Origin of the sequence: Dactylosporangium sp. CS-047395 (genome assembly GCF_050942185.1) — a bacterium.
GTDB lineage: Bacteria > Actinomycetota > Actinomycetes > Mycobacteriales > Micromonosporaceae > Dactylosporangium.
Genome location: NZ_CP192015.1, coordinates 7,003,728 through 7,057,454, shown reverse-complemented (window position 1 = coordinate 7,057,454; position 53,727 = coordinate 7,003,728). Strand labels below are relative to the sequence as shown.

At 72.2% G+C, this 53,727-nt stretch carries 58 protein-coding genes and 1 riboswitch (2 of these 59 running past the window's edge); of the genes, 31 read left to right on the top strand and 27 right to left on the bottom strand.

Going from position 1 to position 53,727, the window contains the following annotated elements:
- The 5 genes in view from ACQP00_RS33270 to ACQP00_RS33250 are tightly spaced (at most 14 nt apart) and all read right to left on the bottom strand, a layout consistent with a single transcriptional unit that may run on beyond the window.
- Nucleotides 1–687 carry the 5' portion of a VWA domain-containing protein gene (locus tag ACQP00_RS33270; protein WP_433202949.1) on the bottom strand. Its footprint begins 435 nt before the window's first position, so 687 of the gene's 1,122 nt are visible here — the first part of the coding sequence; its start codon is at nt 685–687; the stop codon falls past the left edge of the window.
- Entirely contained in the window at nt 687–1,628 is a 942-nt protein-coding gene (locus tag ACQP00_RS33265) for a VWA domain-containing protein (protein ID WP_433202946.1), read from the bottom strand. The genes ACQP00_RS33270 and ACQP00_RS33265 overlap by 1 nt, the downstream gene beginning before the upstream one ends.
- A complete protein-coding gene (locus ACQP00_RS33260) occupies nt 1,625–2,506 on the bottom strand; it encodes a DUF58 domain-containing protein (RefSeq protein WP_433202943.1) in 882 nt (293 codons plus the stop codon). Before ACQP00_RS33260 ends, ACQP00_RS33265 begins: the two co-directional genes overlap by 4 nt.
- A gap of 3 nt (nt 2,507–2,509) precedes the next feature.
- Complete coding sequence (locus ACQP00_RS33255; protein WP_433202940.1) at nt 2,510–3,496, bottom strand: AAA family ATPase; 987 nt, start codon at nt 3,494–3,496, stop codon at nt 2,510–2,512.
- Between the two features lie 14 nt (nt 3,497–3,510).
- Entirely contained in the window at nt 3,511–4,539 is a 1,029-nt protein-coding gene (locus ACQP00_RS33250) for a S1C family serine protease (RefSeq protein WP_433202937.1), read from the bottom strand.
- A 61-nt stretch (nt 4,540–4,600) separates the two neighbouring features.
- Here ACQP00_RS33250 and ACQP00_RS33245 point away from each other — a divergent pair, with 61 nt between their 5' ends.
- A complete protein-coding gene (locus tag ACQP00_RS33245; protein WP_433202934.1) occupies nt 4,601–5,449 on the top strand; it encodes a hypothetical protein in 849 nt (282 codons plus the stop codon).
- Between the two features lie 4 nt (nt 5,450–5,453).
- Here the strand turns inward: ACQP00_RS33245 and ACQP00_RS33240 are convergent, their stop codons facing one another.
- Nucleotides 5,454–8,333, bottom strand: a complete 2,880-nt coding sequence (locus tag ACQP00_RS33240) for a PAS domain S-box protein (RefSeq protein WP_433202931.1) — start codon at nt 8,331–8,333, stop codon at nt 5,454–5,456.
- Nucleotides 8,334–8,415: 82 nt separating this feature from the next.
- On the opposite strand from ACQP00_RS33240, the gene lipB reads away from it, so the two are divergent.
- The 5 genes from lipB (at nt 8,416) to yicI (ending at nt 14,555) form a co-directional block, all read left to right on the top strand.
- Complete coding sequence (gene lipB, locus ACQP00_RS33235) at nt 8,416–9,051, top strand: lipoyl(octanoyl) transferase LipB (RefSeq protein WP_433224081.1); 636 nt, start codon at nt 8,416–8,418, stop codon at nt 9,049–9,051.
- Nucleotides 9,052–9,237: 186 nt separating this feature from the next.
- The gene (locus ACQP00_RS33230) at nt 9,238–10,539 is read left to right on the top strand and encodes an ABC transporter substrate-binding protein (protein ID WP_433202928.1); all 1,302 of its coding nucleotides are present in this window, start codon (nt 9,238–9,240) and stop codon (nt 10,537–10,539) included.
- On the top strand, nt 10,539–11,411 hold the full coding sequence (locus ACQP00_RS33225) for a carbohydrate ABC transporter permease (protein ID WP_433202925.1): 873 nt from the start codon (nt 10,539–10,541) through the stop codon (nt 11,409–11,411). The genes ACQP00_RS33230 and ACQP00_RS33225 overlap by 1 nt, the downstream gene beginning before the upstream one ends.
- Nucleotides 11,408–12,220, top strand: a complete 813-nt coding sequence (locus ACQP00_RS33220) for a carbohydrate ABC transporter permease (RefSeq protein ID WP_433202922.1) — start codon at nt 11,408–11,410, stop codon at nt 12,218–12,220. The genes ACQP00_RS33225 and ACQP00_RS33220 overlap by 4 nt, the downstream gene beginning before the upstream one ends.
- Nucleotides 12,221–12,230: 10 nt before the next feature.
- Nucleotides 12,231–14,555 carry an alpha-xylosidase gene (yicI, locus tag ACQP00_RS33215; RefSeq protein WP_433202919.1) on the top strand — a complete coding sequence of 775 codons (2,325 nt, stop codon included), beginning with the start codon at nt 12,231–12,233 and terminating at the stop codon, nt 14,553–14,555.
- 88 nt (nt 14,556–14,643) lie between these two features.
- Here the strand turns inward: yicI and ACQP00_RS33210 are convergent, their stop codons facing one another.
- Entirely contained in the window at nt 14,644–15,111 is a 468-nt protein-coding gene (locus ACQP00_RS33210; RefSeq protein WP_433224079.1) for an RrF2 family transcriptional regulator, read from the bottom strand.
- 89 nt (nt 15,112–15,200) lie between these two features.
- Here ACQP00_RS33210 and ACQP00_RS33205 point away from each other — a divergent pair, with 89 nt between their 5' ends.
- Nucleotides 15,201–15,938 carry an SDR family oxidoreductase gene (locus ACQP00_RS33205; protein ID WP_433202916.1) on the top strand — a complete coding sequence of 246 codons (738 nt, stop codon included), beginning with the start codon at nt 15,201–15,203 and terminating at the stop codon, nt 15,936–15,938.
- A 70-nt stretch (nt 15,939–16,008) separates the two neighbouring features.
- Here the strand turns inward: ACQP00_RS33205 and ACQP00_RS33200 are convergent, their stop codons facing one another.
- Nucleotides 16,009–17,118 carry a glycosyltransferase gene (locus ACQP00_RS33200; RefSeq protein ID WP_433202913.1) on the bottom strand — a complete coding sequence of 370 codons (1,110 nt, stop codon included), beginning with the start codon at nt 17,116–17,118 and terminating at the stop codon, nt 16,009–16,011.
- A 54-nt stretch (nt 17,119–17,172) separates the two neighbouring features.
- On the opposite strand from ACQP00_RS33200, the gene ACQP00_RS33195 reads away from it, so the two are divergent.
- The gene (locus tag ACQP00_RS33195) at nt 17,173–18,069 is read left to right on the top strand and encodes a bifunctional helix-turn-helix transcriptional regulator/GNAT family N-acetyltransferase (protein WP_433202910.1); all 897 of its coding nucleotides are present in this window, start codon (nt 17,173–17,175) and stop codon (nt 18,067–18,069) included.
- Complete coding sequence (locus tag ACQP00_RS33190) at nt 18,066–18,416, top strand: endonuclease/exonuclease/phosphatase family protein (RefSeq protein WP_433202907.1); 351 nt, start codon at nt 18,066–18,068, stop codon at nt 18,414–18,416. The genes ACQP00_RS33195 and ACQP00_RS33190 overlap by 4 nt, the downstream gene beginning before the upstream one ends.
- Here ACQP00_RS33190 and ACQP00_RS33185 read toward each other — a convergent pair.
- Nucleotides 18,383–19,276 carry a GNAT family N-acetyltransferase gene (locus ACQP00_RS33185; protein WP_433202904.1) on the bottom strand — a complete coding sequence of 298 codons (894 nt, stop codon included), beginning with the start codon at nt 19,274–19,276 and terminating at the stop codon, nt 18,383–18,385. The genes ACQP00_RS33190 and ACQP00_RS33185 overlap by 34 nt on opposite strands.
- Nucleotides 19,277–19,485: 209 nt before the next feature.
- Between ACQP00_RS33185 and ACQP00_RS33180 the strand changes: the two genes are divergently transcribed.
- Nucleotides 19,486–20,724: a hypothetical protein gene (locus tag ACQP00_RS33180; protein WP_433202901.1), complete on the top strand. Its 1,239-nt coding sequence runs from the start codon at nt 19,486–19,488 to the stop codon at nt 20,722–20,724.
- Between the two features lie 90 nt (nt 20,725–20,814).
- Entirely contained in the window at nt 20,815–21,375 is a 561-nt protein-coding gene (locus ACQP00_RS33175) for a hypothetical protein (protein WP_433202898.1), read from the top strand.
- Nucleotides 21,376–21,414: 39 nt separating this feature from the next.
- Here the strand turns inward: ACQP00_RS33175 and ACQP00_RS33170 are convergent, their stop codons facing one another.
- Genes ACQP00_RS33170 through ACQP00_RS33160 form a run of 3 tightly spaced genes read right to left on the bottom strand, consistent with a single transcriptional unit; the run spans nt 21,415 to nt 22,396 of the window.
- Complete coding sequence (locus ACQP00_RS33170; RefSeq protein WP_433202895.1) at nt 21,415–21,594, bottom strand: hypothetical protein; 180 nt, start codon at nt 21,592–21,594, stop codon at nt 21,415–21,417.
- Between the two features lie 26 nt (nt 21,595–21,620).
- Complete coding sequence (locus ACQP00_RS33165) at nt 21,621–21,884, bottom strand: DUF3618 domain-containing protein (RefSeq protein WP_433202892.1); 264 nt, start codon at nt 21,882–21,884, stop codon at nt 21,621–21,623.
- 59 nt (nt 21,885–21,943) lie between these two features.
- Nucleotides 21,944–22,396 carry an anthrone oxygenase family protein gene (locus tag ACQP00_RS33160; protein ID WP_433202889.1) on the bottom strand — a complete coding sequence of 151 codons (453 nt, stop codon included), beginning with the start codon at nt 22,394–22,396 and terminating at the stop codon, nt 21,944–21,946.
- An 80-nt stretch (nt 22,397–22,476) separates the two neighbouring features.
- Here ACQP00_RS33160 and ACQP00_RS33155 point away from each other — a divergent pair, with 80 nt between their 5' ends.
- Together ACQP00_RS33155 and ACQP00_RS33150 are read left to right on the top strand one after the other, a co-directional pair.
- The gene (locus ACQP00_RS33155) at nt 22,477–23,142 is read left to right on the top strand and encodes a TetR/AcrR family transcriptional regulator (RefSeq protein ID WP_433202886.1); all 666 of its coding nucleotides are present in this window, start codon (nt 22,477–22,479) and stop codon (nt 23,140–23,142) included.
- Between the two features lie 31 nt (nt 23,143–23,173).
- Complete coding sequence (locus ACQP00_RS33150; protein ID WP_433224077.1) at nt 23,174–24,067, top strand: DUF3500 domain-containing protein; 894 nt, start codon at nt 23,174–23,176, stop codon at nt 24,065–24,067.
- Between the two features lie 13 nt (nt 24,068–24,080).
- Here ACQP00_RS33150 and ACQP00_RS33145 read toward each other — a convergent pair whose 3' ends face one another.
- Nucleotides 24,081–24,902 (bottom strand): transglutaminase-like domain-containing protein, encoded by an 822-nt coding sequence (locus tag ACQP00_RS33145; protein WP_433202883.1) that lies wholly within the window; start codon nt 24,900–24,902, stop codon nt 24,081–24,083.
- Nucleotides 24,903–24,957: 55 nt separating this feature from the next.
- Between ACQP00_RS33145 and ACQP00_RS33140 the strand changes: the two genes are divergently transcribed.
- The 4 genes from ACQP00_RS33140 to ACQP00_RS33125 all read left to right on the top strand — a co-directional run bounded on the left by ACQP00_RS33140 (nt 24,958) and on the right by ACQP00_RS33125 (nt 27,228).
- Entirely contained in the window at nt 24,958–25,392 is a 435-nt protein-coding gene (locus tag ACQP00_RS33140; RefSeq protein WP_433202880.1) for a DUF6158 family protein, read from the top strand.
- 93 nt (nt 25,393–25,485) lie between these two features.
- Nucleotides 25,486–25,749, top strand: coding sequence for a hypothetical protein (locus ACQP00_RS33135; RefSeq protein ID WP_433202877.1), 264 nt, complete (start codon nt 25,486–25,488; stop codon nt 25,747–25,749).
- Nucleotides 25,750–25,762: 13 nt separating this feature from the next.
- Nucleotides 25,763–26,803 carry an NAD-dependent epimerase/dehydratase family protein gene (locus ACQP00_RS33130; RefSeq protein WP_433224075.1) on the top strand — a complete coding sequence of 347 codons (1,041 nt, stop codon included), beginning with the start codon at nt 25,763–25,765 and terminating at the stop codon, nt 26,801–26,803.
- Between the two features lie 104 nt (nt 26,804–26,907).
- On the top strand, nt 26,908–27,228 hold the full coding sequence (locus tag ACQP00_RS33125) for an STAS domain-containing protein (RefSeq protein WP_433202874.1): 321 nt from the start codon (nt 26,908–26,910) through the stop codon (nt 27,226–27,228).
- Here ACQP00_RS33125 and ACQP00_RS33120 read toward each other — a convergent pair.
- The 4 genes from ACQP00_RS33120 to ACQP00_RS33105 all read right to left on the bottom strand — a co-directional run bounded on the left by ACQP00_RS33120 (nt 27,212) and on the right by ACQP00_RS33105 (nt 31,547).
- Nucleotides 27,212–28,264, bottom strand: coding sequence for a glucose 1-dehydrogenase (locus ACQP00_RS33120; protein ID WP_433202871.1), 1,053 nt, complete (start codon nt 28,262–28,264; stop codon nt 27,212–27,214). The genes ACQP00_RS33125 and ACQP00_RS33120 overlap by 17 nt on opposite strands.
- A 216-nt stretch (nt 28,265–28,480) precedes the next feature.
- Nucleotides 28,481–29,923, bottom strand: a complete 1,443-nt coding sequence (locus tag ACQP00_RS33115; RefSeq protein WP_433202868.1) for a hypothetical protein — start codon at nt 29,921–29,923, stop codon at nt 28,481–28,483.
- Nucleotides 29,924–29,941: 18 nt separating this feature from the next.
- On the bottom strand, nt 29,942–30,148 hold the full coding sequence (locus tag ACQP00_RS33110) for a hypothetical protein (protein ID WP_433202865.1): 207 nt from the start codon (nt 30,146–30,148) through the stop codon (nt 29,942–29,944).
- A 79-nt stretch (nt 30,149–30,227) separates the two neighbouring features.
- Complete coding sequence (locus tag ACQP00_RS33105; protein ID WP_433202862.1) at nt 30,228–31,547, bottom strand: extracellular solute-binding protein; 1,320 nt, start codon at nt 31,545–31,547, stop codon at nt 30,228–30,230.
- A gap of 126 nt (nt 31,548–31,673) precedes the next feature.
- On the opposite strand from ACQP00_RS33105, the gene ACQP00_RS33100 reads away from it, so the two are divergent.
- The 3 genes from ACQP00_RS33100 to ACQP00_RS33090 are packed head-to-tail and all read left to right on the top strand — an operon-like array spanning nt 31,674 to nt 34,720.
- On the top strand, nt 31,674–32,759 hold the full coding sequence (locus ACQP00_RS33100) for a diguanylate cyclase domain-containing protein (protein ID WP_433202859.1): 1,086 nt from the start codon (nt 31,674–31,676) through the stop codon (nt 32,757–32,759).
- A gap of 39 nt (nt 32,760–32,798) precedes the next feature.
- Nucleotides 32,799–34,406, top strand: coding sequence for a methyl-accepting chemotaxis protein (locus ACQP00_RS33095; RefSeq protein WP_433202856.1), 1,608 nt, complete (start codon nt 32,799–32,801; stop codon nt 34,404–34,406).
- A 26-nt stretch (nt 34,407–34,432) separates the two neighbouring features.
- A complete protein-coding gene (locus ACQP00_RS33090; protein ID WP_433202853.1) occupies nt 34,433–34,720 on the top strand; it encodes a YggT family protein in 288 nt (95 codons plus the stop codon).
- 3 nt (nt 34,721–34,723) lie between these two features.
- Here the strand turns inward: ACQP00_RS33090 and ACQP00_RS33085 are convergent, their stop codons facing one another.
- From ACQP00_RS33085 to ACQP00_RS33075, 3 genes are all read right to left on the bottom strand, one after another.
- Nucleotides 34,724–34,903 carry a hypothetical protein gene (locus ACQP00_RS33085; protein ID WP_433087995.1) on the bottom strand — a complete coding sequence of 60 codons (180 nt, stop codon included), beginning with the start codon at nt 34,901–34,903 and terminating at the stop codon, nt 34,724–34,726.
- Nucleotides 34,904–34,972: 69 nt separating this feature from the next.
- On the bottom strand, nt 34,973–36,859 hold the full coding sequence (locus ACQP00_RS33080; protein WP_433202850.1) for a glycosyl hydrolase family 18 protein: 1,887 nt from the start codon (nt 36,857–36,859) through the stop codon (nt 34,973–34,975).
- An 85-nt stretch (nt 36,860–36,944) separates the two neighbouring features.
- Nucleotides 36,945–37,331, bottom strand: coding sequence for a VOC family protein (locus ACQP00_RS33075; RefSeq protein ID WP_433202847.1), 387 nt, complete (start codon nt 37,329–37,331; stop codon nt 36,945–36,947).
- 77 nt (nt 37,332–37,408) lie between these two features.
- On the opposite strand from ACQP00_RS33075, the gene ACQP00_RS33070 reads away from it, so the two are divergent.
- Nucleotides 37,409–37,819 carry a DUF6924 domain-containing protein gene (locus ACQP00_RS33070; RefSeq protein WP_433202844.1) on the top strand — a complete coding sequence of 137 codons (411 nt, stop codon included), beginning with the start codon at nt 37,409–37,411 and terminating at the stop codon, nt 37,817–37,819.
- A gap of 2 nt (nt 37,820–37,821) precedes the next feature.
- The gene (locus ACQP00_RS33065; RefSeq protein WP_433202841.1) at nt 37,822–38,400 is read left to right on the top strand and encodes a GNAT family N-acetyltransferase; all 579 of its coding nucleotides are present in this window, start codon (nt 37,822–37,824) and stop codon (nt 38,398–38,400) included.
- 21 nt (nt 38,401–38,421) lie between these two features.
- Here the strand turns inward: ACQP00_RS33065 and ACQP00_RS33060 are convergent, their stop codons facing one another.
- The 3 genes from ACQP00_RS33060 to ACQP00_RS33050 all read right to left on the bottom strand — a co-directional run bounded on the left by ACQP00_RS33060 (nt 38,422) and on the right by ACQP00_RS33050 (nt 41,351).
- On the bottom strand, nt 38,422–39,420 hold the full coding sequence (locus tag ACQP00_RS33060) for an NlpC/P60 family protein (RefSeq protein ID WP_433202838.1): 999 nt from the start codon (nt 39,418–39,420) through the stop codon (nt 38,422–38,424).
- A 7-nt stretch (nt 39,421–39,427) separates the two neighbouring features.
- A riboswitch (cyclic di-AMP (ydaO/yuaA leader) is annotated at nt 39,428–39,591 on the bottom strand.
- Between the two features lie 120 nt (nt 39,592–39,711).
- Nucleotides 39,712–40,764 carry a glycoside hydrolase family 18 protein gene (locus tag ACQP00_RS33055; RefSeq protein WP_433202835.1) on the bottom strand — a complete coding sequence of 351 codons (1,053 nt, stop codon included), beginning with the start codon at nt 40,762–40,764 and terminating at the stop codon, nt 39,712–39,714.
- 224 nt (nt 40,765–40,988) lie between these two features.
- Nucleotides 40,989–41,351, bottom strand: a complete 363-nt coding sequence (locus tag ACQP00_RS33050) for a hypothetical protein (RefSeq protein WP_433202832.1) — start codon at nt 41,349–41,351, stop codon at nt 40,989–40,991.
- A gap of 303 nt (nt 41,352–41,654) precedes the next feature.
- On the opposite strand from ACQP00_RS33050, the gene ACQP00_RS33045 reads away from it, so the two are divergent.
- On the top strand, nt 41,655–42,662 hold the full coding sequence (locus ACQP00_RS33045; RefSeq protein WP_433202829.1) for a hypothetical protein: 1,008 nt from the start codon (nt 41,655–41,657) through the stop codon (nt 42,660–42,662).
- A gap of 172 nt (nt 42,663–42,834) precedes the next feature.
- On the opposite strand, the gene ACQP00_RS33040 is transcribed toward ACQP00_RS33045, so the two are convergent.
- The gene (locus tag ACQP00_RS33040) at nt 42,835–44,055 is read right to left on the bottom strand and encodes an MFS transporter (RefSeq protein WP_433202826.1); all 1,221 of its coding nucleotides are present in this window, start codon (nt 44,053–44,055) and stop codon (nt 42,835–42,837) included.
- A gap of 139 nt (nt 44,056–44,194) precedes the next feature.
- Here ACQP00_RS33040 and ACQP00_RS33035 point away from each other — a divergent pair, with 139 nt between their 5' ends.
- From ACQP00_RS33035 to ACQP00_RS33025, 3 genes are all read left to right on the top strand, one after another.
- Nucleotides 44,195–45,142 (top strand): STAS domain-containing protein, encoded by a 948-nt coding sequence (locus ACQP00_RS33035; protein WP_433202823.1) that lies wholly within the window; start codon nt 44,195–44,197, stop codon nt 45,140–45,142.
- Nucleotides 45,143–45,459: 317 nt separating this feature from the next.
- Entirely contained in the window at nt 45,460–45,786 is a 327-nt protein-coding gene (locus ACQP00_RS33030; RefSeq protein WP_433202820.1) for a DUF4190 domain-containing protein, read from the top strand.
- Nucleotides 45,787–46,191: 405 nt separating this feature from the next.
- Nucleotides 46,192–46,836 carry a class I SAM-dependent methyltransferase gene (locus ACQP00_RS33025; RefSeq protein ID WP_433202817.1) on the top strand — a complete coding sequence of 215 codons (645 nt, stop codon included), beginning with the start codon at nt 46,192–46,194 and terminating at the stop codon, nt 46,834–46,836.
- Nucleotides 46,837–47,018: 182 nt separating this feature from the next.
- Here ACQP00_RS33025 and ACQP00_RS33020 read toward each other — a convergent pair whose 3' ends face one another.
- Nucleotides 47,019–47,195, bottom strand: a complete 177-nt coding sequence (locus ACQP00_RS33020) for a hypothetical protein (RefSeq protein WP_433202814.1) — start codon at nt 47,193–47,195, stop codon at nt 47,019–47,021.
- A gap of 335 nt (nt 47,196–47,530) precedes the next feature.
- Here ACQP00_RS33020 and ACQP00_RS33015 point away from each other — a divergent pair, with 335 nt between their 5' ends.
- From ACQP00_RS33015 to ACQP00_RS33005, 3 genes are read left to right on the top strand one after another with little or no spacing between them, the layout of a single operon-like run.
- On the top strand, nt 47,531–48,703 hold the full coding sequence (locus ACQP00_RS33015) for a sensor histidine kinase (RefSeq protein ID WP_433202811.1): 1,173 nt from the start codon (nt 47,531–47,533) through the stop codon (nt 48,701–48,703).
- Nucleotides 48,700–49,155, top strand: a complete 456-nt coding sequence (locus ACQP00_RS33010) for a hypothetical protein (RefSeq protein ID WP_433202808.1) — start codon at nt 48,700–48,702, stop codon at nt 49,153–49,155. Before ACQP00_RS33015 ends, ACQP00_RS33010 begins: the two co-directional genes overlap by 4 nt.
- On the top strand, nt 49,152–49,775 hold the full coding sequence (locus ACQP00_RS33005; protein ID WP_433202806.1) for a response regulator transcription factor: 624 nt from the start codon (nt 49,152–49,154) through the stop codon (nt 49,773–49,775). The genes ACQP00_RS33010 and ACQP00_RS33005 overlap by 4 nt, the downstream gene beginning before the upstream one ends.
- 4 nt (nt 49,776–49,779) lie before the next feature.
- Here ACQP00_RS33005 and ACQP00_RS33000 read toward each other — a convergent pair whose 3' ends face one another.
- Nucleotides 49,780–50,412, bottom strand: coding sequence for an NADPH-dependent F420 reductase (locus ACQP00_RS33000; RefSeq protein ID WP_433202804.1), 633 nt, complete (start codon nt 50,410–50,412; stop codon nt 49,780–49,782).
- An 89-nt stretch (nt 50,413–50,501) separates the two neighbouring features.
- Between ACQP00_RS33000 and ACQP00_RS32995 the strand changes: the two genes are divergently transcribed.
- Nucleotides 50,502–51,278, top strand: coding sequence for an MEDS domain-containing protein (locus tag ACQP00_RS32995; protein ID WP_433202801.1), 777 nt, complete (start codon nt 50,502–50,504; stop codon nt 51,276–51,278).
- Nucleotides 51,275–52,222, top strand: a complete 948-nt coding sequence (locus ACQP00_RS32990) for an anti-sigma factor RsbA family regulatory protein (protein WP_433202798.1) — start codon at nt 51,275–51,277, stop codon at nt 52,220–52,222. Before ACQP00_RS32995 ends, ACQP00_RS32990 begins: the two co-directional genes overlap by 4 nt.
- Here the strand turns inward: ACQP00_RS32990 and ACQP00_RS32985 are convergent.
- Nucleotides 52,206–53,727 carry the 3' portion of a putative bifunctional diguanylate cyclase/phosphodiesterase gene (locus ACQP00_RS32985; protein WP_433202795.1) on the bottom strand. 836 nt of this gene lie beyond the right edge of the window, so 1,522 of the gene's 2,358 nt are visible here — the last part of the coding sequence; its start codon lies beyond the right edge, outside the window; the stop codon is at nt 52,206–52,208. The two genes, ACQP00_RS32990 and ACQP00_RS32985, sit on opposite strands and share 17 nt — an antisense overlap.

Genomic DNA, 53,727 nt, shown 5'->3' with positions numbered 1-53,727 from the left:
CTGCTCGGCGGCGGTGATCGGGTCGACGCCGTCGGTGTTGCGCCCGTCGGTGAGGATGACGATCGTGTCGGGCTCGTAGTCGCCGGTGTTCTGGCCCGCGGTGCCGCCGTTGTCGGGCACTTCCACGCCGGTCGGTGGCACGTCGGGGTTGATCTCGGCGATGGCGTCGATCGAGGCGAGGATGGCCAGGCCGATGGCGGTACCGCGGGAGGTCCGCAGCCCGTCGATGGCCTTGGTCAGCTTCTCCTTCTCGGTGGTCGGCGGCACCAGCAGCCCGGCGGTGCCGGAGAACGCGACCAGCCCGATCTTCGCGCCGCCCTCGTGGTCCTGGATGAACTCTTTGGCCGCCTTCTGCGCGGCGGTGAGGCGGTTCGGGTCGACGTCGGTGGAGCACATCGAGCCGGAGACGTCGATGGCGAGCAGGATCGTCGCGGCGTCGTCCGGCACGACCACCGAGGCCTGCGGGCGCGCGGCGGCGGTGCCGGCGAAGAGGATGCCGAGGGCGAGCAGGGCGAGGGGCACCCGGCGGCGCCAGGACGAGCGGCCGGGCAGCGCGGCCCGCACCAGGGCGACGCTGGACAGCGTCACCGCCACCTTGCGCCGGCGGCGGCGGCTCCACCACCGGTAGGCCAGCAGCAGCGGGAACGCGAGCAGCACCAGCAGGGCCCACGGCCAGGTCAGCGACATCAGAGGATCCGTCCGAACCAGGTGGTCATCAGTATGCCCCCGAGGAAGAGCAGCAGCACGGCGAACGCCGTGGCCGCGCCGGTCAGCTCGACCGGTTTGCGCTCGGTGGTCAGCCGCAGGTCCAGCGACTGGTACACGTCGTGCAGCGCCTGCGCGTTCTCGGCCCGGTGGTAGTTGCCGGCCGTGGTCTGCGCGATCTGGGTCAGCAGGTCCTCGTTGAGGGAGGTCGCGACCTGGAAGCCGTCGACCTCGACGGTGGCCCCGTCCACGGTGCCGACCCCGACGGTCTCGATGCGCACCCCGGCCTTGGCGGCGACGCCGGCGGCGGCGAGCGCGTCCGGGCCGCCGGTGTCCTCGCCGTCGGAGAGGACCACGATCGTGGCGTTGCCGAAGTACCCGATGTCCGGCGCCGCCTCGCCCGTGTCGGCGTTGGGCAGGCTCACCGGCTTGCCGACGACGACCGTGAGCGAGGCGAGGATGGCCTGGCCGAGCGAGGTGCCGCCGTTGACCTGCAGCCGCTTGATGGCCGCGGTCGTGGCGTCATGGTCCTCGGAGGGCTGCTGCGTGGTGAGCGCGCCCTGGTCGAAGGCGACGATGCCGATGTTGACGCTGTCGGGCTGCGCTTCCACGAACTCGGTCGCCGCGGTCTTGGCCGCGTCGAGCCGGGTCGGCTGCACATCGTCGGCCTTCATGCTGTTGGAGACATCGAAGGCGAGGATGACGGTACCGGCGGCCCGGGCGACCGGCAGCACCGCCGCGGGACGGGCGACGGCGAGCAGCATCAGGGTCGCCGCGCTGAGGAACAGCACCTGCGGCAGGTGGCGGCGCCAGGCCGAGCCGGCCTTGATCGGCACCCGGCGCTGCAGCCGGAAGTACAGCACGATCAGCGCCGCGGCGACGATGACCGCGACGGCGACCAGGAGCGGGTATTCGAACGTCATCGGCGCCTGCGCTTCGCGTCGCGGACCATGGCGACCAGCGCCTCCAGCGGGTCCTCGTCGGTGGTGACCACGTGCCCGCGCACGCCGGAGCGCTGCATCGCCGCGGCCACGCCGGCCTCCCGGGCGTCGACCTCGGCCCGCAGCCGCAGCTGGAACTGCGGATCGCCGGTGTCGACGAGGATCTGCTCGCCGGTCTCGGCGTCCTCGACCACGACCAGGCCGAGGTCGGGCAGGTCCATTTCGAGGGCGTCGACGACCCGGATCGCGACCACCTCGTGGCGGAACGTCAGGCGGGTCAGCTCCCGCTCCCAGTCCTCGCCGATGAAGTCGGACACCACGAAGACCAGGCTGCGGCGCCGGATGTTCGCGGCCGCGAGCCTGAGCATCGCGCCGAGGTCGGTCGCGCCCCTGGCCGGCGCCCGCTTCGACGCCTTCTCGATCTCGTGCAGGATGCGCAGCACGTGCTGGCGCCCGGCGCGGGGTGGCAAGATCAAGTGCTCGGCGTTGTCGTACAGGATGGCGCCGACCCGGTTCCCGCCGTACGTCATCAGCCGGGCCAGGCTCACCGCCAGCTCGGTGAGCGTGGCGTCCTTGCCGTCGGCTTCCTGGTAGCGCATCGACGCCGAGAGGTCCAGCACGAGCCAGGCGGTCAGTTCCCGGTCCTCGGTGTACTGCCGCACGAACGGCTCGTCGAGGCGCGCGGTCACGTTCCAGTCGATGTGCCGGACGTCGTCCTCGGGCGTGTACTCGCGCAGGTCGGCGAAGTCGATGCCGGTGCCGCGGAAGACGGTGCGGTACGAACCCTGCAACTGCCCGTCGAGACGGCGCAGCACCTGCCACTCCAGGCGGCGCAGCAGTCGGTCGGCGGCCGTGGCCATGCGCTATCGGCTTCCGTTGCGCGCCGGCGTTGGCGCCGGCACGTGCACGGCGGCCAGCACCCGGTCGACCACCATGTCGGGGGTGACGTCGTCGGACAGCGCCTCGTAGGAGAGCACGAGGCGGTGCCGCAGCACGTCGGGGGCGAGCTCGGCGAGGTCCTCGGGCACCACGTAGTCGCGGCCGCGGATGAACGCGAGCGCCCGCGCGGCGAGGACCAGGTTGATCGAGGCGCGCGGGCTGGCGCCGAAGGTGACGTAGCGGGTCAGGTCGCCGAGTCCGACGTCGGCCGGGTTGCGGGTCGCGTTGGTGAGCCGGACCGAGTACTCGATCAGCGACGGGTCCACGTACACCTCGTCGACCTCGCGCTGCATCGCGATGAGCCGCTCCGGGTCGACCACGGCCTGGGTGATCGCCTCCGGCAGGATGGCCCGCTCGACGATCACGAACTCCTCGGTCGGGCTGGGGTACCCGACGAGGACCTTCATCATGAACCGGTCGACCTGGGCCTCCGGCAGGGCATAGGTGCCCTCCGACTCGATCGGGTTCTGGGTGGCCATGACCAGGAACGGCTTCGGGATCTGGTGCGTCTCGCGGCCGATGGTGACCTGCCGCTCCTGCATCGTCTCCAGCAGCGCGCTCTGCACCTTGGCCGGCGCCCGGTTGATCTCGTCGGCGAGCAGCAGGTTGGTGAACACGGGGCCGAGCGCGACCTGGAACTCGCCGGAGGGCTGGTGGTACACGCGGGTGCCCACGATGTCGGCCGGCACCAGGTCGGGGGTGAACTGCACCCGGTGGAACTGCCCGCCGATGGCCGCCGCGAGCGCCTTCACCGCGAGGGTCTTGGCCAGGCCGGGGACGCCCTCGACGAGGATGTGGCCGCGGCTGAGCAGGGCGACCATGAGCCGCTCGAGGAGCCCGTCCTGCCCGACGATGGTCTTGCGGACCTCGTAGAGCACCTGCTCGACGGCGGTCGCGTTGGATCCGTCCATGCTTGTCCTTACCCCTATTGTTCCGGCCCGGGTTCACCGGGTCCTGTCGAGCCGAGGGCCGCGCCGATCGGGACCGCGAAGCCGATCCCCACGAACGTCCCCGCCGAGGTGGGATTGGCCAGGGCGACCACGATGCCGATCACCTCACCCTTGCCGTTGACCAGCGGGCCGCCGGAGCTGCCGGGGTTGACCGCCGCGTCGAACTGGATGAGCCCGGTGAGCTTCGTGCCGTCCGGGTTGGCCGCGGTGCGGTTCAGCCCCGAGATCACGCCGGTGGTGGTGCTGCTGGTCAGGCCCAGCTGGTTGCCGATCGCCACGACGTCGTTGCCGACCGCGATCCGCCCCGAGTTGCCCAGGACCGCGGGGACGAGCACGTCGGGCAGCGTGGCCGGGGTGAGCGTGGCGATGTCCATCTCGGGGTTCGACCCGTCCAGCTCGGCGGCCGACTCGGTGCCGTCGGCGAACCGCACCTTGATCGCGGTGCCGCCCTTGACCACGTGGAACGCGGTCAGGATGGTGCCGGTCGCGTTGGCGATCACCCCGGTGCCGGTCGCGCCGCCGTCGGGCAGCGTCGTCTCGATGGTCACCACGGACGGGGCCACGGCCTGGTAGATCTGCGCCGTGGTGGGCGGGCCGGACGCGCTGGGCGAGGCCGCGGCCGAGGGGCGGGTGGCCGCGCCGGGCTGGGCGCCGCCGCCGGCCCGGAACGCGAGGATGCCGGTGACGACGATCGCGATGACCACCACGCCGACGCCGATCGCCAGGTCCCGGCGGCTCAGCGCGACCGGCTTCCGGCTCGGCGGCTCTTCTTCGGGCTCGGGCGTCGGCTTCGCGGCCGGCCATGCCGGTTTCGCGGCCGGCCATGCCGGTTTCGCTGCCGGTTTCGCGGCGGGTTCGCTGGTCTTTGGGGGAATTTGTCCGGGCCGGCGGAAGCGCCATGACGGCGCGGGCTCGGCGGGTTCGGGCTTGGTCCGGCCGGGTTCCGGGATGATCGTCACCTCGGGTCCGGCCCACTGCGGCTCGGGCTTCCCGGCTGGGCGCATGACCCAAAGATAGCCCCGGCAGCTCGGAGAACGGTAAGAGTGCGCTCTACAGTGCCGGGGTATGGACGAGCGTAACTGGTGGGTCGCCCCCGGACGCGGCATCGGCCCGTTCCGGTTCGGCACCCCGCGCGGGGAGCTGCGCGCCGCCCTCGGCACGTGCCGGCCGTTCCGCCGCGGGGCCGGCGCCGTGGACCTCACCGACGACTGTCCCGACGGCGTGCAGCTGACGTGCGGGCCCGGCGAGGGGCTCTACTGCATCGAGATTCATCAGCCAGTGGGGGTACATCACCTGGGCGTACCCCTGCACGGCAAGACCCGCGACGTGGTGGCCGCCCTGCGCGCGGCGGGGGTGGCGGTGACCCGCGACGACGCCGGGTGGGTGGTGGCCGGGGGAGCGGCGGTGCTGTTCTCGGAGAGCCGGGAGGTGGAGGTGGTGACCGCCTACGCACCCCGCCGCGCCGGGGCCCGGGTCGCGGAGTTCGAGGCCGGCACCGAGGCGGTCGCGCCGCTGACGTCCTACACGGTGCTGCCCGGCGCCGGCCTGACCGCCCTCGCCCTGGGCACCGCCCGTGACGAGGTGCGCGCGACCCGCAACGGCGGCGTGGCCATCCTCGGGTACCCGGCGGAGGACCAGTTCTTCGACGAGGGCCTCACGGTCGGCTACGACGGCCTGGCCCGCGCCACCCGGGTCACCGTCACCCGCGCGGGCTCGGTGATGCTCGACGGGGTCAACCTGCTGCCGTCGCGCCCGCGCACCGCCGCCGACGTGCGGGCCGCCCTGACCGCGGCCGGCCACGAGGTCGCCGAGGAGGAGGCGGCCCTGGTCCTGCCGGGCACGGGCATCTCGATCTGGACCGCGCGCCCGGGCCCGGCCCGCCCCGTCTGCGCCGTCTCGGTGGCGGTCGTCTAGCACGTCAGCGGGCGGCTTCGAGCTCCACGACGAACACGGCGCCGCCCTCGGGGTTGGGCTCGTGCCGGACGTCGCCGTGGTTGGCCTGGGCGAGGCTCTGCACGATGTACAGGCCGAGCCCGGTCCCGCGGACCTTGCCCGCATCGCGATCGGCCCGGGCCAGCCGCTGGAAGAGCTGGGCCCGGAACTCCTCCGGCACCCCCGGCCCCCGGTCCTCGACCCGGATGCGCACCCGGTCCCCGGCGACCTCGGTCCGCACCGCCGTGGCCCCGCCGCCGTACTTGGCCGCGTTGGAGATCAGGTTCGTCAGGATGTGCTGCAGGTGCTGCGGACTGGCCAGCACCACGGCGTCGGGCCCGGTGCACGGGAGCTGCTCGGCCCCGGCGGCGCTCAGGGCGGTCCGGATCTGCTCGCATACCGGCAGCGCCACCCGCTCGGCCCGCAGCGTCCCCGCGTCCGCGCGCACCATGAGCAGCACCTCCTGCACGATCTCGTCCAGCCGGTGGGCCTGCCGCTCGATCCCGGACATGATCTTCGCCCGGCGCTGCTCGTCGAGGTGGGCCCAGTCCTCGAACAGCTCCGTGTACCCGAAGATCGCCGCCAGCGGGTTGCCGATCTCGTGCCCGAGCATGCCGATCAGGTCCCGCTTGAGCCGATTGGCCGCCTCGAGGTCGCGGTTGCGCGAGGCCAGCTCGGCCGCGTCGTCGGCGTGGCGCAGCGCGGCGCTGACGGCGTCGGCGAACAGCGCCAGCTGCTGCTCGTCGGCCTCGTCGAACACCCCGGCGGCGCCGGCCGTGACCTGCACCGTCCCGATCGTGCGCCCGGCCGCGTGCAGCGGCGCGACCAGGGCGGCGTCCCCGTCGACGACCCCGGCGGCGGCCGCGTGCCGCAGCCCGGCCGGCCCGTCGACGAGCTCGACGAGCGCCCCGTCGGCCGTCGGGAAGAGCCCGATCGCATGATCGGCCACGAGCCGCAGCGTCTCCTCCCGGTCGCCCGCCCCGGCGATCACGTCCCGCTGCGCCCGCAACGTGTCCCGCAGCCGCCGGTGCTCCCGCTCGGCCGTGGCGGCCGCCGCGTGCTGCGCGGTCACGTCGAGGATCTGCACGACGGCGGACTCGGGCTGCCCGTCGTCACCGACGATGACCGAGGTGTGACTGGCCGCGGGCACGGTCGACCCGTCGTGGCACCGCAGCACCGACGACCGGATGGTCCGCACGTCGCTGCCGTCCGCCAGCGCCCGCATGGCCGGCTCGATGTGCGGCGCCGCGTCGGCGAGGAAGTCGGTGACGTGCATCCCGCGCGCCCGCACGGGCGAGTATCCGAGCAGCGCCTCGAACGCCGGGTTGGCCATCGAGATCCGCCCCCGCTCCGCGCCGCGCAGCCAGACCACCACCATGGCGACGGGGGAGTGCTCGAACAGCTCGGCGAAGCGCCGCTCACTGCGTTCGAGCCGGTCGACGGCCGCGACGGCGGCGGCCCGCTCCTTCTCCAGCGCGGCGTTCGCGCTCCCGAGCGCCTCGTTCGTCCGCTCGGCCTGGGTCAGCAGCTGCCGCTGCCGATCGGCCGCGTCGGCGTGCCGGAGCGCCCCGGTGAGCGCGTCGGCGAGCAACGTCAGCTGCTGCGCGTCCGCGTCGTCGAACGCTCCCGGCTCCCGCGACGACACCACGAGCGCCCCCAGCGTGCCGTCCGGGCCCAGCAGCGGCGCGGCGAGGACCGATCGGCCGCCGGCGGCGGCCCGGACGGCGGGCGAGGCCCGCGGGTCGGTGCGGGTGTCGTCGCTGCGCACGGTGCTCCGGGTGCGGATGGCGTGGCCGGGCAGCGAGCCGTCGAGCGGGATGCGCAGGTGGGGCGGGATGTCGAGCATCCCGGTCCCGGCGGCGACGCGCAGGGCCTGCCGGGACGGGTCGAGCAGCTGCACCGTGGAGACGTCGGCGGCCGGCAGCACGTCGAGGACGCGCCGGGCGATGAGCCGCAGGGCCGCGTCGCGGTCGGCGGCGGCCACGGTGACGTCGCGCTGGACGGCGATCGTCATCTCCAGTTGCCGCAGGGCCCGCTCGGCCTTGGCCTCGGCGACCTTACGCGCGGTGATGTCCTCGGCCTGCACCAGCCGCCGCCGCTGTCGTCCCGGATCATCGCCGGCGATCGTGGTCAGGCTGAGCGAGGCCCAGACGACGCTGCCGTCGGGGCGCACGAACCGCTTCTCGAAACTCTGCACCGACCCCGGGTCGGCCCGGACCCGCCGCTGCCGCTCGTCGCTGTCGGCCACGTCGTCGGGGTGGGTGATCGACGCGTACGTGCTGCCGATCAACGCCTCGGCGGGCCGCCCCAGCAGCCGCGCGAAGGCGGCGTTCACCCGCAGGAACCGGCCGTCGCCCCCGGCGACGACCATGCCCAGCGGCGAGTCCTCGAACGCCTGCTCCGACCCGACCCGGCCCTCAGCCGCGGCACCGAGGTCGATCCCGGGCTCGATCCCGGGCTCGATCCCGGGCTCGATCCCGGCCGCGTCGATCAGCAGATAGGCGGCGCCGTCGGTGTCGCGGGTGGCCGTACCGCGGATGGCGGCCCAGACCTGGGCCCCGTCGGCCCGCTGCAGGGGCCGCCTGACCGATATCGATCGGCCGGGGTCCGGCCCGAGCTCACCGAGCGTGGCCAGCCAGGCCGCCTCGTCCGCGGCCGGGAACACCACCGTGCCCACGTGTCCCACGAGCGCCTCGGCCGGCCGCCCGACGAGGTCGGCGAACGCCTGATTGAGGTCGACGATCACGCCGAGCGTCTTCGGGTCGAGGCTGAGGACGGCCCTCGCCACCGGACTGCGGTCGAACGCCGCGGCGAGCAGGCGTGCCCGCGCCCGCTCCCCGAGCCGGCCGCGCAGTCCGACACTCACTTCGGTCCGATCGGCAGCGCGCTGCCCGACTTGAGCGGGAACGCCCCGACTGTCGGCGAGGGATGATGGACGCGTGGCGGAGATGATGCGGGTCGACCTGGGCGAGGTCGACTACCTGGAGGCGGCCGAATCCATGCGCGGCTGGGTGGCCGAACGCCAGGCCGGCACCGCGCCCGACCGGTTGTTCCTGCTGACGCATCCGCCGGTCGTGACCTACGGGCGGCACACCGCACTGTCCGATCTGCCCCGGGACGGATCGCTCCCCGTCATCGAGGTCGACCGCGGCGGCCATGCCACCTATCACGGTCCCGGCCAGCTCGTCGGGTATCTGATCATGAACCTGCGCGAGGGCGGGCCCGGTGACGTCGTGCGGTGGCTCGAGCTCGCGCTCATCGACGCGCTCGGCGATCTCGGCGTCCCCGCGGTGCGGCGGGAGACGCCCAAGGGCGGCGACAGCCTCGTCGGGGTGTGGACACCCGGGCACCACAAGATCGTCTCGATCGGTATGCGGATCCGGGGTGGCGTCACCAGCCACGGGTTCGCCATCAACGTCGATTCCGACCTCGGCGTGTACGAGCGGTTCGTCGCCTGCCGCCTCGACGGCGTCACGATGACGTCGCTGCGCAAGCTCGCCGACGACGCGCAACGGCCCGCGCCCACCATGAGCCAGGTGCGTGACGCGGTCGCCAAGCGCCTCGGCGCCGGCGTCCCGGGGTGAACGGCGCGGAAGTTTCCTGATCGGACCCGGCGCACGCTGCGGCGGGAAAGCCAACTGTTGACAAGCCGCCCGGCAGTTCGTAGCTTCACTGTCGAAGCGCTTCGACAGGATTTCGAACAAACCCCATCGGAAGCCGTGAAGCGGCGAAAACCGCTGCGCTCCAACACCCCTACATCAGGAGCAGACGTGTTCACGCGCACCCGCAGCGCCGCTGTTGTCGCGGCGGCCGTACTCGCGCTGACCGGCTCGCTCGCCGCCTGTGGTGGCGGCGACGAGGCGCAGGGCGACGGCAAGACCCTGAAGCTCTGGCACTACGAGGGCCCGGCGAGCGCCATGGGCATCGCCTGGACCGAGGCGATCAAGCAGTTCGAGGCGTCCCACCCCGGCGTGAAGGTGACGTTCGAGGAGAAGGGCTTCGAGCAGATCCGGCAGAACGCCAGCATGATCCTGAACTCGAACGACGCGCCCGACGTCATGGAGTACAACAAGGGCAATGCGAGCGCCGGCCTGCTGTCCAAGCAGGGGCTGCTCACCGACGTCTCGGCCGAGGCCGACAAGCGCGGGTGGAGCAAGGCGCTCAGCCCGGGGCTCGCCACGACCGCGAAGTACGACCCGCGCGGCGTGATGGGCAGCGGCAAGTGGTACGGCGTGCCCAACTACGCCGAGTACGTGATGGCGTACTACAACAAGGACCTCTTCGCGAAGTACAACGTGCCGGTCCCGACGACCCTCGAGCAGCTCGAGACCGCGATGCAGACGTTCAGGAGCAACGGGATCACGCCGATCAGCCTCGGCGGCGCGGAGTACCCGGCCCAGCAGATCCTCTACTCGCTCGCCCTGTCCAAGGCGGACCGCGGCTGGGTCGACGACTACCAGCTGTACAAGAACAAGGTGGACTTCCACGGTCCACAGTGGACCTATGCGGCGAACACGTTCCGCGACTGGGTGGCCAAGGGCTGGATCGACAAGAACTCGGCCGGGATCAAGGCCGAGGACATGGGGCAGGCCTGGGGGCAGCAGAAGTCCCCGATCATGATCTCCGGCAGCTGGTGGTACGGCCGGATGGTCAAGGAGGCCTCGTTCCAGTGGGGCACGTTCCTGTTCCCCGGCAGCAAGCTCTACCCGGGCTCCAGCGGCAACCTGTGGGTGGTGCCGGCCAAGGCGAAGAACAAGCAGCTCGCGTACGACTTCATCGACATCACGATGAAACCCGAGATCCAGAACCTGCTCGGCAACTCCGGCGGCATCCCGGTCGCCGCGCAGACGGACAAGATCACCGATGCCAAGAGCAAGGAGCTGATCGCCAACTACGAGACGATCGCCGAGCAGGACGGCCTCGCCTTCTACCCCGACTGGCCGGCGCCCGGGTACTACGACGTCCTCGTGGCCGGCGCCCAGAAGCTGATCAACGGGTCGGCCCAGCCGGACGCGGTCCTCGACGAGATCGCCAAGCCGTACAACGACAACCTGGCGAACGTCGGCAAGTGATGACCCGTCGCAAGGGCTACTGGCCGTTCCTGGTCCCGGGTGCGCTGCTGTGCGCGCTCGTCGTGGCGGTGCCGCTGCTCATGACGGTGGGCACCAGCTTCACGGAGTGGTCCGGCGTGGGCACCCCGCGCTGGACCGGCCTGGCCAACTACGACCGGTTGCTGCACGACGACAGGTTCTGGCTCTCGTTCAAGAACATCGCGTTCATGATCGTCGCGATGGCGGTGGTGCCGACGCTGCTCGGCCTGTTCCTCGCCGCGCTGCTGTTCGACTACGTCGCGCCGCGCCTGGGTGGTCGCACCGCCCGGGCGCTGCGCTCCGGCTTCTACCTGCCCCAGGTGCTGCCGCTCGCGGTCACCGGCATCGTCTGGGGCTGGATCCTGCACCCGAACTACGGGGTGCTGAACTCGATCCTGGACCGGCTCGGCCTCGGCGGCCTCGCCCGCAACTGGCTGGGCGACGAGCACTACGCGCTGTACACCGTCATGGCGGTCATGGTGTGGGTGCAGATCGGCTACCCGGTGGTCATGTTCATGGCCGGGCTGCAGCGGGTCGACCCCGAGCTGTACGAGGCCGCCTCGCTCGACGGCGCCGGCTGGTGGCAGCGCTTCACCCGCATCGCGCTGTTCCAGATCCGGCCCGAGATCGGCGTCGTGCTCATCACCACGACGATCGCCGCGCTCAAGGTGTTCGCCCAGATCTTCGTGCTCACCGGCGGCGGGCCCGGCAACGCCACCCTCGTGCCGTCGTACTTCGCGTGGCAGCAGTACTTCCAGACCGTCAACGTCGGCTACGCGTCCGCCATCTCCACGGTGCTCGCGGTGCTCATCGTGGCGCTGACGTTCGCCTTCATCCGGGTACAGTCGCGATGAGGAAACACCTCGTGCTCGTCGCACTCGTCGCCGTCGTGCTCATCGTGATCGCGCCGTTCTGGCTCATCCTCGTCAACGCGGTGAAGACCCCGCAGGACTACGCCGCCGTCGGCCCCCTCGGCCTGCCGACCCACGTGTCGTTCGAGGGCATCAAGGCGTTCTGGATTCGCGCGAACTTCGGCCAGAGCCTCCTCAACAGCGCCGTGATCTCCGGCTCGGTCGCGGTGCTGGGCGTCGGCTTCTCGCTGCTCAACGCCTACGCCCTCGGCATCGGGCGGATCCGCGGCCGGCGCTGGTTCCTGGCCGCATTTCTGGTGGCCAATCTGGTACCGCAGGAAAGCCTGATCTACCCGCTCTACCACATCGCCACCGAGGTCGACCTGTACGACTCCCAGCTCACCGTGATCGTCATCTTCACGGCGATCCAGAGCGCGTTCGGCACCTTCCTGCTCTCCTCCGTGCTGGCCGAGTTCCCGCCCGAGCTGCTGGACGCGGCCGCGATGGACGGCGCCGGCCGGCTGCGCACCCTGGTCCGCGTGGTGGCCCCGGTCAGCCGCCCGACCCTCGCGGTGCTGTTCACGTTCTTCTTCGTCTGGACCTGGAACGAGCTGTTCATCCCGCTCGTCTTCCTGGTCTCCAACAGCAACCAGACCGTGCCCCTCGCGCTCGCCCTGCTGCAGGGCGAGCACGACCTCGACGCCACCGCGACGAGCGCGTCGGCGCTGCTGGGCATCCTGCCCGCGCTGCTGTTCTTCCTGATCTTCCAGCGCACCCTGACCAGGGGCGTGACCGCAGGGGCAGTCAAATGAGGGAGCCCGCATGAAGTTCACCGACGGGTACTGGCGGCTGCGCGACGGCGTCGAGCCGCAGTACCCCGTGCACGTCCGCGACGTAGAGGTCCGCGCCGACCGGCTCACGGTCTACGCGCCGGCCAAGCGCGTGGTGGACCGCGGGGACACGCTCAACATGCCGCTGCTGACCGTGCGGTGCACCGCCCCGGCGCCGGACGTGATCGCGGTGCGCATCACGCGGTACGCCGGCGGGGTCGACCGCGGGCCGCACTTCCGCGTCGAGGCCGACCCGGCCGCCTCGCCAAAGGTGACCCGGGACGAGGAGCACGCCACGTTCACCTCCGGTGAGCTCAGCGCCCGCTTCGCCCTCGGCGACCAGTGGCGGCTGGAGTTCACGGCCGGCGGCCGGGTGCTCACCACCAGTCCCCGCAAGGCCATGGCGGCGCTGTCCACGGTGGACGGTCACTTCGTGCGCGAGCAACTGGAGCTCGGCGTCGGCGAGACGGTGTACGGCCTCGGCGAGCGCTTCGGCCCGCTGGTCAAGAACGGCCAGACGGTCGACGTGTGGAACGCCGACGGCGGCACGAGCAGCGAGCAGGCGTACAAGAACGTGCCGTTCTACGTCATCAGCGGCGGCTACGGCGTGTTCGTCAACGACCCCGGCCCGGTGTCCTTCGAGGTCGGCTCCGAGGCCGTGTCCCGCGTGCAGTTCAGCGTGCCCGGGCAGATCCTGGAATACCTCGTCGTGTACGGCCCGAGCCCCAAGGACGTCCTGCGCAAGTACACGGCGCTCACGGGCCGCCCGGCGCTGCCCCCCGCCTGGTCCTTCGGGCTGTGGCTGTCGACGTCGTTCACCACGGACTACGACGAGGCCTCGGTGACGTCCATCGTGGACGAGATGGCCGAGCGCGGGCTGCCCCTGTCGGTGTTCCACTTCGACACGTTCTGGATGCGCGAGTTCCACTGGTGCGACTTCGAGTGGGACCCGGAGACGTTCCCGGATCCGGCCGGCATGCTCGCCCGGCTCAAGGCGCGAGGGCTGAAGATCTGCGTCTGGATCAACCCGTACATCGCCCAGCGCTCCAAGCTCTTCGCCGAGGGTGCGGCGGCCGGGTACCTGGTCACCTACCCCAACGGCGACGTCTGGCAGTGGGACCTGTGGCAGGCGGGCATGGGCCTCGTGGACTTCACGAACCCGGCGGCGACAGCGTGGTACCAGAGCAAGCTCCGGGCCCTGCTCGATCTCGGCGTGGACGCCTTCAAGACCGATTTCGGCGAGCGGATCCCGACCGACGTGGCCTGGGCCGACGGGTCCGACCCGCTGCGCATGCACAACTACTACACGCATCTGTACAACGAGGCCGTTTTCACGTTATTGCGTGAGCACCGCGGCGAGGGCGAGGCGGTGCTCTTCGCCCGCTCCGCGACGACCGGCGGCCAGCAGTTCCCGGTGCACTGGGGCGGCGACTGCGAGTCGACCTTCCCGTCGATGGCCGAGAGCCTGCGCGGCGGGCTGTCCCTGGCGATGTCGGGGTTCGGGTTCTGGAGCCACGACATCGGCGGCTTCGAGGGCACCCCCGACCCGGCGGTCTTCACCCGCTGGATCCCCTTCGGGCTGCTGTCCTCGCACAGCCGCCTGCACGGCAACGAGTCCTACCGGGTGCCGTGGCTGTTCGGCGAGACCGCCGTCGCCACGCTGGGCGAGTTCACCCGGTTCAAGGCGAGGCTGATGCCGTACCTCTACGCCGCCGCCGTCACCGCCCACCGCGACGGTGTCCCGGTGATGCGCCCGATGGCCCTCGAGTTCCCGGAGGACCCGGGCTGCGCGCATCTCGACCGGCAGTACATGCTCGGTGACGCGATCCTCGTCGCCCCGGTGTTCAGCGCCGCCGGCGATACCACGTTCTACCTGCCCGCGGGTCGCTGGACGGACCTGCGCAGCGGGGAGGTGCTGACCGGGCCGGGCTGGGTCCGGCGCCGGTACGGGCTCGGCGACCTGCCGGTGCTGGCCCGGCCCGGCTCGGTCATCGCACTGGGGGCGCGCGACGACCGCCCCGACTACGAGTACGACGACGGGGTGACGCTGCGCCTGTTCGAGTTCGGCGACGGCGACAGCGTCACCGTCGAGGTTCCGACCCCGCAGGGCCGGCCCGCCGCCACGTTCACCGTGCGCCGGGCCGGCACCGTCGTCGAGGTGCGCCGCGGTGGGAGCGCGGCGCCCTGGCGGGTGCAGCTGGCCGGCGTCACCGCGGTGGCGGCCGTCGACGCCGGTCGGCTGGCTTCCGGCGGCACCGACGTCTGCGTCGAGGCGGATGCGGGCGACGAGCACGTGATCGTGCGGCTGCTGGAGTGAACCATCGGGGCCCGGCGTGCGTGTTGACGTATGTCGGGTCCCGCTGAAGCTGGGCCGGCGCCGAGTGTGGGGTGGCGCCGGCCCTATTTCATGTCTCCAGCCACTCCCGCACGATGTCGAACGTGGCCGGGCCGGAGGAGGCCGTCACGTTGACGGCCAGGTCCGCGATCGTCTGGCCCCGCAGTGCCGCGCGCCAGGCCTCGTCCGCCGTCATCATCGCGCGGTGCACGGGGCAGGGCGTGGTGCAGGCCTCGGCCGGGGTGGCGAGCGGGCCGCGCTGGCGGATCTCCGTGCACACGAAGGCCGGACCGGCCCCGTCGACCGCCTCGACCACGTCCAGCACGGTGATGTCGGCCGGATCGCGGGTAAGCGCATAACCGCCGGCATGTCCCTGCACCGAGCGGATCAACCCGGCGCGGGCCAGGCTCTGCAGCTGTTTGGCGAGGTAGCTGCCCGAGACGTCGTGCAGCTCGGCCAGGCGCGCGGCGGGCACCGGCCCGCGCGCCGCGGTCAGCACCACGCAGCAGTGCAGCGCCCACTCGACGCCACCCGACATCTTCACCCACCCATCCTACTTGACTCGGACAGGTTGTGTCCGGGTAGAGTCTGTCTCGGATAAAAGTTGTCCGAGTTGGAGGTACAGTCATGAAGGTCGTGGTCTTCGGCGGCACCGGACTCATCGGTCGCAAGCTGATCGCCCTGCTGCAGACGGACGGGCACGAGGCGGTCTCCGCGTCGCCGAGCTCGGGCGTCGACACCATCGCCAACGTCGGCCTGGACGAGGTGCTGGCCGGCGCGGACGCCTGCGTCGACGTGACCAACTCGCCGTCGTTCGCCGACGACGACGTGCTCGCGTTCTTCCGCACCTCGACGACGCACCTGCTCGCCGCGGCGGCCCGGGCCGGCGTGCGGCACTACGTCGCGCTGTCGATCGTCGGCACCGACCGGGTCCCGACCAGCGGCTACCTGCGGGCCAAGGTCGCGCAGGAGGAGCTCATCACCAACGGTCCGGTGCCCTACACGATCGTGCGGGCCACCCAGTTCTTCGAGTTCGCGCCGGGCATCGCCGCCTCGTCGGTCGGCTCCGACGGCGCCTCCCACCTGACCCCGGCCAAGCTCCAGCCGGTGGCCGCCGACGACGTGGCCGCGACGGTCGCCGACGCCGTGCAGGCCCCGCCGGTCAACGGCTACGTCGAGCTGGGCGGCCCGGAGAAGATCGGCCTGGACGAGTTCGTGCGCAAGGCCGTCGGCGGCAACGCCAAGATCGTGACCGACCCGTCGGCCACCTACTTCGGCGCTTCCATCACCGACGACTCCCTGGTCACCTCGCCGGGCGCCCGCATCGGCGGGATCACCTACGACGAGTGGCTCGCCGCGCGCTAGCCCGCGCAGGCGCCGATCGCGGCGGCGGCGGCCCGCACACCCGGGACCGCCGCCCGGAGGTCGTGCGCATTCAGGGCAGCCGCTGAGCGCGTAACGTCCGCCATACCTGGTCGGGTTCGGGCGCGGCGCGGATCTGGCCGGCGATGCGTTCGGCGCTCAGACGGTACACCGGGGAGGTCAGCACTTCCCGAACGGCCTCGGCCGAGCGGACCGGGTCGTCGACCACGAGGCCGGCGCCGGCGGCCGCCACGCGTTCGGCGTTCATCGGCTTCTCGGCGCCCTTCGGCCACAGGACCATCGGGATGCCGTGGCTCATCGCGGCCAGGACGGTGCCCGCGCCGCCGGCCGCGACGATGGCCGACACGCCGGAAGCCAGGACCTGCGCCATCGGTACGAATCCGATGAACCGCACATTCGCCCGTGCATCGGTCAGCGCGTGCTCGACGCCCGGTGGCACCGCCGCGAGGACGTCCACGGTGTCCAGCGCGGCCACCGCGTCCACGAGCGCGTCGAGCATGGCCGCATCGAGCAGCACCGTGCCGAGCGTGATGAGCACCCGCGGCCGCGACCCGGGCGGCGGCACCTCGGCGGGGCCCGAACCGGCATACGCCCGCGGCCGGATCGGCAGCCGGTCGCGCGCCGGCGTCCAGCCCGCGGCCTGCAGTGCGGGCGGCCACGGATCGACCAGCGCCGTCCGCCGCGGCCGGGACAGCCCGAGCGCCGCGTACCGGGGTGCGAGCCGCTCCTCCATCGCCGGCCCGAGCGCCGGCGGCGAGACCGGCAGCCCGATCGCGTGCCGGACCAGCGGCACCCCGAGCGCGGCGGCGACCATCGGGCCGATCGTGTCGTACTCGTCGGCGACCACGGCCCGCGCCCCGAACGCGCGAGCCTGCTCGAGCGTCGCGCGGAACGTCACGTCGACGAGCGTCCCCGCGAACAGTTCGGCCACCGGCGCGACGTTTTCGTGCATGGCCGCGCCGCCGGTGCGCCGGTCGTTCTCGGCGAGCAGGTCGGCGATGTCCGGCCCGCCCGGCAGAACCGGCAGCCGGCCGACCAGCCCCGCCAGCGCCGGCGGGGCGGCCACCGCGACCTCGTCCCCGGCCGCGACGACCGCCTCGGCGAGCGGGAGGAGCGGCAGGAGATGCCCATGGATGGGTACCGCGGTGAACAGCACGCGCATGGCGCTGTTCTACAGCATCTGGCGCGCCGGGCATTCGCTGACTAAAGTCAGAGAATGGACGTGCGGGCGATCGGTCAGGTGCGGCGCTTCAACCGCACGGTCACGCAGCGGGTGGGCGCGCTCGAGGACGCCTTCCTGGCCCGCGACCGCCCGCTGGGCCAGGCGCGGCTGCTGTGGGAGATCGGCACCGAGGCCACCGACGTGCGCGAACTGCGCGCGCGGCTGGATCTGGACTCGGGGTACTTCAGCCGCCTCCTGCGCGCCCTGGAGGCCGACGACCTCGTGGTCGTGGCGCCGAGCCCGGCCGATGCGCGGGTGCGCACGGTACGGCTGACGCGGGCCGGCCTGGATGAGCGATCGGTGCTCGACCGCCGCTCGGACGAACAGGCCGCGGCCATCCTCGAACCCTTGAGCCCCGGCCAGCGCGACCGCCTCGTGGCCGCGATGGCCGAGGTCGAGCGCCTGCTGCTGGCCTCGATGGTGCACATCGCCCCGCTCGACCCGCGCCACCCGGACGCCCGCCGGTGCATCGCGGCGTACTACGCGGAACTCGCCGAACGCTTCCGGGCCGGCTTCGACCCGGCCCGCAGCATCTCGGCCGCCGACGACGAACTCACCCCGCCGGCGGGCGTCCTGCTGGTGGCGACCCTGCACGGCACCCCGGTCGGCTGCGGCGCGCTGAAGTTCCACCCCGGCGCCCCGGCCGAGGTGAAGCGGATGTGGGTGGCCCCGACCGTGCGCGGCCTGGGCCTGGGCCGCCGCCTGCTGGCCGAGCTGGAGTCCACGGCCGCCGCGGACGGCGCTTCCGCCCTGCGCCTGGAGACGAACGCGTCGCTGGGGGAGGCGATCGGCTTGTACCGCAGCGCCGGGTTCCGGGAGGTGCCCGCCTTCAACGACGAGCCGTACGCCCACCACTGGTTCGAGAAGCGGCCGATAGGGTCGGCCGGGTGATCACGGTGGTGACGTGGAACGTGCTGCACCGGGTGCACGCGGCGAACCATGCCGACGAGACGGTCGCGCAGTGGCCCGATGAGCGCCTGCGCACCGCCGCCGTCGCGGACCTGGTCGCGGCGCGCGACGCGGATGTCGTGGCGCTGCAGGAGGTGAGCGGGGATCTGCTCGTGGCGCTGCGGGCGGCCGTTCGGGATCGGGCCGTGCACGCGTTCCGGTATCCGCGGGTGCCCACCGTGCGCGCGGGTGCCCAGCAGCTGGCCGATCCCGGCGAGTATCTGGTGCTCATCGCGGACGGCGGTGGCCGGTCCGATCACAACCTGGTCGTGGCGGGCGTGCGGCGGTAGACGGCGATGTGCTGGTCGACGACGAACCCGGCGCGGGTGTAGACGGCCGGGGCGCCGGTCGGGTTGGCGGAGTCGGCGTCCAGGGTGGCGGTCCGGTAGCCGGCCTGTTCGGCGGCGGCGAGGACCGAGGTCAGCAGGGCGGCGGCGATGCCGTGGCGGCGCCAGGGCTGGGCGGTGCCGACCTGTCCGATGTAGAGGGTGCCGCGGTCGTACGGCAGCACGTACGCGACGATCGCGTCGTCGACCATCGCCAGGCGGGCCAGCTCGGGGCGGAAATGCGCGGCGTCGACCGTCGCGGCGGACCATTCGGCCCAGCTCTGTTCCTGGTGGCCCCAGAGACCGTGGAAGGCGTCGGCGTGCACACGGTACAACTGCTGCGTCTGGGAAGGGTCGAAGCCGGTGATCCGGACGGTGCCGGGTGCGGGGATCGCCGGGACGCCGGTCGGGGCGGACATTTCCAGGAAGTAGCGCATCGGGGTGAACCCGGCGCGTTCGAACAGCCTGATCGCGTGCGTGTCGCTCACGGCCGCGATGACCTGTGGTTCCCAGGTGCCGGCGTGGGCGAGCTGCCAGGCCAGCAGGTCGCGGCCGATGCCCTGGCCGCGGTGGGCCGGGTCGACGGCGCCGATGAGCTCCACGTGGTCGCCACCCTCGGGTGGGCGGGGGACGAGGGCGGCCGCGATCAGGCGATCGTCGGGGTCGAGCAGGGCGCGGGTGTCGGGGGAGCGGCGCAGTTCCTGCTCGACCTCGGACGCGGCGTAGCCGCCCCGCCCGCCGCCGGCCACCATGGCCGCGTTGATCAGGTCGGCGATGGCCGCGGCGTCGTCCAGCCGGCACGGGCGTTCCCGCAGCTGCGTCATGCGCTCCTCGAGTGGTCGCGAGATCCAGGCGCCGGCGGCTGTTTTCGGATTCGAACCGGAATATGCCAGAAGTATCCGCCGGCTGCGCACCGTGACCGACCCCGAGTCTAGGCCCTGCCCGGCCGCCGCCGCACCGGGTTATTCCCGGAAAAGTGCCAGCCCGAGCGCGCGTGACGCCGGGGTCGGGTGGGCGGGCTTACGGTGCCGCCATGACGAGATCCCGCACCGGCACCCTGGTGGCGCTGGCGGCCGCCGTGGTGGCGGCCGCGGCGATCCTCACCGCCCAGCTGGTCACCCTGGGCTCGGCGCCGACCGCGTACGCCGCGGTCGCGTTCGCCCGCGCCGGGAACGTCGTCAAGGCGGGGGAGAATCCCCTGTACGCGATCCAGGCCGTCCTCAAGGGACAGTCGGCGGCGATGCTGCACGGCGATCGCGACGCGTACCTGGCCGCGTTCCCGGACGCGGGCGCCGAGGTGCGCGAGCGCGCCGGGCGGCGGTTCGACTCGCTCACCGCGCTGGCCGTGCGGCGCTGGGACCTGACCACGAACGGCATCCCCAGCCAGGTCAACGGTGTCTGGCGGCTGCCGGTCGCGGTCGGATACTGCTTCGACGGGCCGGACTGCACGCCGATCCCGCTGCTCGTCGACACCGAGTGGACGGTCGAGCGGGGCCGGGTGCGACTGGCCGGGTACGAGCAGACGAACCGTCCGTGGGACACCACGAAGCTCACCGTGCGCAACGGCGAGCGGGTCACGGTGGCCGGCCCCGAGTCGATCGACGACACGGTGCTCGACCGGCTGCTCAAGGCCTCCGAGGCGGCCGCGCCCGTCGACGACCGGGTCGCGACCTCGTTCGGCGGGCCGCCGCCGCGCTACCTCGTGTACGTCGCCGGTGAGCAGGAGTGGACGAGCTGGTACGACAGCGACACCGAGAACGCCGCCGCGTACACGATCCCGTTGCAGCCCGGCACCTCCGAGGTGATCGTCGCGCGCGGCTCGGTCCGCGGCGAGGCCTCGGTCCGCACCCTCATGACGCACGAGTTCGCGCACGTGGTGACCCTCGACGGCAACCGGCCGCCGGCGGCCGGATGGTGGCTCACCGAGGGCATCGCCGAGTACGTCGCGAACGGCGACGGCGGCGCCCTGCGCGACGACCTCGACTCGGTGCGCGCGTACCTCGAGGCCGGCCGGTGGGACGGCACCGTCGCCCTCGGCCCGCCCGCGGACGGCACGAAGCTGGAGGACGCGGTCGCCCGGTACGGCATCGCGCTGCTGGCGGTGACCTACCTGGCCCAGCACTTCGGCGAGGCGAGGCTGTTCGCGTTCTTCACCCAGGTCGTGCGCAAGGGCGCGACCCTCGACGCGGCCGCGCGGTCGGCGCTGGGCGCGGACTGGCCGGCGGTCGCCAGGGACGCCGCCGCCTCGGTCCGCGCGGCGGCGGCGCAATAGGGTCGAGTGGCCAGGTGGCGTTCGCGCATTGTGGTAGGTGCGTTGACGATCCATTGCGTCGCCGTGGCGGTGGGTCGCACAATCTTGTGCGTGCGGACCGACGGCTCACCCTATGCGGAGATGGTGGCCGCGTTCGTCACGAGCCGCCTGCCGCTGCCCCCGATCCCGAAGCCGATGCGCGCGCAGCTGCGGGCCGTGCGCGAATGGTGCTGGGCGACGCGCGACATCGACGCGTTCGCGATGTACCTGTTCGAGGGCGACTTTCCCGCCGACGTCCTGGCCGGCCGGGTGCCCGACTACGTCGCGGTGAGCCACGCGGGGCACGGGGTCAACTCGTACGCGGTGAACTATCACCTCGTCTGCGGCCCGCTCGCCGTCTTCATGCAGGTCGGCTGGGGCGGCGTGTACACCGACAACGCCGCGGCCGCCCGCCGGCTGGGCCGGCTGTGGAAGCGGTGCGAGAGCCTGCACGAGGCGGGCGCCGCCACGACCGGCGGCCGGGTGGTATGCCTGTTCAGCGAGCTGCGCGGGATCTCGGCGTGCGGCCCGGTCCCCGACCCGGCGGACCCGGACGTGCACGCCTTCCTGTCCGCCAATCGCACCGCGGGCGAGGACGCCTTCGACGTGGCCGAGCGGCTCCTGAGCACCTGACCCCCGCCGCCGGGGCAGCGGGGGATTTAGGCGGCAGGGCTAAACGGCGGAGGGCGGGTTCGCGAGGTTGCGCGCGGCCTCGCCGACCTGGCTCAGCGTCGGGTTGTCCCGCACGCGGCGGGCGTTGTCGACGATCTGCTCGTACTTCGCGCGGCCGGCGCGCGTGCCGAGCACGTACCCGACGGCCAGCCCGGCCGCGATGGGCAGCAGCTTCATCATGATCTCCTCATTGGGGGTAGCGATGTTCAGCGGTGCCGGGCACCGCGGACGATCAGGGCGATGACCGCGCCCACGAGCAGGGTCGCGCCGGCGGCCAGGACGAGTTGCGTGCGCCGCTCATGCAGGCCGGCGGCGGCGCGGTGCACGGTGCGGTCGGTCGCGGCCTTCGCGCGCGCCTTCACGTCGGCCTTGGCGGCGAGCGCCTCGACCGTTTCGCCGAGCGCCGCGCGGGTGCGCACGATCTCCGCGCGCAGCGCCTCGGGGTCGTTCACGTGCCCGTCCGCCGTCACCCCGCCCCACTCCTCCCGATCGCCGCAGCTCGCGTTCCCACCAGAACCAAAGCCAAAACCTATCCCAGTTGTACCGCCAGTGCCCCCACGAAGCACGCAAACGCCACGATCGCCGCCGCCGAGCGCAGCACGTCGATGCGCTGCCACCGCTCGACGACCGCCCGCCAGTCCCCGGGCGGCGCGTCGGCGTCCCAGTCGACGACCTTCATGTTGATCGGAACCGTCCCCAGGAACGAGAAGAGCAGGAACGCCACGAGGGCGGCCAGGCCCGCCCACCGCCAGCCCGCTCCGGCGCCGCCCGCCCCGATGAGCACGGCCACGGCGACCGCGACGGTCGGCAGCATGAGCGCCGGCACCACGACCCGCAACCGGCGCACGAGCGCCACCCGGGCGCGGATGTGCGCGCGGTCGTCGAGCGCGCGCAGGGCGGGTTGCACGCCGTACCGGACGATGAACTCCTCACCCGCCAGCAATCCCGCGAGGATCACCCCGACCGCCTGCAGTAGAGCCACGCACCCTCCCCGGAGAAAATTTCAGCGACTGCAAGTTCACGGTAGCAGGATTTTTGCAGTGACTGAAGTACAGTGGCGGGGTGAGCGACACGGCGGTCACCTGGCTGCCCGAGGGCGGCGGGCTGCGCGAGCGCAAGAAACGGCAGCTGCGCGCCCGGCTCTCGGCCACGGCGACGCACATGTTCCTGGAGCGCGGCTTCGACGCCGTGCGCGTGGCCGAGATCGCCGACGCGTGCGGGGTGTCCGAACGAACCGTCTTCAACTACTTCCCGACCAAGGAGTCGCTGCTCCTCGACCGGTTCGACGACACCCTCACCGCGCTGCGCACGGCCCTGGCCGACCCGGCCACCGCCCCGCTGCCGGCCGCGCTCGCCGTCCTCGACGCCGAGCTGGACGCCCTCGTCTCCTGGCTGTCGGCCCAGCCCGACCCGGCGGCGGCGAGCGAGCAGGTGCGCCGCTTCCGCGAGCTGAGCACGAGCACGCCCGAGCTGCGGGCCCACCAGCACGACATGAGCGACCGCCTGACCGGCGCGATCACCGAGCTGCTGGCCGCCAGCGCGGACGGTGCCGACTGGTCACCCGAGGCGCACATCGCCGCCGTGGCCCTGGCCGGCCTGTGGCGCGTCCAAGCGGCCAGCCTGCGACGCCACCCGCACGACAAGCCGGCCGCCCTGCGCACCGCCGTGCGCGGCGACGTCGACCGGGCGGCCACAACGCTCGCGCCGATGTTCTCCCGGATCGGGTAGAACTGGACCCATGACGACGACTGCCGCGGCCATGCGGGACGAGGCGTCGCGGCTGTTGCGGGCGGCGCCGACGAGCGTGCGGGTGCCGTTCGAGGACGGGCAGCGGCGGTGGATCGAGTACCGGCCGGCGCCGCGGCCCGGGGTCTCGCTGCACGAGCTGGAGCTCGACGGGCGCAAGGCCGCGCACCGGCTGCTCGCCACGGCGCTGCGGCCGCACGCGTTCGCGCAGGCGATGGGGGTCGTGGCGCTCGAGGAGGTGCTCGATCGCCGCGAGGGGTACACGCGCGGCCGGCACAGTGACGACTATCGCGTCATCGTGTTCGGCGATCCCGATCCCGCCGGGCGGTGGGGCTGGCGGTTCGAGGGGCACCACGTGTCCGTCACGATGACCCTCGACGGCGACGCGGTGTCGCCGACGCCGGTGTTCCTCGGGGCGAATCCCCTCGCGACGCACTACCGGGGCCGTCCGGTGCTGCGGCCGCTCGGGCCGGAGGAGGATCTCGGGTTCGAGCTGCTCGCCGAACTCCCGGAGTCGCTGCTCGCCCAGGTGGTGCGCAAGCCACAGGCGCCGGTCGACATCTACAGCGGCCCGCGCGCGGACGTGGTCCCGCCGCCGCCCGGCATCGCGGCGGCCGAGCTGCCCGCGGTGGCCCGGGAGCGGCTGGACGAGCTGGTCGCGGTCTATCTGGAGCGGCTACCCGCGGACGTCGCACCGGCCGTGGACCGGGACTCGCTCAGCTTCGCCTGGGAGGGGCAGACCGCGCGGGGCGGACGGTACTACTACCGGGTGCAGGGGCCGGACCTGCTGATCGAGTTCGACAACACGACCGCCGACGGCAACCACGCCCACACGGTGCTGCGCCGGCCCGCGGCGGACTTCGGCGGCGACATCCTGGCCGAGCACCGCGCCGGCCATCCCCACTGACCACCGGCCGGGATCAGGGCACGGTAATTTCGGCGGTGCCTTCGTCCAGGGGCAGGTCGCCGACGACGATGGCGTGAACGTCCAGCGTGGACAGCTCCGCCGTGCCGGCCTGCACCGTGGCGAACGCCGTCGTCGCCGCGTCCGCGCCCGTGGCGATGCGCAGCAGGCTCTGGCGCGGGGCGAGACGGGTCGCGTCGACGATTCGCCAGACGCCGTCGATCGCCACCTCCGCGACGGCGTGGAAGTCCATCGGGGACAGGCCCGGTGCGTAGACCGCGGCCGTCCGCGCCGGGATGTCCAGCGCGCGCAGCAGCGTGGCGACCAGGTGCGCGAAGTCACGGCAGACGCCCGCGCCGGTGAGCAGCGTGTCGGCGGCGTCGGTGGTGCCGGTGCTGGCCCCCGGCTGGTACAGGGTCCGTTCGTGCACGAACCGCGCGACCGCGGCCACGGTCTCGCGCACCGCCGCGGCGTCGAACGGGTCGATCGCGCCGAACTGGCGGGTGGCGAAGGGGGCGAGGCGGTCGCTCGGGCAGTACCGGCTGGGGCGCAGGGCTTCGATGCGCGCCAAGGGTGCGACCTCGGCGGGCGCGGGGGAGAGGCTCGCCTGGACGTCGTAGGTGATCTCCAGGCGGCCCGGGCCGGGGCGCAGGACGTGCAGCCGGCCGCCGTCGCGCGACTCGACCAGCGTGGCCGGAACGTCGGCGCCGTCGAGTGTGGCGGCGAGCGAGTCGGTCACGGTGACGCCGGGGCGGTGGGCGGCGGCGATCTGCAGGACGATCTCGGCCGGGGCGGTCACGTCGAAGGCGAGCGTGCAGCCGGCCGTCACCTCGGTCATCGGCGAACCGTACTCACTTTGTTGGTTCGCCGCCAGCGGGGGTAACCCACCGGGCATGGACGAGGTCGAAAAGTTGCTCGACGCGGTGTACGCCGGGAACGAGCGCGTCACCCGGGAGGAGATCCACCGGCACGCGGTGGCCGCCGAGGCGCCGGGCGCGGTGATCGACGCGGTCGACGCGCTGCCGGAGGGCGAGTACGCGTACGACGAGGCGAGTGAGGCGCTTGCCCAGCTCAAGTCGCGCGACGGGGCCGCCTCGACGACCGGTGGGGTGCCGCCCGAGGGACTGGACGACACCGACCTGTCGCGCGAACTGCGCCACCTGCACGAGACCCGCGACGACACGTTCCGCCACGGTTCGGAGCAGGCGCTGGCCAACCACGACGCCCGCACGGCCGAACTCGAGGCGGAGTACCTGCGGCGCTTCCCGGACCGCGCCGTCGACCCGCACCGCCTGCGGCCCGGCGGCGCCGCGGGCGAGGACCGGTAGGCGGATTAACCCGATTGGCCCGCTCGGGGCGGGGTATCGGGTGATCGACCGGCCGCACGGCCGGAGACCCCGCCGATCATCAAGGAGCCAAGCATGGCGCTCAACGACGACGACATCACGACCACCAGCGCAGCTGGAGCCGAGGGACCGGCCGACGGCGGCGCCGTGCCGAGTGCGCACGACGGTGGGGCCGACGGTGGCGCGGCGCCCGACGAGGGTACCGCCGACGGCGGCGCGAACGTCGAGGGTGAGGACGGCGGAGCGGACGGCGGCGCCGACGAGGGCGTGGCCGACGGTGGCGCCGACCCGGCGGTGCACGACGGCGGGGCCGACAGCGGCGCCGGCGGCCGGGCCTGAGGAGGCGATGACGTTGCGAGTGGTCGTCGTCGGAGCGTCGGGCAACGCCGGCACCGCGCTGCTGCGCCGCCTGCGGGCCGACGGCGGCCACCGCATCGTGGGAGTCGCGCGGCGGTTGCCGAGCGGCGCGGAGTACAGCGGGATGGTTTGGCGCTCCTGTGACATCGGCGCCCCGCAGGCCGTCGGCGAGCTGACCGGGATCTTCCGGGACGCCGACGCCGTGGTGCATCTCGGGTGGCAGATCCAGCCGAGCCACGACCGGACGGCGTTGCGGCGGACCAATGTGGACGGCAGCCGGGCCGTGATCGACGCCGCCGTCGAGGCCGGCGTGGGCGCGCTCGTCGTGGCGTCCTCGGTCGGCGTGTACGCGCCCGGGCCCAAGGATCGCCGCGTCGCCGAGGACTGGCCGGCGACCGGGGTGGCGGCCTCGTCGTACAGCCGGGACAAGGTGACGCTCGAAGGCATGCTCGACGCGGTCGAGGACCGGCTGCGCGTGGTGCGGCTGCGGCCGGGGCTGATCTTCCAGCGCGATGCCGGGTCCGAGATCGCGCGCTATTTCCTCGGGCCGCTCGTCCCGGTCCGGCTGCTGCGCTTCGGGCGCGTGCCGGTCATTCCGGACAATCCGCGGCTGCGCCTGCAGGCGGTGCACGCCGACGACGTGGCCGACGCGTACGCGCGGGCGCTCACGTCCGAGGTGCGCGGTGCCTTCAACATCGCGGCCGATCCGGTGCTCACGCCGAGCGTCGCGGCCGAGATGTTCCACGGGCGGACGGTTCCGGTCGCGTCGAGCGTGCTGCGCACCGCGGCCGCCGTGACGTGGCGGATGCATCTGCAGCCGGTCGACGCCGGGTGGGTGCAGCTCGCCCTGAGCGCGCCGATCATGGACACCACCCGGGCCGCGACCGAGCTGGGCTGGCGTGCCACGGTCGACGCCACCGACGCGCTGCGCGAGCTCGCGGCCGGCATGGCCCACCGCGCGCACGCCGACACGCCGCCGATGTCGGCCAAGTGGCGCGCTCCGGGTCGACTGCCGGGCACCGGGAACCCCTACTGAAGGGTTACCCGGCATCGGGTAAGCCCTTTGTCTGACGTTTCGCGGCCTCGAAGCTGTACTCACGTTCCGCGATCGCGGCATACCGTGACCGACGGTGATGCTGCATGAACTTCGAGAGCATGGAAGTCACGACCGTCGTGCGGCGCGAGTCCCCGCGGATCGTCCGGATGTCGGTCCGCGGCGACCTGGACGCGGCCAACGCCGACCTGCTGCGCGGGGCGTTCGAGGCGGCCGTCGACGACGGTCACGCGCGCGTCGAGGCCGACCTCGGCGGGGTCACGTTCTGTTCCCTGTCGGGCCTGGCGGTGCTGCTGGCCGTCCGGCAGCGGCTGGGCGAGCGGTTCGTGGTGCTCGACGCGCCGTCCGGAGTACGGCGGCTGCTCGGCATTCTCAACATGAGCGACGTGCTCACCGGCCCAGTGTGAGCACGACCTTGATGTCGTCCGGCCGCGCCTCGAGCGCCTCCGCGAACCGATCGAGCGGCACCCGCCGCGTGATGAGGCTCGCCAGCCAGCCCGGATCGGCGGCGGCCAGGGCCTGCGCGGCCGCGGTGTAGTGCCGCGGGTTGGCGTTGACCGAGCCGACCACCACGTCGTTCTCCAGCACCATGCTGCGGTTGGCCTCGCCGAGGTCGACGGAGATCCTGCGGCCGGCGGACGAGACCCCGGTCAGGCACACGATGCCGTAGGCCCCGGTCCCGGCGATCGCGTCGAAAACGACCGACGCCGCCCCGGTGGCCTCGATGATGATGTCCGGCCGCAGGCCCTCGGTGACGTCGCTCACCGGCCCGCTGTGGTACGTCGCACCGAGCGCCTCCACCGCCCGCACCTTGGGCCCGCTTTCGGCGCGGTCGAGCACGTGCACGTCGAGCCCGCGCTGGACGCCGAGCAGGGCGGCGAGCAGCCCGATCGGCCCGGCCCCGGTGACGAGCACCCGCTCCGGCGCGAAGTAGGCCCGCGACCCGACCCGCTCGACCTGGTCCCAGGCCTTGGCCACGACCGACGTCGGCTCCAGCAGCACCCCGGTCTCGGCCAGGGCCGGATCGAGCTTGATCGCATAGTCGGGCTCGATGCTCCACTGTTCGCTGCCGTACCCGTCGAGCTCCTTGATCCCCCGCTCGCTGTACTCCCCGTTGCGGCACATGTCGAACTCGCCGTGCGCACAGGCGGGGCAGGGCCGCGGATCGGGCCGCCGGACGATCCCGACGACGAGGTCGCCCGCCGCGAAGCCGGACCCCTCGGGCGCGCGGCGGACCCGCCCGAGCGACTCGTGGCCGAGGACGAGCCGGTCGTGGCCGGGCGGCGCCCAGCCGTATTCGCCGGCGACGATCTCGCGGTCGGTGCCGCAGATCCCGAGCGCGAGGCCGTCCACGAGGAGCCGGCCCCCGTCGGTGTCGGGCTCGGGCACGTCACGAACCTCGGCGGTGCCGGACTGCAGCGGTACGACGGTCAGCGCTCGCATGCCGCCCTGGGTACCCATCGCGACCGGTCGGCATGCACGCCCGACGAAGTCCACAGTGGACACGTTCGGGTGCGGCGGATCGGGCGGATCCGCCGCACCCGTGTTGCGCTCGCCACCCGCGGTTCGCAGTCGATAGGGCAGTACGAAGGCGGGGGTTTCAACGGCCGGCGCCTCGTCGCACCGACCTGCAACTTGCATTCCCACGCCTCTGTACCGCTAAACACGACGCCGTCGGTCGATGTCGGCGGCGGCCGCGCGGAGCCGGTCCCGCAGCTCGTCGTCGTGCCAGGCGATGTCACCGTCCCGGCCGGCCGTGACGAGCGCCCGATCCCGCCCGGCCAGCTCCAGCAGCCGCGGCGTGACCGACGCGTCGCCCAGTTCGGCGAGCAGCTCGACGGCGGCGAAGGCCGGCCGGTGGGAGCCGCCCGCGACGCAACGCAACAGACCCGGCAAGAGCCGTTCCGCGGGTGTACCGAATGCCAGCGCCGCCCGCGCCGCCGCCACTCCCGGCAGCCCGTCGTCCCCGAGCCAGGCCCCGATCGCGCCACGCAAGCGCCGCGCATCGGCCAGGCGGGCCAGGTCCAGCGCATCGGGCGCGAGGGTCCGGTTGTCCAGGCACTCGCTCGCGACCGCGGCCGGAATCTCGGTCTCGCCGGTCGCGGCCCACAGCGCGCGGGCCGCGTCGAGCCGCTCGCGGCGATGCCGGTCCCGATCCGTCGCGACGGTCCGCAGCTCGCCGACCGCCACCCGCGCGACGACCGCCGGCGTGGAGCTCTCAGGGACGCCGTCGAGCCGGGTCAATGTTCGCGCCGCGGCCGGGAAGTCGGGTGCCAGGGCGGCGAGCTCGGCGCGGACCAGTCCGGCGGCCTGACCGCTCTTGCCCAGCACCTCGAGGGCCTCGTCCCGGGTCGCCGGATCGGCGAGCAACGGCCCGAGCAGCGGCACGAGCCGGAACCGGGCACCGCGGTCCCGCCGGAACAGCTCCTCCATGGCCCACAGCTCCGGCCGCTCCCGCAGCAGCCGCTCCTGGAGGGCGGGCGGCGCGTTGAGCAGCAACTCGACGACGGGCTCGGCCTGGGCCCGCCACTGATACGGCAGCGCGATACGCTCGTCCACGATGTCGGCCGGCACGTCGTCGGGCAGCGCCGACCCGCTCCGCTGCAACGCCAGCGCGGCGGCGAGCCGCACCGCCGGCTCCTCGTCGCCCAGCGCCGCGCGCATGACTTCCGGCGCGAGGGCCAGTGTGAACAGCAACGCCACCCGCAGCTCCGGATCGCGCGCGCCGCCCCACATCGCCGCGACCCGCTCGCCCGGTACCGCCCCCACCTGCATCATGAGATAGAGCGCGGCCGCGCATACCTGCTCGTCGCCGTCATCGACCAGCGCTACGAGCGGCACCGCGACCGCTTTGAGCGCGGCCTGGACGGCGGGCAGGGCGTCGCCGTACGAGTGCATCGGATCGGCCAGCATCCCGACCCACACGACGAGCAACGCCCGATCGACCACGGCCCGCGCCGCCGCCTCGACGAGCAGCGGCACCGCGTCCACGGCCTCCGGGAACAGCCGCCCCTGGTGCTGGATGTTCTCGTCGATCTCCCGCCACGCGGCCTCGACCCGCGCGGGATCGCCGGCGGACAGCTCACGGATCAGCTCCATCACGCCGGGCACCGTACCGGTTCACTGGCCCGGCCCGAACACCGCGGCGACGGAGACCCGGTACACCCGCAGGGCGCGATGCCGGATCGGCTGCCCCCGGCCCGGGGCGTCCTTCAGCGCGGCCAGGTCGTCGATCAGCCCGGCCGCCGGGAAGCCGTGCTCCAGCCACCCGAGCGCGAGGCCGGTCCAGTAGTCGGCGTCCTGGGCCAGCGCGCACCGCACCAGCATCGGCAGGAAGGGGCCGGCACCGGTGGCGGCGACCTCCTCGGTTCCACAGCATTCAAGGTGCCGTCGTCGCTGATGGAGGTTAGTTGATGCCGGTCTGGGCCGGGTCCTGGAGGGCGTCGTCGATGTCCTTCGTGGTGCGCTGGAGGATCTCCTCGACCTGGGCGCGGGTCAGGGCGTCCGGCGCGTGCCACAGATCCGCCAGGTCCTTCGCGATGATGCTCTCCACCACGATCCAGGCCGGGATCGACGGGTACATCCGGCCGGCCGCGATCATCGTGCGGAAGGCGGCGTACGCCGGGTCGGACTCCAGGCGGGTTCCCGCGATCGCGGCGGTGCGGGCGGGCCACAGGCCGGAGGAGACGCTGTACCGGCGCTGGCTCTCCTCGCCGGTCAGGAACTTCACCCACTCGAAGGCGGCGTCGGGGTGCTTGGCCGCTTTGAGGATGGCGAGGCCGGAGCCGCCGAAGAAGCCGAAGCGGCCCTCCTTGCCGGCCGGCATCGGGGCGGTGCCCCAGCCGTTCTTGAGGCCTGGGCGGTCCGGGTCGGCCAGGTAGTCGCCGACCGACTGGGAGTTGTCGATGGTGATCGCGCCGGTGCCGTTGGCGAAGGCCTCCGGTACGTCGCTGGAGGTGAGCTTCATCGCCGCCGGGTCGTCGTACTGGTGGACGAGGCGCTGGTAGTACTCGACGCCGTCGACGGCGGCGGGCTGGTCCAGCAGGGACTTGGCGCCGGAGGTGTCGAGCAGGTTGCCGCCCGCGCCCCAGATGAAGGGGGCGACGTTGTGAATGATGCCGAAGTTGTTCTCGTTGCCGATGGCGAGCGGCCACACAGTACCGTTGCCGGCTTTGATGGTTTTGAGCGTCTGCTCGAAGGCGTTCCAGTCGGTGAACGCGGTCGCCGGGTCGATGCCGGCCTGGGCGAGGACGTCCTTGCGGTAGAACAGCGCGCGCACGTCGGTCAGCCAGGGCAGCGCGGTGATCTCGTCGGAGCCGAGGCGGTGGCTGGCGCTCCAGGCCGCCGTGGCGAAGACGTCCTTGCCGCCCACCTCGGCGATCTGCGCCTCGGTGTAGGGCCGCAGGGCGCCCAGGGCGCTGAAGCCGCCGACCCAGGTGGTGCCGAGCACCGTCACGTCCGGGCCCTCGCCGCTGGTGGTGGCGGTGCTGAGCCGGGTGAGCGCGTCGCTCCACTGGATGCGCACGGGGTTGATGGTGATGCCGGGGTGCAGCTTGTGGAACTCCTCGGTCTCCTGGACGACCGCGCGGTCCTGGATCGGGCCGCCGTACGGCATGTACCAGAACTCGAGGGTGACGTCCGGGTCCGAGCCGGTGCCGCCGGCCTTCGCGCAGCCGGCCAGGGCGAGCAGGGCGGCGGCCGCCGCGAGCAGTGCAGTGCGCCTCATCACACCGCTCCTATCGACCGGTCGCAGAAGTGGATGAGCCGAAAACCCAAGGTCGGCCGAGCAGCGGTCGATAGTCGAACCGTGCACGCAACGGTGGCAAACTCGTTGTCGTGGCGGTGGCCACGGGTGCTGGCGCTCGCCCTGGTGCTGCTCGCCGCCGTCACCGTGGCCAACATCGAGCTGCACGGCCGCAGCCGCGCCCACGAGGGGACCCGCGCCCAGCTCAACGAGCTCAACGTGCTGCTGCACGAGGAGAGTTCGCTGCAGTGGAAGACCCTCGCGAGCCGCAACACGCCCGTCAAGGTGGCCCGGGAGCTCGGCGCCATCCGCTCGCGCGAGCGCGCCATCCTCGACAAGTTGCCCGGGTCCGAGGGGCTTTCCAAGCAGGTTTCCGGGTACCACGCGGTGCTCGACCAGGAACTCGGTCTCCTCGGCGTCGGCAAGACCGCCGAGGCCCTCGCGGTGGAACAGGGCCGGACGGACCCGGCGTTCGTCGTGCTCGCCAGCACGCTGCAGCGCCTGGAGGAGTCGGAGACGGCGGCCGCGGATCTGGCCAAGACACTCGCCGACTTCACGCTGATCCTGGCGATGGCGGCCGCGGTGGCGGCGATCGGGCTGCTGCTGTATCGCTTCGAGCGCGAGCACCGCGCCTCCATGCGCGCCCGGGAGGAGCTGCTGCGCCAGCAGCAGGAGGCCCTGGAGACGCTCGCCGAGCACGAGGCCCTCGTGCGCCACCAGGCCGCGCACGACCCGCTCACCGGGCTGCCGAACCGGCGCGCGCTCACCGAGCTGCTCACCGGCGCGGCCGGGCGGCAGGCGCTGCTGCTGGTCGACCTGGACGAGTTCAAGCCGGTCAACGACCGTCTCGGGCACGCCGCCGGCGACGAGCTGCTGGTCGCGGTGGCCGGGCGGCTGCTGGACGCGGCCGGGGCGGGCACCGTGGTCCGGCTCGGCGGCGACGAGTTCGCGGTGGTCCTGGACGCCGACGAGGCCGCGGCGGTCGTGGTGGCCGAGCGGATCGTGGCCGCGGTCGCCGAGCCGTTCGAGATCGCCGGGACGAGCGTAGGCATCGGGGCCAGCGTCGGGCTGGCCACGACCGCCCGGGCCGGCGACGGTGACCGGCTGCTGCGGGAGGCGGACGAGGCGATGTACCGGGTGAAGCAGAGTACCAAGGGCGGCTTCGCCGTGTCCTGCGTCATGACTGCTCGGTAACTTGGGCCGCCTGCCGAACTCCGGGGCATGGTAAATCTTGTGCGTAGGGTCCGGCTCCGCACCCGGCTGGCGCTCGCGTTCGCCGTCATGAGTGCGCTGTTGGCCGGGATGGCCTTCATCGGGGAGCGCGGATCGGCCGCACAGGCCACCGCGAGCGAGGGGATCGGGCCGCTGCAGACGCTGTCGCGGCAGGTGATGCAGCTGAAGTTCCGCGACGCCGACGTGTCCGGCTGGCAGGTCGCCTACGCCGGGGACGTGGCCACGCTGGGCGGGGCCGCGGCGACCGCGGACACCTCGCCCAACCGGAAGGGCTACCTGGCCTCGGCCGCCTCCCTCCAGACGGAGCTGGACGCGGTCGACACGAGTCTGCTGACGCCGGCCGAGCGGCAGCTGTTCGACACCATCGCGAGCGGTTTCACCGCCTTCCTCAACTACGACGACCAGATCGTCACGTTGTACCGCGCGGGCTCCGTCGCCCAGGCCAAGGCGCTGATCGAGGGCGCGGGGTACGACGAGTACTACAAGATCCTGGACGCCACCGGCAAGCTGGTGGACTCCGTGACCGCCCGGACCGCGGCCGCCGCCGAGCACAGCGCCCAGGTCTCCCACGACAGCCGCCGCACGCTGGTGATCGCGATCGTCATCGCCGTCACCCTGTCGGCCGCCATCGCCACCCTGCTCGCCATCGTGATCACGTGGAGCGTGGTCCGCCCGGCCGAGCGGGTGATCGGCGGCCTGCGCGAGCTGGCCCGGCGCAACCTCGCCGTCGAGCTGCCCGAGGACGGCCGCGACGAGGCGACCGACATGGCCCGCGAGTTCAACGCGGCCGTCACCGGCATCCGGGAGGCGGTCAGCCAGGTCGGCGACCGGGCGGCCGCGCTCACCGCGGCCGGCCGGGACCTGACCCAGCTGTCCGGGCGCCTCGACGGGCAGGCCGCGACCACCAGCGGCCAGACGGTCCAGGTGGCCCGGGCCGCCGACGACATCTCCGGCAACGTCGCCACGCTCGCCTCGGCCGCCGAGCAGATGAACGCCGCGATCGACGAGATCGCCCGCAGCACCAGCGTGGCCGCGACCGTGGCCGGCGAGGCGGTGGCCGGCGCGGCCGCGACCTCGGCGACCGTGGCGCAGCTGTCGGAGGCGAGCGCGGAGATCGGCGCGATCGTCAAGACCATCACCGCGATCGCCGCCCAGACCAACTTGCTCGCCCTCAACGCCACGATCGAGGCGGCCCGGGCCGGGGAGGCCGGCAAGGGCTTCGCCGTCGTCGCCAGCGAGGTGAAGGACCTGGCCCAGGAGACCACCCGGGCGTCGGAGGAGATCGGCACCAAGATCTCCGCCATCATGGAGGAGACGGCGCGGGCCGCGGCGGCCATCGGCGGGATCTCCACCGTGGTCACCCGGGTCGCCGAGGCGCAGCAGACGATCGCCGCGGCCGTCGAGGAGCAGACCGTCACCACGGCCGAGATCAGCCGCAACGTGGGCTCGGTGGCGGCCGGCTCGGCGGAGATCGCGGCCACCATCGCGGCGGCGTCGAAGAACGCGAGCGCCACCACGGTCGAGGCGGCCGCGGCTCAGCGCGCGGCCGGCGACCTCGCCGCGATGGCGGGGGAACTCAGCGGGATTGCGGGCTCGTTCAAGTACTGACGCACACTTGTTCTTTTGGAGGTTGTGTGGATCTCGTCCTCGACGTCGTGCTCATCGCGTTGCTGGTGTTCCAGCTGCTGCTGGTCGCCCGGGCCGTGCTCGACTGGAGCGCGGTGCTGGCCGGGACGCCGGCGCCGGGCGGGGTGCGGGCCCAGGTGACCCGCGCGGTGTGGGCCGTCACCGAGCCGGTCCTCGCCCCCGTCCGCCGGGCCCTGCCCCCGCTGCGCTTCGGCGGCGTGGGCATCGACCTGGCGTTCATCATCGTCTTCCTCGGGATCATCCTCCTGCGCGCGATCCTCGGAAGGCTGTACTAGTGCTCACGCCGGTTCCGGCACGCCGCCGTCCGGGGGCGGGTCGCCGTCGCCCGGCATCGGCTCGGCCGGGGCCGGCGGCAGCGTCTCGGGGGTGTCCGGCAGGAGCTCACCCGGGTCGTCGGGCACCGGCTCGCGCGGGTCGATCGGCGGGTACTGCTCGGGATCGAGCTCCGGTTCGGTCATGATCCTGAGTATGCCGCCCGGACGGGAAATCCGCCGGGCGGCACACTCAGGTCGTCGTGCAACAGGCCCTCAGCAGGCGCCGTTGTCGGTCCACACGCCCGAGCCGCCGGTGGTCGGGGTCTCGCCCTGGGTCCACCACTTGGCGGTCCACTTGTGCCCGCCGTAGCTCACCGACTGGCCGCCGGTGTAGGCGGTGCCCGCGTTGTACGGCGAGAGGCCCGCGCAGTTCCCGGTCCCGCCGGTCGGGGTCGGGGTGGTGCCGCCGCACGCCCCGTTGTCGGTCCACACGCCCTGGCTGTTGTTGCCCGGGATGTCGCCCTGGGTCCACCACTTCGCGGTCCAGGTGTGCCCGCCGTAGGACACCACGGCGGCGCCGTTGTAGGCCGTCCCCGCGTTCCAGGCCGGGGCCGAGCAGGTGCCGCCGGTCGGGGTCGGGCTGGCGCTCGGGCTCCGGCTCGGCGACGGGCTCACCGAGGCGCTGCGCGACGGCGAGACGGAGGCGGTCGGCGAGGTCGTCGAGCAGCCCGCCGTCGCTCCGTTGGTCGAGTTGACCACCTGGTTGAACAGGGTCGCGTTGCTGTCCAGGGCCTCGAGGGAGTACATCATCGCCCCGGCCAGGCCGTTGCAGTGCTGGTAGTCGGCCTTGGCCTGGATCGACTGGGCGTTGTCACCCGACCAGAACGTGCTGCCGTCGTAGAAGTACGACGACTTGGTGGTCTGATCGAAGTACGTGTACGACGGGTTGTCCACGAAGCCCGTGAGCTCCTTGTAGAACGACACGCCGGGCACGTTGCCGGACATCGCGTGGCCCGTCGCGGGACTCGCCGCCGGCTGGTACAGCCCGTGGTTCGCCCCGGCCGGCACGCCGGTCCAGCCGCGGTAGTAGAACGGGTACCCGATCGTCGCCTTGCTCGCCGGGAACCCGCCGGGGATGCCGTAGCTCGCGTCGCCGTTGACCCACGCCTTCACGGCGGAGTCGATGTTGTACTTCCCGTTGCCGGGCGCGATCACCGGGCTCGGATCGTTCGGCGAGCCGTACAGCGGGTCCTGGAAGTTCGCCGGGCCCTGCGGCTCGAATCCGCCGTGCATGTCGTAAGTCATGATGTTGGCGTAGTCGAGGTACTGCCCGACCTTGTTCGTCTCGATCATGCGGATCTTGTCCTGGCCGGCCGGCACCGCCGCGGTCAGCCACTTCTTGCCGCCGCCGAGCGCGTCGAGCTGGGCCCGGAACTCGGCCATGAGCAGCGTGTAGTTGGTCTTGTCGGCGGCGCTGTAGTGGTTGCCGGTGTGGCCCGCCGCGCCCGGGTACTCCCAGTCGATGTCGATGCCGTCGAACACGCCCGCACCGGAGCCGGCGCCGCCGTAGCCGTTGCGCACCGGCAGGTTGCCCTTGATGAAGATGTCGATGCAGGAGCTGACCAGCCGCTTGCGGTTGGCGTCGGTGGAGGCGGCGTCGGAGAAGTACTTCGAGTAGGTCCAGCCGCCGATCGAGACCAGGATCTTGAGGTTCGGGTACTTGGCCTTGAGCTTCTTGAGCTGGTTGAAGTTGCCGACGAGGGGCTGGTTCCAGACGTCGGCGACCCCGTCGACGCTGATGTCGGCGCCGTAGGACTTGCCGTAGTCGGCGTACGAGTCACCGGCGTTGTCGCCCGCGTTCGGGTTGTTCTCGTCCTGCGACGCGGGGGAGTCGTTCTCGAAGCAGCTCAGCGTGGTGGGGTTGATGTTCTCGAACGCGTACACGAGGTAGTCGAGCTTGCCGGCCATGCCACTGGTGTCGAGGTTCTTGGGGTAGAAACCGTTGGCGTAGATGCCCCACTGCGTGAAGTAGGCGAACTTGACGCCTCCGCTGGTGGTGGCGGCCTGCGCCGTGGTGTTCAGCGTCGCGGTGGTCCACGCGACGGCGGCCGTGAGCACGGTGGCCGCAATGCCCGCGAAGAGCCTTCGGGGTCTGCGCATCTCGCTCCTCCTGTACCGAGAGCACTCCCATATAAACAGTTAAGGTTGTTAACTGTTTTCCGGGATTTTAATCTCGATCGATGCGTTAGGACAAGAGCAGGTCCTGGACGCTTCGCGACAGCACGCAGAATTCGTTGCCCTCGGGGTCGGCGAGGGTCACCCAGGAGACGTCCGGGCCCTGGCCGACGTCGGCCCGGCGGGCGCCCAGGCCGATCAGCCGCTCGACCTCCTCCGCCTGGGTGCTGCCGTCCGCGCGGATGTCCAGGTGCAGCCGGTTCTTGATCGTTTTGTGCTCGGGCACGGCCACCACGTCGATGCCCGGCGCCGACCCGTCGGCCGGCCCGATCGTGATCACGAGCGGGTCGCCCGGCTCCTCCTCGGTAACCTCCCAGCCGAGCACGGCGCACCAGAAGGCGGCGATCCGGCGGGGGTCGTTGGCGTCGATCACGAGCACGGAGATGCGACTGGTCATCCCGAGGTTGTACCGCAGGGTGTCGCCCAGCGCTCCCGGCGCGCGCACTGCCGTGCCGGGATGGGATGATGCCGCCCATGACGGCGCTGCCCCAGCCCCGCGATCTCACCGCCCTCGTGGTGCGGGTCGACTTCAGCGACGATGACGCCTGGACCGAGCTGCAGGCGCTCTTCGGCGAGGACCACGCGACGTACATCGGCGACCCCGCGTACGACGGGGCCACCATCGCCGACCTCATCGACATCGACGACGGCGCCGACGAGGACGACAAGGTCTACGAGCTCTTCCTCGCCGACGAGACCAGCATGACCGACGACGAGCACCCGCTGCTCGCCGTCGACCTGGCCGACGAGCCGGGCCGCTCCTTCCGGGTGCTGCCGGGCGCCTTCGCCGAGGTCGCGTCGAACCTGAGCATCGCCAACATGGACTTCGCCGACTTCGCCGAGGCCGTCGACGAGACCGGCACCTACCGCGGCCGGCCCGAATAGCCGTGCCCGACGACCCGCAGCGGTCCGCCCTGCCGTTCCCCGACCCCGAGCTCACCGACGGCACGGTCCTGCTGCGGCCCTGGCAGGAACAGGACACGCCGCAACGGTACGCCGCGTTCTCCGACGAGCTCTGCCAGCGCTTCTCGTGGGCTGGCATCGAGCCGATCACCGAGGCCGAGGTGGCCGCCGCGACGGTGCAGAACGAGCGCGACCGCCTCGCCGGAACGTCGCTCAACCTGGCCGTCGCCGACCCCGCCGACCGCGCCCGCGTCTGGGGCGCCGCGTCCGTGTACGACGTCGACCCCGGCCAGTCCCGCGCGTCGATCGGCTACTGGGTCGCGCCCTGGTCGCGCGGGCGCGGCGTCGCCACCCGGTCGCTGCGGCTGCTGGCGGGGTGGGGGTTCGGGGCACTGGGAGTACACCGGCTGGAATTGACCTGTGATCCCGACAATCTCGCCTCGGCGCGGGTGGCGGAACACTGCGGGTTCGTCCGGGAGGGGCGGCTGCGCTCGCACATCCGGTTCAAGGACGGGCGCCGCGACACGCTGGTCTTCAGCCTGCTCCCGGGCGAACTCCGCTGACGCTCTCTTTTGGCTGGCGGTTTAGATCCGCCCGTAGCCGTACAGGGAGTCGATGTCGATCGGCGCCACCTTCACCACGGTCCGGCTGTTCGGCGCGTGGATGATCTGGTTGTTGCCGATGTAGATCCCGACGTGCCCCAGCCCGTTGTAGAAGACCAGGTCACCGGGGGCGAGCTGACTGCGCGTGATGTGCTTGACCTTGCCCCACTGCTGTGCGGCGTTGTGCGGCAGCGTCACGCCCGCCGCCTTCCAGGCCATCATGGTCAGCCCCGAGCAGTCGAACGTGTTCGGGCCGGCGGCGCCGAAGACGTACTTCTTGCCCAGCTGCGCCCACGCGTAGTTCACGGCCTTGCCGGCGGCACCGGAGACGGCCGGCGGCGGTCCCGGGTTCGACGTCGTGGTGGTCTTCGTCGTCTTGGCCTTGCCGGCCGCCGCGGCCTTCGCGGCCGCCTCGTCGGCCTTCTTCTGCATGTCGTCGAGCTTGGCGATGTTGCCCTCGATCTGCTTGCGCCGCGCCTCGATGTCGGTCTTCTGCCGGCTCTGCGCCGCGAGCTGCTCGTTGAGCCGCTGCTTCTCGGTGTCGAAGCCGTTCTTGGCCGCGGTGAAGGTGGCGATGTCCGCCTGCTGGTTGCGCGAGATCTGCTCCAGCGTCCCGACCCGGTCGAAGAACCCGTCGGTGGACTGGGCGCCCAGCATGAGCGACCACGTGCCCAGGCTGCCGCCGCTCTTGTACGCGTTGACCGCGACCTGGTCGGCGCCCTTGCGGGCCGCGTCCATGCTCGCCTGCAGCGGCTGCAGGTCCTGCTCCAGCTTGGTGATCGAGGCCTGGGTCGCCTCCAGATCACCATTGATCTTGTTGTAGTCCTCGACGATGAGCTCGAGGTCCCGGTTGCCCTTGTCGATCTGGGCCTGGATCTCCTCGTGCGTCGGGTCGGCGTGTGCGGCACACGCCGGAGCGACCACGGCCGCGACCGTCAGCCCGATGAGCCACGCTCGCAGCGCCGTACGTCCGATGAACACGACAGCGTCCTTCTTCCGGACCGCCTACCGGGTTAGCTGACGGGTTCGGGCGGAAAGAAGGTGCGCCCTACCGCTCGCGCGGATTCACCCCACGGGCGGCCGGCAAGGCCCGCCCAACTGGTTCCCCGGCTCCCGCGCCAAGCCTGTGACCAGGCCCGGCGTTCGACTCGGCGGCGCCCGCCCGGGCCGCCCGATTGAGCGACGAGGACCGGTCGAGCTGCACCAAACGTAACGAGAACATCTCGGCAGCGGAATGCCGTGGCCTCGATCTAAGCAACACTTAACGCAGACTCAAAGATCCCCGCCGAACGGCCGCACCATGGCCGCGAGCAGGCTGTGCTCGTCATCATCGGCGGCCAGCTGCCACGTGAACGCCCCCGCGAGCCCCTCCCGCGCCGCGAACGCCGCCCGCTCCTCGATCGACACGGCGTCCTCATAACTCACGAACGCCCGCCGACCCCGGTGGTAAAGCCACGGCGACCGCGCGACGGGATGCCGGTGCCGCTCCCAGGCCGGATCGGTCAGGAAGGAGCGCTTGATCTCGCGCCATTCAGGAGCCTCCATGGTACCGACCTGAGGCCGCCCCAGCCCCGCCTCCTCGCCGGCCTCGTCGACCAGGAATCCCCGCCCGTAGAACGGCACCCCGAGCACCAGCCGCTCCCGCGCGACCCCGGCCCGCACGTAATAGTCGACCGCCGAGGCGACATCGTTCCCGTCCCCGAGCCCTTCGAGCGGGGCGTTGAGCGGGGCGTTGAGCGTCGCGACGGGCGAGAACCCGGTCCCGAAGTCGTACGTCATGAGATTCACGAAATCGAGCACTCGCGCCAGCTCCGCGATCTCGAAGCTCTCGGCCGGGTCGTAGGGCCCGGCGGCCTGCAGCCGCCCGGCGGGCAGTGCGGCGGTGAGGATGTACTCGTCGCCGAGCCGCTCTCGAAGATCCTTGGCGAGCAGCGTGGCGTTGCGCCGGTCCTCGGGCCGGTGCGTGACCTCGGCCGGCCCGCCGGACACGGGAAACTCCCAATCCAGGTCGATCCCGTCAAACCCGTCGGCCAGCGCGAGTGCCTCTTCGACGAACACGGCTCGCGACCGCCGCGTCAGCGCCGCGTCGGAGAACCCGCCGGCCCCCCAGCCGCCGATCGACAGGACCGTCCGCAGGTTGGGATGACCCCGCTTGAGCGCGGCCAGGTCCTCGAGGTGCGCGGGAGCGTCTTCGGGCAGCGTGAGATGCCCCTGCTCGATGGTGGCGAACGCGTAGAACAGATGCGTCAGCTTCCCGGCCGGGATGTTCGCGATCGGATAGGCGCCGGCGCTAGAGGCCGGGAAATAGGCTCCCAGAACGACCATGCTGCTTGTTGTACCCGATTGCTGGCCGGACCCTTCTCATCAGGTCGGCGACCCAGGTCTCATCAGGCCGGCCACGCGGTCTTTCATCAGGTCGGCCACCCGGTCTTCATCACGGCGGCGACCCAGGTTTCGTCAGGTCGGCTACCCGGTCTTCATCGGGTCGGCGACCCAGGTTTCAGGAGGTCGGCGGCCCGAGTTTCATCAGGTCGGCCTCTCGGGTTTGATCAGGTCGGCCACCCGGGCTGCCCCGGCGGCGGCCCGGAGACCGGCCGAGCCGGATACGGAGGCGGCGCGGATTGCATCACGGGATACCCGGCAGGCAACGCCGCAGCCGGCACCACCGGGTCGCGCCGCCCCCCGATGGCCACCGCCGCGGCGGCGATCTCCAGCCCGATCCCCGCGAGAATGTACTGCGACGGCATGTGCGTCCCCCCGCTGTTCGCCTCCCCATCGCACTGCTCACGCCCATACTGCGGCGCCGGCGTACAGGCCCACTTCACCTCGGTCTCGGCATCCCCGACGACCATCGACCCGAACAGCCCCAGCACAATGCACGCCAGCCCGCCGACGATGAACAACACCTGCATGACCCGAGCCCCTGTAGTCATCCCGTGACCCTAAGGGACGACCGTCGATCCCGCTGCCCCACTCCTGTTCGCCTGATGCCGCCCGACCCGACCGCGCTGGCCACTTTTGTTCGTCTGCTGCCGCCCGGTCCGCCGCCGCTGCCGCACTCCTGTTCGTCTGCTGCCGCCCGGTCCGACGCCGCTGGCCCACTCCTGTTCGTCTGCTGCCGCCCGGTCCGCCGCCGCTGCCGCACTCCTGTTCGTCTGCTGCCGCCCGACCCCCGCGAACGCCACGAGCAACCTCCGGGCGCTACGGTGCGGGCCATGGCGCTCACCACCCCGGAGCCACCGCTGGACGTAGCCGCGACGTTCCCCGAACTGGCCACCGCGTCCCGCCGAGCAACCCGGCTGCACCCCCGCCGCGGCGAGGTGGGCCCCCACGACAGCTCCCTGGGCGGCCCGCTGCTCTGGCCGAGCGACGACCCCTGGCCCCTGTGCGACTCCCCGGACCACACCGACTGGGACCTGATCGTCGGCGTCCCCGAAAACGCGACGGTCCGAGCTATCCCATTGGTGCCCGTCCTTCAGCTGTACGCCCGAGACGTACCCCACCTCCCGTTCCCCGACGGCACCGACCTCTGCCAGGTGCTGTGGTGCCCGGCGTACCACCAGCCGGCCATGGACCCGATCGCCGTGGTCCGCTGGCGAAACTCGTCCTCCGTATCGCCCGACGCGGCCACGCCACCGCCGCCCGCCTCCAAGTCGACCAACGGTGCGGACTCAGGCAGCGGCGCGTTCCAGCCGACCGCGGCGACCGGAGCCGGCCTGCTCACCGACCCGCCGCAGCCCGGCGTGGACCTCGGGACCGGCGAGTTCCGTCCGGAGCCGTGCCGGCTTCATCCCGAGGTCGTCGACGAGTACCCCGACGGTTTCGCCCTCGACGACGAGCTTCGAGAGCGCGTCGAAACCTGGGCCCGGGCCAACGGGTGGAGCTACTTCGCCCACCTGTCGACAGCACCCGGTACCAAAGCAGGCGGTTGGCCGGACTGGATCCAGAACCCGGACCCGCCGGACTGCACTGCATGCGGCCGTTCGATGGATCACCTCCTGACGATCGCGAGCGTGGAATGCGACGGCGAATCGTGGCGGCGCTGGGTGCCCATGGAGGAGCTGTCAGCCCGGCAGCTGCAGCCCGACGGACAACCACCGGCCGAGGCATTCGCAGCCGAGGCCGACGCCGGTCTCATGATCGGGGATGCTGGCGACTACTACATCTTCGTGTGTACGCACTGCCCGCACCGCCCCACCGCGACGCTCAGCCAGTGCTCGTGACCGGAACCGTCCGATCAGCTGCACCACATCCTGCCACCCGGGTACGACATTTTTCCGAGCCGACTGTCCCGCCCTCCCCGCACGAAACCACCGAAGCGGAAACGACCACGAGGTGATGCATCCGAGCTGCAGCCGGCCTTCGGTCCCCGCACTCTCTCGTAGCCGAGGCCAGCTAACCGTGCGCGATCCGCGTCAGCGACCGCCACAACAGCACGACGAACACCGCCGACCCACCGAACGCGAACCAGAACGGCGCCGTCACCCCGATCTGCGTGGCCAGTACGCCGCCGATCAGCGAGCCCACCACCAGCCCCCCGAACGTGCTGATGGTGTTGACGCTGCCCACCCGCCCCTGCAAGTGCGTCGGCACCGCGCGTTGCCGCACCGTCAGCGACGTCGTACCCCAGATGAAGGCATGCGCCCCGAAGACGAACATGATTCCCCCGGCGAGCCAGGCCGAGGTCGTCAAGGCGAGCGAAAGGTGCGTCAGCGTCTCGATGATGAGGCCCGCTCGCATGATGTTGCCGAGGCTGACGTGGCGCGTCAGCCACCCGTACATGCCGGTGCCGGCCAGCCCGCCCACCGCGCCCAGCATCGTGAACAGGCCGAAGCCGGTCGGCCCGAGCCCGAGGCGCTGCTGCGCGTAGAGCACGAGCACCGACCAGGCCGCCCCGAACGTGAAGTTGAAGATCAGGATCGTCAGCGACAGGGTGCGCACGGCGGCGTGCCCGGCGGTCCACCGCAGTCCTTCGACGACGGCGTGTCGCACCCCCGCGGGCCGGTCGGACGCCGCGGGAACGGCCGGCAGCGCCATCCGCGAGACGAGCACGACCCCGGCCGCGACCAGCAGACTCTCGGCGGCGAACGGCCACACGTGCCCCGCCGCGAACAACAGCGCCCCGAGCGGCGGCCCGACGAGGTTGTTCAGCGTGATATAGCCTGCCTGGAGCCGCGCATTCGCAAGAACAAGATCATCCCGTTGTACCAGCATGGGCGCGATCGTCGCCGCCGCGTTGTCCGCGAACACCTCACCCACGGTCAGCAACCCGATCGCCACCAGCGCACCGGCGACCGGCAGATGGCCGGTGACGAGCAACGCCACCAGCGCGACGAGCACGACCGCGCGCAGCCCGTCCGCCGCCATCACGATCCGCCGGCGGTCGAGCCGGTCCGAGAGCACGCCCGCGTACAGTCCGAAGACCAGCGGCGGCGCCCACCGCAACAACGCCGCCAGCGACACCAGGAACGCGTTGTCGGTGAGCGAGGCCACGAGCAGCGGCCCGGCGGCCAGCGCGATCCCGTCGCCCAGGTTGCTGGTCCACGACGAGGCGAGCAGCCACCGGTACCCGCGCCCGAGCCGCTCCGGCACCGCAACCTCGACCAACCTGTTCACGGGTACAGCACCATACGGGTCACAGGCCCTTACCGCGAACCCGATATCGAGCGTGCGGACTGCAGCGGCGCTGGTCCGGGAGTAGGGTGAGCTGAGCCGGCGGCATTCCGCCGAGGCGATGACGGTGACGGAGCGCGGCATGGACCCAGATGCTCCGATCGGCGGCGTACGGCCGCGACCCGGCCTGCCACCGAGGCAACAACAGGACGTCATCGACGCGGAGATGCGCGCCAGCCGCAGGGGAGTGCTCGCCGAGTTCCACCGCCGGCTGCGGACCGACCCCGAGACCCTCGTCGCGCTCGAGTTCCTGACCCTGGCCGACCGCCACATCGTCCGCACCGCGATCGTCGTCGCCGCCGGCTGCCTCGCCGACGCCTGCACCCTGCACATCTTCGACCCCAAGACCGCCGCCCTGCGCACCGTCCGCCACAGCGGCGTACCCCTGGGCCTGCGCGACCGCCTCGCCGCATTCCTGACCGCCCGCGGCATCGGCCCGAACACGACGGACCCGGTCGTCCTGGAGCACATCGCCCCCACCGACCTCGGATTCGCCGCCGTCCACGCCTACCCCTTGCGCGACGAGCGAGGCGACCCGCTTGGTGTACTGTCGTTGCAGTACCGCACGCCAGGCCCGCACCCGCGCCAGGACCGTCTAGCCGCGTTCGCCGCCGAGGCCATGGCGGGCGTCCCGGCCGCCCCCACCCTGCCCCGGCGCACACTCACGGCCGACCCCACACCCCCGGGCGTCACCGTGACCCGAACCCCTGACGGCGTCGCAGTACACGTCGGCGGTGCCCTGGACGCCGTAACAGCTCCGGGGTATCGACAGCTGCTTCGCCGTACCGTGGCCGCTTTGGCACCTCATCAATCGCTCATCATCGACCTCCGCGAACTGGAATTCCTGGCCGCAGCCGGCGCCCGAGTCCTGGTCGACGCCGCCCGCCGCTGCGAGGACGGCGCCGTGTCGTGCTATCTCCTCGCCGGGCGCGGCCACTTTGCCCGCACGGTCCTGGATCGGCTGGACCCGCGGCCGCCGTTGAGCTTCGTCGAGGACGAGGGCCGCCTCCCGACCGCCGCCCGCCGCTGACCTCCACCGCGAACCGGCCGCCTCGCCGAACTCCGCTGCCGCTTGCCCGCCGCTGACCTCTATCGCGGACGGGCCGGCTTGCCGAACTTCGCTCGCGGATCGGTCTCAACCATGTGCGGGCCCGTTATCAGCGCCGTTTGGCGCAGTGTCCGTCGGCCGCCGTGGACCTTTATCGCAGGCGAGACCCGTTCCACGGCCACCCTGAGTGGCGGCGCGAGTTTGCGGCGCGAGTGGCGGCGGGTCGGCGAGCACCGGTCGCTCGTGACGGATCAGCTTGGCGGGCATATCCTTCGGGCAAATTCACGGGGAGCGAGGCCATGAGCGAAGACCCGAACAACCCAACGCCGCCGTTGTACCCGCAGCAGCCCCAGCAGTACTACCAGCCCTACACGCCACTGCCTCCGGTCAACACGTACGCTATTCTCGCCGCCGTCTTCGCGTTCGTGGTCTTTCCGCCGCTGGGCATCTATTTCGGGCGCAAGGCCAGGGAACAGATCGCAATGAGCGGCGAACGAGGCATCGAACTCGCCAAGGTCGGCATCATCGCCGGCTGGATCCTCAGCGTCCTGTACCTCGGCTTCATGGTCCTCTGGTGCGGCCTCGTCGGCGTCGGCATCTTCGGCGGCATGATGACGTCGCCCTGACCCGACCGCACACCGCCGAAACGCCCACCCGCAGCCATCGACAACGCCGTCTCCGCCATACCCGGCGACGGCACCTCCACCCGGCGAACATGCGCATGGCCGGATCGTCGTGGTTCCCACTCCAGCCCCGCTCGCGCCGGAGTGGGAACGAACGGGCATCGGCGTCGTCCTCGGGCACCGGAGTCGCGCCGGAGGGCGGCGGACATGGATCGGCGTCGTCGCTTTCGGGCGCCGGGCCGGTGCTGAAGGGCGGCGGCACGGATCTGTGTCGTCGCTTCGGCACTGGGCCGGTGTTGGAGGGCGGCGGCATGGATCGGCGTCGTCGCTTCGGCACTGGGCCGGTGCTGGAGGACGGTGTATATGGGTCGGCGTTGTCGGTGTGCGTGCTTGAGGCAGGATGGACCGATGACGGACGACGTGCTGGCCGAGCAGGTCGGCTACTACCGCAGTCGCGCGGAGGAGTACGACGCGACCGCGTACGGGGACGTCGACGCGGCCCGCGCGCGGATTGCTCGGCTGGTCGCGACGATGGCTCCGCGCGGGCGGGTTCTCGAACTCGCCTGTGGCACCGGCCTCTGGACCGAGGCGCTGGCCCGCGATGCCAAGTCGGTGCTGGCCGTCGACGCCGCGCCGGAAACGCTTGCGATCGCGCGGGAACGGGTGCCGTCGAACGTCACGTTCGCCGTCGCCGACATCTTCGGGCTCGCCGCGGAGGAGCGTTTCGACGTCGTGTTCTTCTCGGCGTGGCTGTCACACGTGCCGGACGAGCGGTTCGACGAGTTCTGGCGGTTGGTGGGCACCTGGCTCGCCGACGACGGCCGCGTACTGTTCATCGACGAGCACACCGACGAGCGCCCCAAGGAAGCGTACGTCAGCGACGGGATCGTCGAACGGCGCCTCACCGACGGCCGGACGTACCGCATCGTGAAGCACTTCATCGATCCCGCCGCCCTCCGCGAACGGCTGCGCACACTCGGCTGGACCTGCACCATCACACGCGACGGCGACGACTGGATCGCCGGAACCGCCATTCGCGCGACCGATAGCTGAACAAACCGCGCACGCCGCACCCTGCACAATCGCACGGACGCTGAGATGCCGATGCGAGCGTGCGGCGGTGAGCGAGATCGGATGCGCGTTCCGGCCGTAAACGCGGTTGCGCGGGATGCTCGGACGCTCAGGATGTGACTGGGATTGCACGACCGCGCGAGGGCGAGGGCGTCAAACGGACGTCAGCGGGAGCCGCGGATCAGGAAGCCGCGGGCCACCCAAAGTACGCCCAGCACGATGGCGCCGACGATGGTGAAGGTGCCGAGGCCGGGTGTGTCCGTCACGGCCACGATCGCCACCGCGGCGCCGTACAGGACGGTCAGGAAGAGCATGATGTTCAACGTCAAGCGAGGGGTCATGTCCGACAGGTTCGCCCGGACGGGGACAGGTTCGCATCCAACGACCGTTGGATGCGCGCAAGTCGCGGACAGGGGATGCTGACGGGATGAGCGCGACCGCGGACCCGGGCCGGCACGAGTGGCACCGCCTCGCCGTGGGGTGGCGTCTTGCGTTCGAGGGGCTCGCCGTATGAGCGCGGCCGTGGACCCGGGCCAGCACGAGCGGCATCGCCTCGCTGTTGGGTGGGGTCTTGCGTTTGGGGGGCTCGCCGTATGAGCGCGGCCGTGGACCCGGGCCGGCACGAGTGGCGCCGGCTCGCTGTTGGGTGGGGTTCTGCGTTCGGGGGGCTCGCCGTATGAGCGCGACCGTGGACCCGGGTCAGCACGAGTGGCATCGCCTCGCTGTTGGGTGGCATCTTGCGTTTGCGGGGCTCAGCGTTGTTGCGGCCGGGTTGATTGGGATGGACACCGACCTTGGCGTGCAGGAGCGGGTTCTCGGGGTGGCGCTCATCGGTGCGTTGGCCGCGTGGTACCCGCTCGCCGGGGCGCGGTTGCTGCGGCGGCCGCGTAGTGGTGGGGGGTGGGTGTACGTCTCGGTCGCGGTTGCCCTCACCGCCGCCGCGGTCGCTGTTGCGCCGGCTGGGGCCGTGCTGTTGTTCGTGCTGTTTCCGCATGTGTGGGCGATGCTGCCGGTCAGGCAGGCGGTCGCGGGGACGATCGCGGCGGTGGCCGCCTTCGCCGTGGCGTTCGCGCTTCGGCTTGAAGAACCCGCGACGGTGCTCGTGCCGGCGGGCCTCTCGCTGCTGTGCGCGATCGGGGTCGGGCTGTGGATCACGCGGATCATCGACCAGAGTAAGGATCGGGCGCGCATCGTCGCTGAGCTTGAGGATACCCGGGCCGAGCTTGCCCGGGTCAGTCGTGAGGCCGGTGCGCTGGCCGAACGCGAGCGCATGGCGCGCGACATCCACGATACCGTCGCGCAGGGGTTCACCAGTGTGCTCCTGCTGCTCGATGCGCTCGAGTCGGAGCTTCAAGAAGAACAGAAGGACGCTCTCGTGTACCTCCTGAGAGCCCGCGACACCGCCCGGGACAATCTCGCCGAGGCGCGGTCGCTGGTCGAGGCGGCGACCCCGCCGGCCCTGCGTTCGGCGTCGCTGCCGGCGGCCCTGCGCCACGTCGTCGACCGGATCGGGCCCGATCTCCCCGGCGGCGCCACCCTGACCGTCGAGGGCGAGCCGAGACCGCTGCCGGCGGAGCTGGAGGTCGTAGCCCTGCGCGCCGTGCAGGAGGCGCTCGCCAACGTCCGCCGCCATGCGCGGGCCGGGCGGGTGGACGTGCACATCCGGTACCAAAGCGGCGTCCTTGCCCTTCGCGTGCACGACGACGGGCGTGGCTTCGACGTGCACGCCCCGACGCCCGGCTTCGGCCTGGCGGGCCTGCGCGAACGGGCAGCGGCGGCGGGCGGCTCGGCCACGATCAGCTCAAGCGCGACCGCGGGCACGACGGTCGAAGTGGAGCTCCCGGCATGACGCTGCGACCGCTCACGGCGAACGACGCCCCAACCGCGCCCGCCCCAACGCGCGAACGTGCAACGACGGCCGACGTTTCGTTCGCGCGCGCCGGGCTGCGCGAACGAGCAGCAGCGGCGGTGGCGTGCGGGCGATGCGCGCGGGCCGGGCTGCGCGAACGAGCAGCGGCGGCGGTGGTGTGCGGGCAATGCGCACGGGCCGGGCTGCGCGAACGAGCAGCGGCGGCGGTGGTGTGCGGGCAATTCGCACGGGCCGGGGTGCGCGAACGAGCAGCGTTGGTCGGGCTGGGCGAACGAGCAGCGGTGGTCGTGGTGCGCGAACGAGCAGCGGTGGGTGGGGTGCGCGAACGAGCAGCGGTGGGTGGGGTGCGCGAACGAGCAGCGGTGGGTGGTCGGGTCGTGCGGGCTGGGTTGGGCGAAGCCGCGGCGGTGGATGGGGAGCGTCCGGTATGACGGTGCGGCTGTTGGTGGTGGACGACCATCCGATTGTGCGGGACGGCTTGCGGGCGGTTCTCGATCGGGAGCCGGACCTCGTGGTGGAGGCCGACTGCGGCCGCGGCCACGAGGCGATTCAGCTCGCCGCGGCGCTGCGGCCGGATGTGGTGCTCATGGACCTGCGGCTGCCGGATCTCGACGGGATCACCGCGATCGAACGGATAACAGCCGCCGGTACGGCCAAAATTCTCGTGCTGACCAGCTATGACACGGACGGTGACGTGGTGCGGGCGGTGGCGGCCGGTGCCGTCGGGTATCTGCTCAAGGGGTGCAGCCGCGAGGAGCTGACCGCCGCGGTGCGTATCGCGGCGCGTGGGGGGACGGCGATCGCGGCGCCGGCGGCGGATCGGCTGGTGCGGTTCCGGCGGGGGGATGTGCCGCAGCTGACCAATCGGGAGATGGACGTGCTGCGGTGCCTGGCTCGGGGGCTGTCCAATCCGGAGACCGGGCGGGAGCTGTTCGTGAGCGAGGCGACCGTGAAGAGTCACGTGATGCGCATCTTCGACAAGCTCGGCGTCAAGGACCGTACCGCCGCGGTCACCACGGCGATCGCTCGGGGACTGTTGCCGCCGCTGTGACGGGTCAGGCGTCCACGCCGATGCGGTCGCGGAGTTCGTCGGCCCAGAGGTCGGCGGTGTAGACGTCGGTGCCCGGCTGGTGTTTGCGGCCGCCCGCGCGCAGGGTGCCGGCGTCGACCGGTTCGTAGCCCAGCTGTTCGACCAGGTCCATCACCCGCCACTTGGCCGCCGGGTCGTCGGAGGAGACCGGGATGCCGTAGCGGCGCAGGGCGCCCGCGGAGTGGCGGTAGTCGCGCAGGTGGTCCCAGCGCATGGCGTTGAAGGCCTTGACCACGTGGGCGCCGGGCAGTTCCCGCTGGATGAGCTCGCTGCTGGTGACCCGGCCGTCGTCGAGCTCCGGGCGGTGGCCGTCGCGCTGGGGGTAGTAGTTGCAGGCGTCCACCACCGTCTTGCCGGCCAGGGACGCAGCCGGGAGGTCCTGGTAGTGGCCGAACGGCACGGCCAGCACCACGATGTCGCCGAAGCGGGCGGCCTCGTCCGGGGTGGCCGCGATGACGTGCTCGCCGAGCATCAGCTCCAGGTCGCGCAGGGTGTCGGGGCCGCGGGAGTTGGCGATGGCCACGTCGTCACCGGCGTCGGCGCACAGGTGGGCGAGGGTGGAGCCCATGTGGCCGGCTCCGATGAGTCCGATTCGCATGGGTCTGCGCTACCCGCCCTCGACGGGTTCACGCAAAGCGGGCAATGCTGGACGCGTGCCGTCCCGCGCTGCGGGGTTACCCTTCGGATGTGAGCACCTCGGCCGCCGACCAGCACGTCTGCTGGACGTACGACACCCCGGGGCAACTGCACGCGCACGCACAGTCATATCTCGCCGCCGGGCTGGCGGCCGGGGAGCGGGTCTGGTTCGCCGGCACCGCCGACCCCGGGTGGCTGCCCGCCGGCGCCGAGTTCGTCTCGCTCGACGCCACCTACGCCGCCGGCACCCTGGTCGACCCGGAGGCCCAGGTCGCCGCGTACGCCCAGGCCACGGCGGCCGCGCTGGACGACGGGCACACCGGCCTGCGGGTCTTCGCGGACTGTACGGCCCTGGTGGACACCGCCGAGCGGCTCGACGCGTTCGCGCGCTACGAGGCGCTCGTCGACCGGTACATCGCCGTGCATCCGATGCGCGCGGTGTGCGCGTTGCACCGCGGGACGGTCGGCGACGAAGCGGTCGGCGCGCTCGCGTGCCTGCATCCCGGTACCAATGCGGCAGATGTCCGTTTCGCGCTGCGCGGCGATCCGCATGACGACGGGGCCGCGCTGCTGAGCGGTGAGCTCGACGACACAGCCGAGAACCTGTTTCCCGCCGCGCTCGCCCGGGTACAACCCCGGCCTGAGAACGGAAAGATCGTGTTCCACGCGCACGCCCTGCGCTTCATCGACCACCGGGCGCTGCTGCACCTGCAGCGCCACGCGGAGCAGCGGGACGTCACGGCGGTGCTGCGCACCCCGCTGGCGACCGCGGCCCACCTGGTCGAGCTGCTCCGGCTGTCGCGGATTCGGGTAGAGGCGGCGCGATGAGGACGGGGGCCGGGGCCGGTCACACCGGGTACCTGCACGAGGCGATCTGCTACGACTCCGATGAGCACCTGCTCGACGTGGTGGTGCCGTTCCTGCTCGGCGGGGTCGCGGCCGGCGAGCCGACCATGGTGTCGTTCGGCCCGCGCAACGCCGCCCTGGTCCAGGACGCGCTGCCGGCGGGCTGTCCGGTGATGTTCCTGGCCGGCGGCGAGGTGTACGCGCGGCCGGCGGGTGCCATCCGCGCGTACCGGACGCTGCTGGGCGAGCACGTGGACGCCGGCGCCGGGCAGATCCGCATCGTCGGGGAGCTGCTGCCGGAGCACTTCGGGGCGTGCTGGGACTGGTGGGCCCGCTACGAGTCGGCGATCAACCACGCGTACGACGAGTTCCCGCTGTGGAGCATGTGCGCGTACGACGCGCGGTCCACCCCGTCGCACGTGCTCGCGGACGCGCACCGCACGCACCCGTTCACCGCCCGGCCGCTGGGGGAGCACGCGGCGAACTCGGAGTACACCGACCCGGAGACGTTCCTGCTGGAGAACCGGCCGGAGATCGCCGACCCGCTGCAGCAGCGCCCGCCCGCCGCCGACGTGCTCGGGCCGCCGCCGGACGAGGCGCGCCAGGTGGTGCGGGCGGTCGGCGAGGGCCGCATCGGCGACGCGCGCATCGACGACCTGACGCTCGCGGTCAGCGAGATCGTGGCCAATGCGCACCGGTACGGCCGCGCGCCCGTCCGCATGCGCGTGTGGGCGGCCGACGGGCGGGTGGTGGTCACCGTGGCCGACACCGGGCGCGGCCCCAAGGACCCCTACGCCGGGCTTCTGCCCGCGACCAGCGAGAACTCGGCCGGCTTCGGGCTGTGGATCGCGCACCAGGTGTGCGACCACGTGAGCATGCAGCGCGGCACGGACGGCTTCACGATCAGGCTCACCGTAGGAAGCTAGGCGCCGGCTCCAGCCGCTCCTCGAGCTCGTGCGGCGCCATCGGCCGCGCGTAGAGGTAGCCCTGCCCGAGCAGGTACCCCTGCTGCCGCAGCACCTGGGCCTGGTCCTCGGTCTCGATCCCCTCCGCGACGGCGGCCAGGTCGAGGGTCTGCGCGATGTGGATGACCGCCTGCGCGACCGCCGCCGGCCGCCCCGCCGTCGTGATCTCCTCCACGAAGCTGCGGTCCAGCTTGAGCGTCGTGACCGGGCAGGTGAGCAGCAGCCCGAGCGAGGAGGCGGCGGTCCCGAAGTCGTCGAGCGCGATGCGCACCCCGAGCGCCCGCAACTCGTGCAGGGTCGCGATCGCCGGTCCGTCGCCGAGCACCGCCGTCTCCGTCACCTCGACCAGGAGGCGGTCCGGGGCCAGCCGGGCCGATGCGAGGGCCGCCCGCACATCGTCGACGAACCCGGGGTCCTGCAGCTGCCGCCCGGCGACGTTGACGGTGATCGAGTAGAGCGCCTTCTGGCCGTACCGCCGCAGCCACTCCGCCATCTGCTTGCACGCCTCGCGCAGGGCCCAGCGACCCAGCGGCACGATGAGGCCGGACTGCTCGGCGACCGGGATGAACTCGGCGGGGGAGATCGGCCCGCGGGTCGGGTGCTCGAAGCGCATCAGGGCCTCCGCGCCGACCACCGAGCCGTCGTCGAGGCGGACGATCGGCTGGTAGCGCAGGAACAGCCGGTCGGTGCCGATCGCGTCGCGCAGGTCCGCGCCCAGCTCGGCGTGGGCCTGGATGCGGGCGGCCATGTCCGGGGTGTAGCCGACCGAGTTGCCCTTGCCCCGGTCCTTCGCGGCGTACATCGCGATGTCCGCCTTGCGCAGCAGCGTCCCCAGGTCGTCGCCGGGCCGGGCCGGCGCCACCCCGATGCTGGCGTGCACGAGCAGGTGGTGCCCGGCCGCGCTGACCGGCGGCGCGAGCAGGGCCAGCACCCGCTCCGCGGCCCGGTCGGCGTCCCCGCCGGGCGCGTGGCGCAGCAGGACCGCGAACTCGTCGCCGCCCAGGCGGGCCACCACGTCACCGTCGTTGCCCCGCACCGCCGCCCGCAGCCGCTGGGCCACCGCCACCAGCACGTCGTCGCCGACGGCATGGCCGAGGGTGTCGTTGACCTCCTTGAAGTCGTCGAGGTCGATCAGCAGTACCGCCGCCTGGGTGTCCGCCGCCGCCCGGTCCAGCGCCTGCTCGACGATCACGCTGAACCCGGCCCGGTTGGCCAGGCCGGTGAGCGTGTCGTGGGTCGCCTGGTGCTGCAGCTGCTGCTCGTGCCGGCTGACCGAGTCGAGCAGGTGCGCGTTGTCACGCAGCGCGACGAACTGGCGGACCACGACGAGCCCGGTGATGAGAATGGCCCCGAGCGCGACCGGGGCGATGTCGGCCACGCTGTGCTCGCGGCCGGCCCGGAAGCTCTGCACGGCCAGGAGGAGCGAGGTCGCGCCGACGGCGACGTACGGCAGCGACGAGAAGCGC

What these genes read in the sequence shown, in the direction of transcription:
- ACQP00_RS33255 (WP_433202940.1), bottom strand. Translation starts at nt 3,496, where the DNA reads ATGGACGGATCCAACGCGACCGCCGTCGAGCAGGTGCTCTACGAGGTC.
- ACQP00_RS33035 (WP_433202823.1), top strand. Translation starts at nt 44,195, where the DNA reads ATGGACCCAGATGCTCCGATCGGCGGCGTACGGCCGCGACCCGGCCTG.
- ACQP00_RS33045 (WP_433202829.1), top strand. Translation starts at nt 41,655, where the DNA reads ATGGCGCTCACCACCCCGGAGCCACCGCTGGACGTAGCCGCGACGTTC.
- ACQP00_RS33260 (WP_433202943.1), bottom strand. Translation starts at nt 2,506, where the DNA reads ATGGCCACGGCCGCCGACCGACTGCTGCGCCGCCTGGAGTGGCAGGTG.
- ACQP00_RS33075 (WP_433202847.1), bottom strand. Translation starts at nt 37,331, where the DNA reads ATGACCAGTCGCATCTCCGTGCTCGTGATCGACGCCAACGACCCCCGC.
- ACQP00_RS33005 (WP_433202806.1), top strand. Translation starts at nt 49,152, where the DNA reads ATGACGGTGCGGCTGTTGGTGGTGGACGACCATCCGATTGTGCGGGAC.
- ACQP00_RS33070 (WP_433202844.1), top strand. Translation starts at nt 37,409, where the DNA reads ATGACGGCGCTGCCCCAGCCCCGCGATCTCACCGCCCTCGTGGTGCGG.
- ACQP00_RS33245 (WP_433202934.1), top strand. Translation starts at nt 4,601, where the DNA reads ATGGACGAGCGTAACTGGTGGGTCGCCCCCGGACGCGGCATCGGCCCG.
- ACQP00_RS33185 (WP_433202904.1), bottom strand. Translation starts at nt 19,276, where the DNA reads ATGACGCAGCTGCGGGAACGCCCGTGCCGGCTGGACGACGCCGCGGCC.
- ACQP00_RS33050 (WP_433202832.1), bottom strand. Translation starts at nt 41,351, where the DNA reads ATGCAGGTGTTGTTCATCGTCGGCGGGCTGGCGTGCATTGTGCTGGGG.
- ACQP00_RS33120 (WP_433202871.1), bottom strand. Translation starts at nt 28,264, where the DNA reads ATGCGAGCGCTGACCGTCGTACCGCTGCAGTCCGGCACCGCCGAGGTT.
- yicI (WP_433202919.1), top strand. Translation starts at nt 12,231, where the DNA reads ATGAAGTTCACCGACGGGTACTGGCGGCTGCGCGACGGCGTCGAGCCG.
- ACQP00_RS33030 (WP_433202820.1), top strand. Translation starts at nt 45,460, where the DNA reads ATGAGCGAAGACCCGAACAACCCAACGCCGCCGTTGTACCCGCAGCAG.
- ACQP00_RS33020 (WP_433202814.1), bottom strand. Translation starts at nt 47,195, where the DNA reads ATGACCCCTCGCTTGACGTTGAACATCATGCTCTTCCTGACCGTCCTG.
- ACQP00_RS33025 (WP_433202817.1), top strand. Translation starts at nt 46,192, where the DNA reads ATGACGGACGACGTGCTGGCCGAGCAGGTCGGCTACTACCGCAGTCGC.
- ACQP00_RS33250 (WP_433202937.1), bottom strand. Translation starts at nt 4,539, where the DNA reads ATGCGCCCAGCCGGGAAGCCCGAGCCGCAGTGGGCCGGACCCGAGGTG.
- ACQP00_RS33225 (WP_433202925.1), top strand. Translation starts at nt 10,539, where the DNA reads ATGACCCGTCGCAAGGGCTACTGGCCGTTCCTGGTCCCGGGTGCGCTG.
- ACQP00_RS33210 (WP_433224079.1), bottom strand. Translation starts at nt 15,111, where the DNA reads ATGTCGGGTGGCGTCGAGTGGGCGCTGCACTGCTGCGTGGTGCTGACC.
- ACQP00_RS33150 (WP_433224077.1), top strand. Translation starts at nt 23,174, where the DNA reads ATGCGGGACGAGGCGTCGCGGCTGTTGCGGGCGGCGCCGACGAGCGTG.
- ACQP00_RS33170 (WP_433202895.1), bottom strand. Translation starts at nt 21,594, where the DNA reads ATGATGAAGCTGCTGCCCATCGCGGCCGGGCTGGCCGTCGGGTACGTG.
- ACQP00_RS33265 (WP_433202946.1), bottom strand. Translation starts at nt 1,628, where the DNA reads ATGACGTTCGAATACCCGCTCCTGGTCGCCGTCGCGGTCATCGTCGCC.
- ACQP00_RS33085 (WP_433087995.1), bottom strand. Translation starts at nt 34,903, where the DNA reads ATGACCGAACCGGAGCTCGATCCCGAGCAGTACCCGCCGATCGACCCG.
- ACQP00_RS33125 (WP_433202874.1), top strand. Translation starts at nt 26,908, where the DNA reads ATGAACTTCGAGAGCATGGAAGTCACGACCGTCGTGCGGCGCGAGTCC.
- ACQP00_RS33220 (WP_433202922.1), top strand. Translation starts at nt 11,408, where the DNA reads ATGAGGAAACACCTCGTGCTCGTCGCACTCGTCGCCGTCGTGCTCATC.
- ACQP00_RS32990 (WP_433202798.1), top strand. Translation starts at nt 51,275, where the DNA reads ATGAGGACGGGGGCCGGGGCCGGTCACACCGGGTACCTGCACGAGGCG.
- ACQP00_RS33055 (WP_433202835.1), bottom strand. Translation starts at nt 40,764, where the DNA reads ATGGTCGTTCTGGGAGCCTATTTCCCGGCCTCTAGCGCCGGCGCCTAT.
- ACQP00_RS33145 (WP_433202883.1), bottom strand. Translation starts at nt 24,902, where the DNA reads ATGACCGAGGTGACGGCCGGCTGCACGCTCGCCTTCGACGTGACCGCC.
- ACQP00_RS33180 (WP_433202901.1), top strand. Translation starts at nt 19,486, where the DNA reads ATGACGAGATCCCGCACCGGCACCCTGGTGGCGCTGGCGGCCGCCGTG.
- ACQP00_RS33205 (WP_433202916.1), top strand. Translation starts at nt 15,201, where the DNA reads ATGAAGGTCGTGGTCTTCGGCGGCACCGGACTCATCGGTCGCAAGCTG.
- ACQP00_RS33135 (WP_433202877.1), top strand. Translation starts at nt 25,486, where the DNA reads ATGGCGCTCAACGACGACGACATCACGACCACCAGCGCAGCTGGAGCC.
- ACQP00_RS33195 (WP_433202910.1), top strand. Translation starts at nt 17,173, where the DNA reads ATGGACGTGCGGGCGATCGGTCAGGTGCGGCGCTTCAACCGCACGGTC.
- ACQP00_RS33105 (WP_433202862.1), bottom strand. Translation starts at nt 31,547, where the DNA reads ATGAGGCGCACTGCACTGCTCGCGGCGGCCGCCGCCCTGCTCGCCCTG.
- lipB (WP_433224081.1), top strand. Translation starts at nt 8,416, where the DNA reads ATGATGCGGGTCGACCTGGGCGAGGTCGACTACCTGGAGGCGGCCGAA.
- ACQP00_RS33010 (WP_433202808.1), top strand. Translation starts at nt 48,700, where the DNA reads ATGACGCTGCGACCGCTCACGGCGAACGACGCCCCAACCGCGCCCGCC.
- ACQP00_RS33200 (WP_433202913.1), bottom strand. Translation starts at nt 17,118, where the DNA reads ATGCGCGTGCTGTTCACCGCGGTACCCATCCATGGGCATCTCCTGCCG.
- ACQP00_RS33015 (WP_433202811.1), top strand. Translation starts at nt 47,531, where the DNA reads ATGAGCGCGACCGTGGACCCGGGTCAGCACGAGTGGCATCGCCTCGCT.
- ACQP00_RS33000 (WP_433202804.1), bottom strand. Translation starts at nt 50,412, where the DNA reads ATGCGAATCGGACTCATCGGAGCCGGCCACATGGGCTCCACCCTCGCC.
- ACQP00_RS33140 (WP_433202880.1), top strand. Translation starts at nt 24,958, where the DNA reads ATGGACGAGGTCGAAAAGTTGCTCGACGCGGTGTACGCCGGGAACGAG.
- ACQP00_RS33080 (WP_433202850.1), bottom strand. Translation starts at nt 36,859, where the DNA reads ATGCGCAGACCCCGAAGGCTCTTCGCGGGCATTGCGGCCACCGTGCTC.
- ACQP00_RS33110 (WP_433202865.1), bottom strand. Translation starts at nt 30,148, where the DNA reads ATGCTGGTGCGGTGCGCGCTGGCCCAGGACGCCGACTACTGGACCGGC.